The organism is Enterobacter cloacae complex sp. P24RS, from assembly GCF_014982165.1.
Taxonomy (GTDB): Bacteria; Pseudomonadota; Gammaproteobacteria; order Enterobacterales; family Enterobacteriaceae; genus Enterobacter; species Enterobacter quasihormaechei.
Map to the genome: position 1 here is coordinate 1 of NZ_JADCKU010000024.1, position 41,370 is coordinate 41,370.

Consider the following 41,370-nt stretch of genomic DNA (forward strand, 5'->3'; position numbering starts at 1 on the left):
AGTTCAGTCGGTTAGAATACCTGCCTGTCACGCAGGGGGTCGCGGGTTCGAGTCCCGTCCGTTCCGCCACTTATTAAAAGCCCTGAGCTAACGCTCAGGGCTTTTTTCTTATCTGTCGTTTAACTATTGCGAAATTAGCAAAAATCCTCTGCGTTTTACGATCTTTTTCGACATAACAACCACAGCGATAATCCTCCTCAGTTTACGAACATAACGATTGAGGAATCATATGACTATCCCTGCACTGGGTCTCGGCACTTTTCGCCTGAAGGACGACGTTGTTATCGCATCTGTTAAAACCGCTCTGGAACTGGGCTATCGCGCCGTTGATACGGCGCAGATTTATGACAACGAAGCTGCCGTAGGCCAGGCCATCGAAGAGAGCGGCATACCGCGCCACGAGCTTTTCATCACCACCAAAATCTGGATTGAGAACCTCAGCAAAGACAAGCTGATCCCAAGCCTAAAGGAAAGTCTGAAAAAGCTGCGTACTGATTATGTTGATCTGACGTTGATCCACTGGCCATCACCTGGCGATGCCGTCTCCGTAGAGGAATTCATGCAGGCGCTGCTGGAGGCAAAAGAGCAGGGCTTAACGCGTGAAATTGGTATCTCGAATTTCACTATCCCATTGATGGAAAAAGCCATTGCCGCAGTGGGTAAAGAGAATATTGCTACTAACCAGATTGAACTCTCTCCCTACCTGCAAAACCGCAACGTAGTGGACTGGGCGAAACAGCATGGTATTCATATCACCTCGTACATGACGCTGGCTTATGGTAAGGCCCTGAAAGATGAAGTCATTGCGCGCATCGCTGAAAAACACAATGCGACAGCTGCACAGGTGATTCTGGCATGGGCGATGGGTGAAGGTTATGCCGTGATCCCGTCTTCAACCAAACGTGAAAACCTGGCAAGTAACCTGTTAGCGCGGGATCTCCAGCTTGATGATGAAGATAAAAAAGCGATCGCAGCACTGGAATGCAACGATCGTCTGGTCAGCCCGGAAGGGTTAGCACCAGACTGGGATTAATAAAACCCTCCCTCTGTGACCTTAACCCTCACACAGCTCCTCCGGGAGCTGTTTTTATATGCTCACTCAGGAAGTCGATAAATGCGCGTATGCGCGTACTTACCGCTCGGTCACTGTAATACACCGCGCTAAAAGGCATCTCTACAGGCAAGCGTTTATCAGCCATTAGCTCAACTAGCTGGCCAGCTGCAATTTCCTTATCAATCATATAGTCGGATAAGCAGGCGATCCCATTCCCTTGCAGACACAGCTGCTTCAGCGTTTCCCCGCTGTTAGAAGAGATACCGCAGGTGATTTCATGAAGCTGGCCGTCATGGCAGGCGACAGGCCAGGTGTTCAGGCTTACAGGCTCCGTAAAACCCAGACACAGATGCTGCTTCAGCTCTTCAACCGTCTCCGGTCTGCCATGCTCGGCAATATATTGCGGTGACGCGATAATTTTGCGGTAGCTGGCGAACAAGGGGCGCGCGCGTAAGCTTGAGTCCGTCAGAGTGCCCGCGCGGATCGCCACGTCAACTTTACGCTCAATCAGGTTAATGAATGTCTCAGAAGAGACCAGCGACAGGGTCATCTCCGGGTAACGCTCCCGGAAGGGCTTGATTAACGGCATCAGGAAATGCAGCACGACCGGCGTCGCCGCATCTATGCGCAGCAGTCCACGCGGCGTGCTGCGTGATTCAATAATTTCCGTTTCTGCCGCCGCCATCTCCTGCAAAACGGACTGCACGCGTCGAAAATAACGCTCACCTTCTTCCGTCAGGCTGAGCTGGCGCGTTGTTCTGTTAAGCAGGCTTACCCCGAGCTTCATCTCCAGCTTTTTCACCGAGCGGCTGATGGCAGAGTTCGCCTGCCCGAGCTGTTCGGCGGCGCGGCTAAAGCTCCCGCTTTCGACCACGGCGACAAAGATAGTCAGTTCTTCCGATGTAGCCTTCATTATTGCACCACCTGCAAAATTCTATTGAGATTCTAACCATTTTTGTTATTTAAACACTGGCGCATACTGCCTGTCATCTTAATCCTGAAGAGACGGAGTATTTTATGCCACTGGCGCTTCTTGCCCTGACGATCAGTGCCTTTGCAATTGGCACGACCGAATTTGTTATTGTAGGACTGGTCCCTACCATTGCTCATCAACTTGCCATTTCGCTGCCCTCTGCCGGGCTGTTGGTATCTATTTATGCGTTAGGTGTCGCTGTTGGGGCGCCTGTGCTGACGGCGCTGACCGGCCGATTCCCGCGTAAACAACTGTTAGTCGCCCTGATGGTGCTCTTTACCGCCGGCAATATTCTGGCCTGGCAGGCACCGGATTACGCCACGCTGGTCGTTGCTCGCCTGCTGACAGGCCTCGCGCACGGGGTCTTCTTCTCTATCGGTTCCACGATTGCAACCAGCCTGGTGGCAAAAGAGAAAGCGGCGTCAGCTATTGCGATTATGTTTGGTGGCTTAACCGTCGCGCTGGTCACCGGAGTGCCGTTAGGAACGTTTATCGGACAACATTTTGGCTGGCGTGAAACCTTCCTCGCGGTATCGCTGTTGGGCGTCATTGCTCTGGTGGCCAGCCTGCTGTTGGTCCCGTCGAATATCCCGGGGCGAGCGAGTGCCAGCCTGAGCGATCAGGTTAAGGTTCTTACACACCCGCGCCTGCTGCTTATCTATGCCGTAACGGCGCTGGGCTATGGTGGCGTGTTCACTGCGTTCACCTTCCTTGCGCCGATGATGCAGGAGCTGGCTGGTTTCTCCCCGGGGGAAGTGAGCTGGATTTTACTGGGCTACGGTATCTCCGTCGCAATCGGCAATATCTGGGGCGGCAAGCTTGCGGATAAGCATGGTGCGGTACCGGCGCTGAAGTTTATCTTCGCCGCACTGGTTGTTCTGCTGATGATTTTCCAGTTCACCGCATCGATGCAATACGCCGCGCTGGTAACGGTATTGGTTATGGGGGTATTCGCGTTTGGTAACGTACCGGGATTGCAGGTCTATGTTGTGCAGAAAGCGGAACGCTATACCCCCAATGCGGTGGATGTCGCATCCGGCCTGAATATTGCCGCATTCAATATCGGTATCGCACTCGGCTCGGTTATCGGTGGGCAGACGGTTGAACACGTTGGATTAACCCAGACGCCGTGGATTGGCGCAGTGATTGTGCTTGTCGCTTTCTTCCTGATTGTTCTGAGTGGACGTCTTGATAAACCTGCTCGCGTCGCGCTGGGATGAGTATCAGTAAGTGCTTGCTTACAAAACTGGAAAGCGGTTTCTCAGTAATTGCGTTGAAAGTGTGACCTAAAATCCCTATAACATTAGAACCAGTCCGTTTTCCGGGCTGGTTCATGTTACAGAGGCCGTTTCCAAAAGTGCGAAAAAATACCTATGCCATGCGTTATGTTGCCGGAATGCCTGCGGAGAGGATCTTGCCTCCGGGGTCGTTTGCGAGCCTCAGCCAGGCATTACCTGCGGGCACTCCCTTAAGCAGTGACGATAAAATTCGCGTGCTGGTGTGGAACATCTTCAAGCAACAGCGTGCGGAGTGGTTATCCGTACTTCAAAATTTCGGCAAAGATGCGCATCTGGTTCTGTTACAGGAGGCGCAAACCACGCCTGAGCTGGTAAGGTTTGCAACAACAAACTATCTTGCAGCCGATCAGGTGCCTGCCTTTGTTCTGCCACAGCATCCATCTGGGGTGATGACCCTTTCAGCCGCACATCCGGTCTATTGCTGCCCGCTGCGTGAACGTGAACCGATCCTGCGTCTGGCAAAATCGGCGCTGGTCACGGTTTATCCGTTGCCTGATACCCGTCTGCTGATGGTGGTAAACATACATGCGGTGAACTTCAGCCTGGGCGTTGATGTGTATAGTAAGCAGTTACTTCCCATTGGCGATCAGATTGCTCATCACAGCGGGCCAATCATTATGGCCGGCGACTTCAATGCCTGGAGCCGTCCGCGCATGAACGCGTTGTACCGCTTTGCGCGTGAAATGTCGCTGCGTGAAGTGCGTTTTGGCGATGACCAGCGCAAGAAAGCGTTTGGCCGGCCTCTCGATTTCGTTTTCTATCGTGGTTTAAGCGTGCACGACGCCTCCGTACTGGTGACGCGCGCCTCCGATCATAATCCTCTACTCGTTGAATTCAGTCCCGGCAAATCTGATAAATAATGGTGCGTCAGGTCTGCCGTGGGGCAGGCCTGTGCGGGTGCTGCCCTTTATTATTTAACCCATAAAAGGACAGCAACATGACAACAACACACTCCCATCATGACAACGTCGAAAAACAGTTTGGTTCTCAGGCAAGTGCCTATCTGAGCAGCGCCGTGCACGCTTCTGGCCGCGATCTGGTGCGTCTTGGCGAACGGCTCGCCGCCTTTTCTGACGCGCACGTGCTGGACTTAGGCTGCGGGGCGGGGCACGCCAGTTTTACCGCCGCACAGCATGTCGGCCAGGTAACGGCGTATGATTTATCGAGCCAGATGCTGGACGTGGTTGCTGAGGCGGCAAAAGCGAAAGGGCTGAATAACGTCACGACGCGCCAGGGCTACGCTGAATCTTTACCCTTTGAGGATGCGTCGTTTGAGGTTGTGATTAGCCGTTACTCTGCACACCACTGGCATGATGTGGGTCAGGCATTACGGGAAGTGAAACGCGTGCTCAAACCGGGCGGGATCTTCATCATCATGGACGTGATGTCTCCGGGACATCCGGTGCGGAATATCTGGCTTCAGACGGTTGAAGCGCTGCGTGATACCTCGCACGTGCAAAACTACTCCAGTGGAGAGTGGCTTACGTTTATCACCGAAGCCGGCCTGATTTCACGCTCGTTGATAACCGACCGTTTGCCGCTGGAGTTTACGTCATGGATTGCGCGGATGCGCACACCGGAGGCATTAACGCAGGCGATCCGATTGTATCAGGAGAGCGCCTCTGCTGACGTGAAGGCGTACTTTGAATTGCATGGGGATGGTTCGTTTACCAGCGACACCATCATGGCCGAAGCGCATAAAGCGGGATAAACAAAAAAGGCACCGAGGGGAATCGGTGCCTTTTTAACAAGCGATCGTACTATCAGGAATCTGGCGTAGCGCTGTTTTTCACAAACAGCGTTAACTGGTCGCCAGGTTGCAGGTTGGCCGTATCGTTGTTCCAGCGCATCACATCTTTGATGTTTACGCCGTGACGCTTAGCGATACTGGACAGCGAGTCGCCTTTACGCACGCGATAGGTAATGCTATCGCTGTTTTTAGCGAGACGCTGTGCGCTGCTACCTGCACCTACGGTCAGCGTTTGACCCACTTTCAGACCCGACCCGCGCAGATTATTCCACTGCTGGAGATCTTTCGTATTCACGCCAAGACGTGATGCAATACCTGAAAGCGTATCACCTGAACGCACCTTATAGCTGCGGCTGCTTACAGGCGACGTATCAGCGATCAGCGTAGACTGAACGGCTGCAATTTCACCCGAAGCTAAAGACTCACGTAACTGTTCTGCGTGTTTCTGCGGAACCATCACATAGCGCGGGCCACTTGCACCCAGCGTAGAGCCTTTAACACCTGCATTAAAGGTTTTCAATTTACTTACCGACATACCCGTCATATCGGCAACCTGTTGAATATCAACCGGGCTGCTGAGGCGGACACGCGCCAGTGCACGACTTTCGTCTGGTGTTGGCAGTTGTACACCGTAACGTTTGCTGTTCTTGAGAATATCGCTCAGGGCCAGCATTTTCGGTACGTAAATCTTTGTTTCCTGTGGCAGTGAGAGCGACCAGAAGTCTGTGGATTTACCACGCGCTTTATTCGCTTTCATTGCCTTCAGTACACGACCTTCACCACTGTTATACGCTGCGACAGTCAATAACCAGTCGCCATCAAACATCTTATTCAGACGTTGCATCATGTCGAGAGCGGCTGTCGTTGAAGCGACAACATCACGACGCGCATCGTAGTTGCGGGTCTGCTTTAAACCATAATTTCGCCCTGTGCTCGGAATGATCTGCCAAATGCCTGCGGCATTGGCGCCAGACGTCGCGTGCGGGTCAAAAGCGCTCTCCACTATGGGTAGTAGTACCAGTTCCATAGGCATGTTACGTTTCTTAACTTGCCCGGCTATCCAGTACATATACGGCTCTGCCCGTAATGTTACATCGTGGAGATAGCTCTTATTTCTCAAATACTTCTGCTTCTGTTCGCGAATCCGGGTGTTCTCCGGAATTCCCATCTTTAGCTCGTCGCCAATAGAGGCCCACAAGTCTTGTTCCTGCGCGAAGGATGTCCCATCGTCCAACCATCGCGCCTGACTCGTAAACTTCCCTGCTTCCCCTTGACCAGCCGCAGAAAGGCTCTGTGCGTGCTGCTGTACGTTGCCGCCGTTCTGTGACTGGCAACCAACAAGCAGGACAGAGGCGAGTAATATCGCTTTTGCCTTCATGTGTGTGTCAATAGTTGCTTAAAAGACGAGCGATGATAACGGCGAAATTTTGAAAAGGCAACCCGCATTTATCTGAAGTTATCTTTCTTTGACCTTAACCATGCAAAACGCGCTTCTGGTTGTTGCAAATTTGTTTCTTGGTTAATTTTATTAATTAAATCAACGTCATTCGTTCTTAAAAATAAATTTATTTGGCGCTCATTTTTCAGAATTACGGGGAGTGTTTTTTGGTTTTTTGCACGTAACTCCTTCACTTTCTGGTAATAATCCTGAATCGCCCGATCCTCGGGTAAGATGCTCACAGCAAACTTCATATTTCCTAATGTATACTCGTGGGCACAGCAAATTACGGTGTCGGCAGGCAATGCATTAATTTTTTGTAAAGATTGATACATTTGTTCTGGCGTACCTTCAAAAAGCCTTCCGCATCCACCTGAAAACAGCGTGTCGCCGCAAAACAGATAAGGTTTACTGTAGAAACAGAGATGTCCAGAAGTGTGACCTGGTGTAGCAAATACGGAAAACTCCCACCCAAGAATCTGGACACTTTCGCCCTCGCTAACGACTTGCGTTGTGCCCTTGTTTTGTGTCTCAGCCGGCCCATACACGGCAAGACCAGGATATTGCGCAAGCAGATCGGGAACTCCGCCCACGTGGTCATTGTGGTGGTGGGTGAGGAGAATCGCCTCCGGCTGCCAGCCGTTTTCATTTATTGCGTCCAGGATCGGAGTGGATTCGCCGGGATCGACAATGATGCATCTGCGATCGTCGTCGACTAAAACCCAGATGTAATTGTCCTGAAAGGCGGAAATACTGATAAGATTCATGCATTACCTCTTATAGCGTGGCGGGTGTTTTGATGAAACCGGCAAGGATACCTCAGACTGTCGCACCACCGGATCGTTGGGCAGAGTTGCCCTGGGGTGAATATTATCGCGAAGCTTTAGAACTTCAGCTTAAACCCTGGCTCGCGAAAATGTATGGTTTTCACCTGCTTAAGATTGGCAATCTCAGCGCAGAAATCAATACCGAAAGCTGCGCTATCTCGCATCAGGTTAACGTATCGCTTAAGGGTTCCCCGGTTCAGGTGAAAGCAGATCCGCTGCATTTGCCGTTTGCGGAAAAATCCATTGATGCCTGTCTGCTCGCCCACGCGCTGCCCTGGTGTAGCGATCCCCATCGTCTGCTGCGGGAAGCCGACCGCGTGTTGATCGACGACGGCTGGCTGATCCTGAGCGGTTTTAATCCGCTGAGTCTGATGGGGCTGCGCAAGCTAACGCCCGTGCTGCGCCGCACGCCGCCGTATAACAGCCGGATGTTTACTATGATGCGCCAGCTGGACTGGCTTTCACTGCTGAATTTTGAAGTGCTGAGCTACGGCGGTTTTCAGGTCATCCCCTGGACGCGAAAAGGCGGTGTTTTACTCAGCACCCATTTACCCGCGCTGGGCTGCATGCAGTATATTGTCGCGCGTAAGAGGACGATCCCCCTTACGCTCAATCCGATGAAGCAAAGCAAATCAAAAACGCGGATCCGCCAGACCGTGGGTGCCACGCGGCAGTACAAAAAACCGTGATCAGGATTCAGGCTGATAACCTGCGTCCTCATGGGTCGGGTTGGATGCCGCCGCGCGAGCCAGTTCGTCACAGCGTTCGTTCTCAGGGTGCCCGGCGTGGCCCTTAACCCATTCCCATTTGATTTCGTGCTGACCGAGGGCGGCATCAAGACGCTTCCAGAGGTCGACATTCTTGACCGGCTTTTTCTCTGCCGTTTTCCAGCCGCGTTTTTTCCAGTTGTGGATCCACTGGGTGATGCCCTGGCGAACATACTGGCTGTCGGTACTCAGCACCACGTCACAATGTTCTTTTAACGCTTCCAGCGCCACGATGGCCGCCATCAGCTCCATGCGGTTGTTGGTGGTGAGAAAATAGCCTTCACTAAAGGTTTTTTCATGCTCACGATAACGCATAATGGCGCCATAACCGCCGGGCCCTGGGTTACCGAGACAAGATCCATCGGTGAAAATTTCTACCTGTTTACGCATCTCTGGTAGACTTCCTGTATTTGAAACGTTCAGTAAAACGATAAGTCTGACATAAATGACCGCTATGAGCACTGCAATTACTCGCCAGATTGTTCTTGATACCGAAACCACCGGTATGAACCAGATTGGCGCCCACTATGAAGGGCACAAAATCATTGAGATTGGTGCCGTTGAAGTAGTGAACCGTCGTCTTACGGGCAACAACTTCCACGTTTACCTCAAACCCGATCGGCTGGTGGATCCGGAAGCGTTCGGCGTTCACGGGATTGCCGATGAGTTTTTGCTGGATAAGCCCACCTTCGCCGATGTCGCGGATGAATTTCTCGACTACATCAGAGGTGCGGAACTTGTCATTCATAACGCGTCGTTCGATATCGGCTTTATGGACTATGAGTTCAGCAAGCTCAACCGCGATATTCCAAAGACCAATACGTTCTGTAAAGTCACGGATAGCCTGGCGCTGGCAAGGAAGATGTTTCCCGGCAAGCGTAACAGCCTTGATGCCCTGTGCTCTCGCTATGAGATAGACAACACCAAGCGAACCCTGCACGGCGCATTGCTCGATGCCCAGATCCTGGCCGATGTTTACCTGACCATGACCGGCGGGCAAACGTCGATAAAATTCAGTATGGAAAATGAATCCCAGCAGACGCGGGACGAAGGCGGTATTCAGCGGGTCGTGCGTCAGGCGAATCGCCTGCGGGTTGTTTTAGCCAGTGATGAAGAGCTGATGAACCACGAATCTCGCCTCGATTTAGTTCAGAAGAAGGGCGGAAGCTGTCTGTGGCGTGGGTGAAAAAAGGCGGAAACGTTTGTTAAATCACCGTTTGGGTGATTTTTGCAGCAAACGATTCAAAACCTGAGAAAAAGCGTTGACGAGTTACGAGGCAGACCGTAATATTCGCCTCGTTCCCCAAACGGGAACAGTGGAGCGGTAGTTCAGTCGGTTAGAATACCTGCCTGTCACGCAGGGGGTCGCGGGTTCGAGTCCCGTCCGTTCCGCCACTATTCAGTTTTCGGGTGTTTCATAACATCCGATATAGTAAAGAAAACCGTATCACTGTTTACAGGATACGGTTTTTTTTCGTCTGTACTCTTCTCTCTCCGATACTGGGGAAGCCAAAGCCAACAGTCCTGCACTCAAAAGACATAAATTTCGCAGTCCCATTTCAGGCTTTATGCGGAGAAAATTCAAAAAAAAACAGAATATTGCTTACTTCTTCACTGAGATTGAAGGAGTGCGTTTTATGGCTGTTCTTACCCGTCCGTTATCGACTTTCTAAGTTCAGAAAATAAAACCCGCAGAAAAGTTAGTTGAACGGGAATATTCGGTGAGATCCCAGGCATGGCTGGAATGCCATAAGAATCATTAGATAAAGCTGTCCGGTCTTTTTCTTCAGTTTTGTCACAGGCTGAATACTACCAAGAGGAACTTACGGAAGAGGGGGAACTATCAGTCTGGTTTTTTTCTTTATGCGGTGCGAACAGCGAAAACGCGAAATCAGCAGTTGCAGCAGTGTGGCAACGGGCAGCCCGGCGTCCGGTTGCTGTCGGTGTCACGGAGGCCAAATCTATTTATTAAAGATCATAACCTCGATATCGGTGCCGATTTCACCCACCTCGTCCAGCATCGAGGCGTAAATAATACCGACAGTCTATGTTTCGGCTTTCTGACGTTAAAATTCAACTGGTTCTTGTCTTTGCTATAACTAAGTTGAATTTGTTATTGTTTACAAACACTACATGCCTTTCGTCCAGAGATGTGTTGTCTGTCTTATCTGGGTCACCTGTGACTAAAAGGTTGAGAGGAACAGCAACTTCTGACGCTAGTCCTCTGTTTTGGGATATGACAGTTATTAATTTATTCTTTGTTATGGGCGGCGTCATTTTTCTTGCTCCCATATACATAATGCTTTTGAATGATATATTAATGATATAGTTGTATCATTTATATTACTGCTTCGATTCATTTCTTTAAATAAGAAACAATAGGGGTCGTACAGTTATTTGCGTTGTGCTTTATGTAAAAAAATCCCCTATCTATCAGACTATTGGGCCTCTTGTGGGGAGGAACGAGCTTTATAAATTTAAAAGTATAATGCTGCAAATAAGTTTGCATGATCTTGGTCAAGTATATTAAGTGGGCGTTATTGGATACTTAAATTAATTTTTGAGTAGACGATTGAATGGTTTGCCTTATATTTATGAGATGAATGTATGTTGTTCAATGATGTAGGGTATGGTTTTTCCTCGATTCTCTCATAATAGGTGGCTGGTTTTACAAGTCTTTTTTTTTGTTATGCAGTAAAGTAAAGGTTGAAGAGTATTTATTTTTGTGATGTTTACGTCTTAATTATTTGTTTTTTCCCTTATCCAGCTAATATGGATGCGGAGATTCATTTTCCATTTGTCGGTTAACTGACTGATTAATCTCTTCCGGTTATGTGCCAGCCAGTAGCAGATTTTGACTTAAATGTTGTGGATACGTAAGGGAGTTAAGGATGCCAACGCCGTGTTATATCGCTATTCCCGATCAGACCAAGAGTAACATCACAAAGGGGCATTTACTGCGGAGCATGTGGGTATTATCTACGTTCAGGGGCATGAAGATGAGAGGCTGGTTCAGGAGTTTCAGCATAACGTCACAGTGCCAACCGACTCTTAGTCCGGCCAGCCTGCTAGTCTACGTGCGCATAAGCCGTGTTTTTTTACAGTGGCGCTAAATAAAGCCATTTTGATGCTGTTCAACGCGCTGGCTTCCGGTGAAATGTTGCCAAAGACAGAACGTCTGTTGAAGGGAAACAGGAGCACTTTTCATGACTCGCCTGACTCACTCGACCATCGTGGATATCGACTGCGATATGCCGCATTGTCAGGATTCGGCGAAGCTTGAATTCTTTCAGTTGATTAAGGTTTCGCTGTCTTATTGCGAGATTTAATGGAAACACGTTACCGCGGCATTTCTGGTGCCGACGACTGGCGAGCTGCGCTGGTAGCATATTTTTTATAGCTGGAAAGACATGCCGTGAAGTTACGGTATACCTCAGTTATTTGCGGGATCAGGAAGGTTGTTATGTCATCACAAGGATTACGTTTTACTCTGGATGTTGAAGGGCTCCCGCCGAATATGTTTCCGGTGGTCGATTTTAACCGGAACGAGTCGCTCTCTTCACTTTTTTGTCTTGATGTGCGCGTTTCCAGTGAATATTTCACCTCCCTTAGCCACGAGATGGTGACGGAGAAAACGGCAATTCTGAAAATATGGGAAGGGGAAACCATCCTTCGCCAAGTAAAAGGTATTGTCACCGCTTTCAGCCGGGGTGAGTTCGATGGTCAGCGGACGGATTACTGGCTGGAAATCCGTCCCCCGTTCTGGCGCAGCGCCCTGCGGCAGAATTTTCGCAGTTTTCAGAATCAGGATATCGAAACCATCATCGACACACTGCTGGGCGAGAATGGCGTCACTTGGTGACTCAGGCGTTAATAGTTCAATAGGCGCAAGCTGGAATCAAGAAGGAAGGTTGGCAACCTTAGATGATGCTTCTGAACAACATATTAAGTCAGAATTGTGCCGGGGTAGTGGAATTCGAGGATAAAGAAAATGCGCGATCAATATGTTAGAGAATACTCCATTTGAAGAAATGGATTCTTACCATGTTATAGTAAAAATGCTTTTGGCAACCTTTATATTTTCGGGGAGGCAATTGGTAGGGATATTAAAGTATTGCCAATCCTGAATCGAATTTTATTTAATAAGGCTGATTGTTTAAGGAAAATATCAGAAGATCTGAATAGTGAAATAGAATCATTTTTCGCATTTTCAAGTCCAGATGAGTTTGATTTGCTCGATTGCAATGATAATTATATTTTTAATAAGCAGTAGAGATATACGGTCTTTTAAAGAAAAATGAGATATTTGGTTTGAAGCCTGCTTATGTCTTAGGGGGGGCGAATAAAAAAGAGAGCTTAAGGAAAGTAGACTGCCAGGTTCATTTGTCAATCCTTAGGGAGTTAGTTTCACCAGAATAGTTAAATTCTAGATTTTAGGGATGAAGTATTATATGAGTTAGGTGAGCATTTTTATGCATTACCTAACTCATTAGAATATAGAAAATGCATTTTTATGGCTAATGATAATATTTTTATAAGTACGCGAGCTAACAAAAATCCACTGACAAACTATCATTTTTACCTGACACCAAAAGAATCGCTCTATTTAAAAATAAATGGATTTGGCAGCGATGGGCAGCATCTCGTTTTAGGAGCGTCCGTCCAGGGAATCGTTTCAATCACACAGTCTTCCCGCCAAAATCAACGGGAGCAAAGCATTCAGATTACTGCGATAAAAGAAGGTTTCGTCATAATCCATGCTCGTGAGTCGTCTGCTAAATCAAGCAAATATATGAATAGTTGTATTCCTGCTAATGGACATTTTAATGGTTGTTTTCCAAATTTAACAATAGAGGTAATGAGTACAATCTCAATGCCAAAAGACTTAACACCTGAACAAAGGGCTATGTTACTGGTATTATTAGCAGAAACCAAAAGACCTAGTGGTTCAGGATATAACGAAACAGATGCTATAAAGGCTATGCAATATATGAGGCAGGCATTATATAATCGTTTTAAATTCTCACATCCCTATTTGCTTGATGTTCCAAAAAATAATCCAACCCTGATCGGATTAATCAAGTCCGGAAGAGTTATTGAAGGCTTTCGGAATTACCCAGTTCTGAAACCAAGTGTCCAGAAAAATATTGACGCATTCTTCAATGAATGTAATAAGGGTAATAGTAAAAATTTTACAAAGTATCGTAATCTACTTCAGGCTGCAATCAAGATTGCTAGTGGGGAAAATTCAGGTGTTACCACTGGTGAAAAGGTTTATAGCTGGCGAACTCAGGGGAGTTCCAGCCTAGGGAGAAATTTTAAGCACTTATTTGATCTGTCAGGTCAGAGTTTCTATGGGCTACAAAAGAAATTTATCGATAACCCTAATAAACCCAACAATGATTGAGGGCTGTTATGAGATCTGTTCTTATCGTTATTTTCCTGTTTAGCTCTTTTGTGTCAAAGGCTGATGACTGGGGTATCTTTAATTCAAAGCCAGTTGCCAGATACAAAATAACTGCGACAACACCCTATAAAGAGATCTATAAGGATGCTCTCGAATATTTTATATTAAAGGAAGGTAAAAGTCAGAATGATAATCATTTTTGCATGCTAGGTTATGACTGGCCTGATGGTCGCCGAAGTGCAGTCGTTTTCTGGAAAGAGAATAATTATATATTTTCTAATTGGACGCTGGGCCGTAATCCTAGTGAAAATGATTATATGTCTTTAAATGATGCCAATATTATTGATCAAGAAACGTCTGTCTTTACAATGGAAAAACTTCGAAAAATTTATACTGAAGAAGAAATTCGTCGCAATCCTGATGTCCTCCCGATGTATGGATATCGCCAGAAAGATGTTGATTTACAACGTCGTGATTGTGATGAATATGGTGAAAAAATAGTTATTCAGGCTTTTGCTCGGCCAAAAGATTGTAGGGATACAGATGATCCTGAAGTGGCGCATCTTTGTGAAGCCGATGGCGAATAAAGTCATATATGTAGATTAAAATCCAGCTAGCAAAGGGATAAAGCGTCAGGTTGATATATGTTCAGAGACAAAATCATAATAACAGGGAAAAACGGATATATCGGAAAACGGACAGAAGACAAAGTATCAAAGCTGGGTAAAAAAGTGGCCCGAAATCACTGTATGGCTGGGGTAAGCAGGAACAGTGATACCCTGAGGTAAGAATGGTTGTGGCTGACCAATTTTTTGAAAAAAATAAAAATGGCGGTAAGGCAAAGAGAGTATGCGATGGGGCTCAATTTAGCGGATAATGAAGTAAGTTAGTTTCAAAAGTGGAGCTGGAAGAACAGCTGATCTTGGAAACAGTAAAGGTGAGTTACTGTATAGTAAAAAGTCTTCAAATATCGAATAAGACGTGGTGAAAGTTATATTATCGGTTTCAAAGGCATCTTTGATGAAAAACGGCGTCAAGAATTATACAGCACGTTTTTGGCGGTTACCCACAGAACTGAAACGTAAGACAAGTTGTTTCATGGTAAATAATTTCCATTCTGATGTTCAAATTTCTGGCAGTCATATCTGTACACATGGAAGAGAGCTTCCTTTATAGAAATGTAGCTACACATGGTAGAATGGTGATATCAGGATAACTGGTCTCGTCTAAAAAAACGCCCGCTTTTCAGTTTTTGAAAATGAGCCTACAGTGAAGGTGAGATGAACTTTATCTATATTTTTCATATGGTTCAATACCGGGTTCGAGTCCCGTCCGTTCCGCCACTATTCAGTAAGCCTGAATCAGAAATGATTCAGGCTTTCGTCGTTTTATACTCCCTACACTCGCTTATCTCTCTTCTTATTTTCGTTAACAAAAAGTTAATACAATCAGTGCAATTTATTAACATTTGCACGGTTTTAGTGCGTTATTTGCACTGCTTTTGTGCATTGTTTGCCCATCCCCTCTCCGAACCTCACTTAGTTATGTAATAATTATGTAAAAATAATTCATAAGAAATCATTCGGTTACCGATCATTTTTCAGAAAAGATCTGAACCAATACGCTATTGGTTCGCTTATTGCTTAATCATTAGCACGATAAGTAGCGCTTCATATCAATAACTTATCGTTGATAAATATAAAGTGATGATGAAAGCGAGCGAACCAATATGGAAAAGCCTTCACGGTTTTTAGCAAATTCCAGCACCGCGCTTGAGCAGTTGCGCGGTCTTATCAACCAGCACGAGTCAACACCAGGCATTCCGCTGCCCACTGAACGTGAGCTGTCGGATACGCTCGGCGTAGGGCGACGTGAAGTGCGTCGCGCGCTGGACGTGCTGGAAGAGGAGGGGCGTATCTGGCGCAAGCAGGGCAAGGGCACCTTCATTGGTCCGGCTGCCCCTGTTGAGCCGTTGGCGCTTCAGGGATTGGTTCAGCAAACCAATCTGCTGGAAGTCATGGAAGCTCGTCTACAGCTTGAACCCGGCTTAGCCCGACTTGCGGCACTGCGTGCCACCAGGGAAAACCTCGCGCTCATGCAGCGCATGCTGGAACGCATTGATAAGGTCAGCCCGGATGACCGCGATCTCAACGAACTGTGGGATAGCGCCTTTCACCGCGCCATTGCGGAAGCAGCAGGCAACCGCCTGATGTTAGGGCTTTTTGATGCGATAGATGCCGTCCGCCGGGAGCCCGGCTGGCAGCATTTACGCGAACTTGCCCGCACCCCTGAACGTGTCGATAGCTACAACGACCACCATCACAACATCATGTCAGCGATTATTCATCGCCAGCCTAATGAAGCAGCCGCCGCCATGCGCGAACACCTGCTCAGCCTGCAAACCGCCCTGATTCAGGCTATCCACCTTGAGGACGATTCCACGCTATGACGACGATACCCTTTAAGGACTCCACGCCCGTACTGCGGCTGCAAAACCTCAACGTTAAATTCGCGGGCTCGCCGGTGAGCGTGCTCGAAGACATCTCGCTGACGGTCAGAGCGGGAGAAACACTGGCGCTGGTGGGCGAGTCCGGCTGCGGTAAAAGCATCACTTCCTTGGCGCTGATGGGGTTATTGCCTGCCAGCGCCCGGATCGTTAGCGGGGAGATGCATTTCCGCCGCCACGACCTGCGCAAGCTCTCGCCGCGCGAGTATGCCGATCTGCGCGGCAGCGAGCTGGCGATGATATTCCAGGAGCCCATGACCTCGCTCAACCCGGCCTTCACGCTTGGCGATCAGCTCAGTGAAGCGGTGATGCGCCATCAAACGATCTCCCGGGCTGAGGCGATGACGGTTGCGCTACAGATCCTGGAGAAGGTGCAGATCCCGGCCGCAGAGATGCGCCTCAAGGCTTACCCGCATCAGCTTTCCGGCGGTATGCGCCAGCGCGTGATGATTGCGATGGCCCTGATAAACCACCCCAAATTACTGATTGCTGACGAACCCACTACCGCCCTGGACGTGACCATTCAGGCGCAAATTCTCGCCCTGCTCAATACCCTAAAAGAAGAAACGGGCACGGCGGTGCTGATGATCACTCACGATTTAGGCGTGGTGGCCGAAGTCGCACAGCAGGTGGCGGTAATGTACGCCGGACAGGTAGTGGAGCAGGGGAGCGTCGAGGCGATATTTGCCGACCCGCAGCACCCGTACACAATTGGCTTGATGGGCTCGATCCCCTCCCTTGGCGCACGCAAGGGCCAGCTTTCCACCATTCCCGGATCGGTCCCGCTGCCGGAATCCATGCCTCAAGGCTGCCGCTTTGCTACCCGATGCCCCTTCGCGCAGACGCGCTGTCATGCTGAAAAACCACCGCTCACTACGCTCGGCGCGGGCCATCAGGTTGCCTGCTTCCGCGTGCCGCTGGAACAACACATTGCCATGGGAGAAATTGCATGACCACGCCCATTCTTGAAGCCCGCGATCTGAGCAAGCTTTTCCCCGGCCCGAAAAAACTGTTTACGCCAGCCCGCTTTGTCACGGCTGTCGACCGCGTTTCGCTGTCGGTGATGCCAGGCGAAACGCTGGCCATTGTCGGCGAATCCGGTTCCGGAAAATCCACCCTCGGTCGTCTGCTGCTGCGCCTGCTGAGTGCCAGCGAAGGGCGCGTATTTTATCAGGGTGAGGAGATCACCCACGCCTCAGGTACTCGTCTGAACCAGCTTCGGCGTGAGCTACAGATCATCTTTCAGGATCCCTTCGCCTCGCTGAACCCGCGCATGACGGTAGAGCAGATTGTTGGTGAGCCGCTGTGGCTGCACCAGAACATGAAAAAAGCGGATCGCCAGTACCGCGTTGCCGAGCTGCTCAGGACGGTCGGCTTGCCCGCGGCCTGGGCCGGGCGTTATCCGCACGAATTTTCCGGCGGGCAGCGCCAGCGTATCGGCATTGCGCGCGCGCTGGCGTCGGGCCCAACGCTGCTGCTGGGCGATGAACCGGTCTCTGCGCTGGACGTTTCCGTTCAGGCACAGGTGGTGAATTTACTGGAAAGCCTGAAGCACCAGCTGGGGCTAACGATGGTGATCGTCGCCCACGGGCTGGCGGTTATCCGTCATATGAGCGACCGCGTGGCGGTGATGTATCTTGGGCAAATCGTCGAGCTGGCCACCGTCGACGATATCTTCGATGCGCCGCTGCATCCTTATACTCAGGCGTTAATTGCCTCAGCACCGCAGATGCAGCCAGGCGTAGCGCGGGATGCGCCGCTGTTGCAGGGTGATTTACCGAACCCGGCTAACCCGCCCTCCGGCTGCCGTTTCCACACCCGTTGCCCCTACGTTACCGATGAATGCCGCCAGGTCGAGCCGATTAATCAGGTCATCGACGGCGGGCGTCAGGTCGCCTGCCACCGCTGGCAGGAGATTAACCGCGATCGCAGCGTTATCCAGATCGCACCGCCATCCGCCGCATTTTTGCGCCGCCGCGCGCTGTTTGAACACGCGGCCACTCACTCCTCCCTTCCTTCAAGGAACTCATGATAATGACAATGCGTAATTCTCTTTTGACCGTACTGGGAAGTGTTATGTTGCTTGGCGCGGCGCTGCCCGCCCATTCTGAAAGCGTGCTGCGAATCGGCCTGGGCGCAGACCCGGACATGCTGGACCCGCATCTGGCGCGTACCTATTATGGCCGCTTCGTGTTTGCCTCCCTGTGTGACCGGCTGGTGGACGTGGACGAACATCTCAAGGTGGTGCCGGGACTGGCAAAATCCTGGGCGTGGAGCAATGACGGTAAAACGCTGACCCTGGATCTCCGTGATGGCGTGACCTTCCACGACGGTGAAAAATTTGATGCCGTCGCCGCGAAATATAACCTCGACCGTGCCCTGACGTTAAAAGGTTCTCTGCGTAAAAGTGAACTCTCTTCCGTTGAGTCAGTGGAGGTCACCGGCCCGATGCAGTTAGCCCTGCACCTGAAAACGCCGGATGCCGCACTTCTGATGCAGCTCACCGATCGCGCAGGCGCAATGATGGCGCCAGAAGCCGCGAAAAAAGCCGATTTTGCCGCGCATCCAGTCTGTTCCGGCCCGTATAAGTTCGACAGCCGCGTGTCGCAGGACCGCATTGTGCTGACCCGCTTCGACAACTACTGGAACAAAGACGCCTACCACTTCGATAAAATAATCTATCTGCCGATCCCGGATGCTTCCGTGCGCCTGGCGAACCTGCGCGCGGGCGATCTCGACCTGACCGAAGGCATTGCCGCCAGCGACGTCAAAACCGTCGAGGCCGACAGCAAACTGGCGCTGGCGAAGGTAACGGGCCTCGGATACCAGGGCATCACCTTCAACATTAACAATGGCAAAGTCCCGGCGAACGATCCCTTCAAAGATGCCCGCGTGCGTGAAGCATTTTCTCAGGCCATCGATCGCGATGCTTTAAACCAGGTGGTGTTCGAGGGACTTTACACTCCGGCAAACCAGGCGTTTTCGCCGGTAAGCCCGTACCACGTCAATCTTCCAGTTCCCCCGCGTGACGTCGACAAAGCCAAAGCGCTGCTGAAAGCCGCAGGCGTCACCACGCCGCTGACCGTCAATCTGCTGGTGCCGAACAACCCAACCTCGCAGCAGGTGGGCCAGGTATTGCAGGCGATGGTGGCAGAGGCGGGCTTTAACCTGAACCTGCAAATGACCGAGTTCGCCACGCTGCTGGATCGCCAGCAGAGCGGTGACTACCAGTTGAGCTTCTCCGGCTGGTCGGGTCGCCCGGATCCAGATGGCAGCATCTACGGCTTTATCAACAGCAAAGGCACCCTCAACGATGGCCGCTACAGCAATGCTCAGGTGGATGAATGGCTAACGCAGGCGCGCCAGAGTACCGATCAGGCCGCCCGCCAGCCGCTGTACGTCAAGGTGGTGAAGCAACTGCAAACCGACATGCCGATTGCCTATCTCTACTTCGAACCGCGCATTTTTGGCCTGAACAAGCGCGTGCAGGGCTTCAAAGCGTACCCGGACGGCATTGTGCGTCTGGCTGGCTTAACGCTGGCGAAATAAACCTCCTGAGGAGAACCCATGCTGGAACTGATTTGCAAACGTCTGCTGCTGGCTATTCCCACTCTGCTGCTGGTGAGCATGATGGTGTTCGGCCTGCAAAAGCTGCTGCCCGGCGACCCGCTGATCGCCATGGCCGGGGAGGAGCGCGATCCGGCGGTGATCGCCCAGCTGCGTGCTGAGCTGAATCTGGACGCGCCGATCCCCGTGCAGTATTTCAACTGGCTGACGCGCGCGCTGCAAGGCGATCTGGGTGCCTCCTTACGCACTCATGAGCCAGTCACGCAGCTGATTGCCAGCAAGCTGCCGGTCACGCTGGAGCTGTCGCTGCTGGCGATGGTTATCGCGCTGGTGTTTGGTATCAGCATGGGGATCCTCGCGGCGGTGAACAAAAACAGCTGGGTCGATCACGGGGCGAATTTTGTGGCGATCTCGGGGATCTCAATACCGCACTTCTGGCTGGGGATCCTGCTGATTCTGGTCTTTTCAGTAAACCTGCAATGGCTGCCTGCGTCCGGTTATGTGCCGTTCAGTGAAGATCCGATCCAGAACCTGCGGACATTGTTGCTGCCCGCGTCCGTGCTCGGAACCGGCCTGGCGGCAACGCTGATGCGCCATACCCGTGCGTCGATGATTGCGGTGCTGAAAGCGGATTACATCCGCACCGCGCGCGCTAAGGGGTTGCTGCCGAAAGCGGTGGTCCTGAAGCACGCCTTTCGCAACGCGCTGGTGCCGGTGATCACCCTCACCACGCTGCTGTTCGGCGAGTTGCTGGGCGGGGCGGTGCTGACCGAGCAGGTCTTCACCATTCCGGGCTTCGGCAAAATGATCGTCGACTCGGTGTTCAACCGCGATTACGCGGTGGTGCAGGGCGTAGTGCTGATCGTGGCGATCGGTTTCCTGATGCTCAACCTGCTGGCTGACGTGCTCTACGTCCTTATCAACCCGAAAATGCGAGGTTAATCATGGCGGAACTGACGACGCAAACCGTAGCGCCCGCGCTGCCGCGCGCGCAAAACCGGGTGCTGAAAAAATTCCTCGCCAATAAAAGTGCGGTGGTTGGCGCGATTGTGGTGGGCTTTTTTGTGCTGGTGGCGCTGCTGGCACCGTGGATCGCGCCGTTTGACCCGGTAAAGGCTAACTTCCTCGCGGTGCGCAAAGCGCCCTCGGCGATGTACTGGTTCGGCACCGACGAGCTGGGGCGCGATATCGTGTCCCGCATTATCTGGGGAGCGAGAACCTCGCTGATGGCGGGCTGTATGTCGGTGGCGATCGCGGTGGTCATCGGCGTGCCGCTGGGGCTGGTGGCGGGGTATTTCCAGAAGATGTGGGACGGGGTGATCTCCCGCTTTATCGAGGCACTGCTGGCCTGTCCATTCCTGATCATGGCGATCGCTCTGGGGGCGTTTTTAGGCCCAAGCCTGACGAATGCCATGATTGCCATTGGGCTCTCGGCGATGCCGATCTTCGCCCGCCTGACGCGCGGCCAGGTGATCGCCATTCGCAACGAAGAGTACATCGACGGCGCGCGGGCGATTGGCCTGCCGGACCGCTGGATCATTATCAAATACGTTCTGCCTAACGTGATGTCACCGATTCTGGTACAGGCCACGCTGGCCATTGCCTCGGCGATTATCGCCGAAGCCAGCCTCTCGTTTTTAGGGTTAGGGCAACAGCCGCCGAACCCATCCTGGGGCTCCATGCTCAACACCGCCAAAGGGTTTCTGGAGCAGACGCCGTGGATGTCCGTTTTCCCCGGCGTGGCGATTTTCCTTGCCGTTCAGGGCTTTAATTTACTCGGCGACGGGCTGCGCGATGCGCTCGATCCGCGCCACGACTAAGGAGTCATGATGACCAAAGCGCTCGATTTTACAACCGGTTACGATTCACGACGCCCGCCGATGATGGGCCACAACGCCGTTGCCACCTCGCAGCCGCTGGCGGCACAGGCGGGAATGAAGATGCTACAGCTGGGCGGAAACGCCGTTGATGCGGCGGTTGCCACCGCCATGGCGCTGACCGTTGTCGAGCCGACCGGCAACGGCATCGGCAGCGATGCTTTTGCCATTGTCTGGGACGGTGAAAAACTTCACGGCCTGAATGCGTCCGGTCGTTCGCCGGCCAGCTGGCATGCGGATCTGTTTGTCGGAAAAACCGCCGTACCGGAAATCGGCTGGGACGCGGTAACCGTACCGGGGGCGGTATCGGGCTGGGTAGCGCTGGCTGAACGTTTTGGCACATTGCCGCTCACCACCCTGGCGCAGCCGGCCATTGAGTATGCGCGTAACGGTTTTCCCGTCTCTCCGCTCATCGGGCACCTGTGGCAGCGCGGTTATAACAAGCTGAAAGATCAGCCGGGCTTTAGCGCCTGCTTCGCGCCGGAAGGCCGCGCGCCGCGCGTGGGCGAGATTTTCCGTAATCCGGCGCAGGCGAACACGCTGGAGCTGATCGCCAAAACCAACGGCGACGCGTTTTACCGTGGCGAACTGGCGCAGAAAATTGCCGCCTTTGCCAAAGCACACGGTGCACACCTGACGGCTGAAGATCTGGCAAACCATCGCGTGGACTGGGTAGAACTGCTGTCGCGCGACTTCGCGGGCGGGTCGGTGCAGGAGTTGCCGCCAAACGGTCAGGGGATCGCCACCCTGATTGCGCTCGGCATTCTGGAGCAGTGCGGCATCGAGAAACATCACCCGGACTCCGTGCAGGGGCTGCACCTCTCCATTGAGGCAATGAAGCTGGCGCTGGCGGATCTCGATCGCTACGTTGCGGATGAAGAGCATATGGAGTTCGCCGCCAAAGCGCTGCTGAGCGACCATTATCTGAAGTCGCGCGCCGCGCTTATCGACCACGATAAAGCCTCTGATTTTGTGTACGGATCGCCGACGCAGAGCGGCACGGTCTACATCAGCACCGCGGACGCCAGCGGGATGATGGTTTCGTTTATTCAGTCCAACTTTATGGGCTTCGGTTCAGGCATTGTGGTGCCGGATACCGGAATTAGCCTGCAAAACCGCGGCTGCGGCTTTGTGCTCGATCCCAACCACCCGAACGCGCTGGCGGGCAGCAAGCGTCCTTTCCACACCATCATCCCGGGTTTTGCGATGGACGGTAACGGCAAGCCGCTGATGTCCTTCGGCGTGATGGGTGGCCCGATGCAGGCGCAGGGGCACATGCAGATGGCGTTGCGCATTATGCTGCACGGGCAAAACCCGCAGGCGGCGATTGATGCCCCGCGCTGGCGCGTGGTGCAGGGCAGGGAAGTGATTGTTGAATCGACCTTCGATCGCAATACCATCGCGGCGCTGCGCGAGCGCGGACACCAGATCGTGGTGGAAGATCCGCTCCAGGATTACAATTTTGGCGGCGCGCAGGTGATTTACCGTATGCCGGAAGGGCACTACGTGGCTGCGACGGAGAGCCGCAAAGACGGGCAGGCGTTGGTGAGCTGATTTGTAGGCCGGGTAAGGCGCAGCCGCCACCCGGCTTTTATTCAGCCAATGCTAAACGGATCCGCGTCCTGCCACGCCGGAAACTTCTCCCGATACTCCCTTAACGCCGTTAACGAAATCTCAGCATCAATTCGTGTCGCCTGATGCGGCTCGGCGGTGGCAATAATCTCGCCCTGTGGACTGATCACCCGGCTGTCACCGCGATAGTGATGCCCGTTGCCGTCCGTTCCTACGCGGTTACAGCCAACGACGTACGCCTGGTTTTCAATCGCGCGCGCTGTCAGTAGAGCCTGCCAGTGCAGGGAGCGTGGGGCGGGCCAGTTGGCGACATACAGCGCCAGATCGTAATCGTTGCGGTTGCGTGACCACACCGGGAAGCGCAGGTCATAACAGACCAGCGGCAGAATACGCCAGCCGCGCCATTCAAATACCACGCGTTCGTTGCCGGCTTCATAATGCTGATGTTCATCCGCCATGCGGAACAGGTGGCGCTTATCGTAGAAGTGGACGTTCCCTTCCGGCTCGACGAGCAGGAAGCGGTTAACCGCTCCGCGCCCGGTCTGGAGCGCGACGCTTCCGGCAATCAGCGCGTTGGTTTCCTGCGCCCTGGCGTGCATCCAGGACACCACCTCGTCCTGCGGCATAGACTGTGTTGCCGCCTCCATCGCGAAACCTGTGGTGAACATCTCCGGCAGAACAATCACGTCGCGTCCGGTTATCTCTTCCAGCTGGCGATCAAAATGGCGAAGGTTGGCGGGGCCGTCCATCCACACTAAAGGTTGCTGCAAAACAGAAATCTTTAAACCAGGCACGATACAGGCTCCTAAAAAAATACCTTTTGACACTGTAGCACGTCATTACGAGAAAATGTGGCAATAAAAAACCCCGCGCGGGGCGGGGTTTGTGGGAGCGGGATGCCTTATGCCGCTTCAGGTTTGCGGTGCTTCTCCGGCAGCTTTACCGGCTGCGTCGCCAGCTCTTCTGGTTCGAAATCATCCACATTAATACTGCGCAGACGGCTCTCTTCGGCTTTCACCAGAAGCGCGGCTTCGCTGTTGTCGATGATGCCACCCGCCAGCGCCTGTTTTGCCAGCTCGTCCAGTCGTGTAAACGGCAGGTTTTTGCCCAGCTGTTTACAGATTTTCTGATGAATCGGGTCGGCGGCCATGACGTCCAGCAGCGCCTCTTCCAGCAAACCTACCGGGTTATGCGGGGTAGGCGCCAGGTATTGACCGCGGCCGATACGGGAACGGGTTGCGCTCGGTACCTGGAGGATCTTCGCCACTTTGTGATCCAGCTTGTCGGACGGCGCCAGATAATGACGTCCGGTCGGGAAGATCGCCACGCGCAGGGCGCCGGCCACAAAGCGGTTCGGGAAGTTTGCCAGCAGATCGTCAATTGCCTGTTCGGCCTGATACAGCGCATCCTGTACGCCCCAGTGCACCAGCGGCAGATCCGCTTCCTGACGGCCTTCATCGTCGTAGCGTTTCAGCACCGCAGAGGCCAGGAAAATCTGGCTCAGCACATCACCCAGACGGGCGGAGATGCGCTCGCGACGCTTCAGGCTTCCGCCCAGAACGGCCATGGAGACGTCAGACAGCAGCGCCAGGTTAGCGCTCAGACGGTTCAGGTGCTGGTAGTAACGTTTGGTTGCATCGCGGGTCGGCGTCGCGCTGGTCAGCCCGCGCGTCAGGCCGAGCCAGAAGCTGCGAACTTCATTGCTGCCGACGTGACCGATATGTTTGAACAGCAGCTTGTCGAAGGCATCCACGTCGTTATTCTGCGCGGCGGCCATCTCTTCCAGCACGTAAGGATGGCAGCGGATCGCCCCCTGGCCGAAGATCATCATGCTGCGGGTCAGGATGTTTGCCCCTTCCACGGTGATGGCAATCGGTGCGCCCTGATAGCCGCGCGCCAGGAAGTTGCCTTCGCCCAGCATAATGCCTTTACCGCCAGCGATATCCATTGCATCAATAATTGACTGCTGTGCGCGGTGGGTACAGTGGTACTTCACAATCGCCGACAGCACGGCAGGTTTTTCGCCCAGCATAATGCCGTAAGTAATCAGCGAGGCTGCGGCGTCCATGACGTAAGCGTTGCCCGCGATACGCGCCAGCGGCTCTTCGATGCCTTCCATCTTGCCGATGGAGATTTTGAACTGACGGCGAATGTGGGCATAAGCGCCAATTCCCATCGCGACGGACTTCAGGCCGCCGGTTGAGTTCGACGGCAGGGTAATACCTCGACCCACCGACAGACATTCCACCAGCATGCGCCAGCCCTGACCGGCCATTTTCGGACCGCCGATGATGTAGTCAATCGGCACGAAGATATCCTGGCCGCGGGTCGGACCGTTCTGGAACGGCACGTTCAGCGGGAAGTGACGACGGCCAATTTCCACGCCCGGCGTCGAGGTTGGGATCAGCGCACAGGTAATGCCCAGATCTTCTTCACCGCCCAGCAGTTTTTCCGGGTCGGAGAGCTTAAAGGCCAGGCCCAGCACGGTGGCGATAGGCGCCAGGGTGATATAGCGTTTGTTCCAGGTCAGGCGCATGCCCAGCACCTGCTGGCCCTGCCATTCGCCCATGCAGACCACGCCGGTATCCGGGATTGCGCCAGCATCAGAACCGGCTTCCGGGCTGGTCAGCGCGAAGCACGGGATTTCCTGACCGCGCGCCAGACGCGGCAGGTAGTGATCTTTCTGCTCTTCCGTACCGTAATGCTGCAACAGCTCGCCCGGGCCTAAGGAGTTTGGTACGCCAACGGTGATCGCCAGGATCCCGGAAACGCCCGCCAGCTTTTGCAGGACGCGAGCCTGAGCGTAAGCGGAGAATTCCAGGCCGCCGTACTCTTTTTTGATGATCATCGCGAAGAAGCGATGCTCTTTCAGGTACGCCCACAGCTCCGGCGGCAGGTCCGCCATTTCATGGGTGATCGCAAAGTCATTTGCCATGCGGCACGCTTCTTCCACCGGGCCATCAATAAAGGCCTGTTCTTCGGCGGTCAGACGCGGCTGCGGATAGTTGTGCAGCTTTTTCCAGTCCGGGTTGCCCTGGAACAGATCGCCTTCCCACCAGGTGGTGCCGGCATCAATCGCTTCTTTCTCCGTACGCGACATCGGCGGCATCACTTTACGGAAGCCCTTAAACACCGGCGCGGAGATCATCGACTTACGCATCGGCGTCAGGTTGAACGGCAGCAAAATAATAGCCAGCGGGACGAGGACCCAGATATTCCACAGGCCAGCGACGCCAAGTGCAGCCGTCCAGGCCAGAAGAATCAGGCTGCTCAGGAATAAACTGACGCGGTGATAGAACAACACGCCGAGCAGAACAACGGTTGCGAGAATGCTCAAAATCATCATAAAGAAAAGCTCCCTTGCTTGTAGGAGGTCTGACCACTTGTGATGATATGGTTGTAGTTGATGTCATTTCCTTTAGCAATGTGTTTACAAAATAATTACAACCTGGTTCACATTGTTCGCGTTTTAGCCGGCACAAAAAATCAAAACGCCGGACGATTCGCATGGCTTTAGCTTCTCGCTTTTAGCGCTATCCGGTACACTCCACTGTGTTATTTCATCAATACTGAAGGATTATCCTCATGTACCAGGATCTTATTCGTAACGAACTGAACGAAGCGGCGGAAACGCTGGCGAACTTTCTGAAAGATGATGCCAATATTCACGCTATTCAGCGCGCGGCGGTCCTGCTGGCCGACAGCTTCAAAGCCGGTGGCAAAGTGCTTTCGTGCGGTAACGGCGGCTCCCACTGCGACGCCATGCACTTTGCTGAAGAGCTGACCGGACGCTATCGCGAAAACCGTCCGGGCTACCCGGCGATTGCGATTTCCGACGTCAGCCACATCTCCTGCGTAGGCAATGACTTCGGTTACGACCACATCTTCTCCCGCTACGTTGAAGCGGTAGGCCGCGAAGGCGACGTGCTGCTGGGGATCTCCACGTCCGGTAACTCCGCTAACGTGATCAAAGCGATTGACGCGGCGCGTGAGAAAGGCATGAAGGTGATCACCCTGACCGGGAAAGATGGCGGTAAGATGGACGGTACGGCGGACGTTGAAATCCGTGTTCCACACTTCGGTTATGCCGACCGCATTCAGGAAATTCACATCAAAGTGATCCATATCCTGATTCAGTTAATCGAAAAAGAGATGGTTAAGTAAGGCTTCGCTGGGGGGCGCCGGTGCCCCCCGCTGTTGTGGAGGTAATCTATGTGCGAACTGCTCGGGATGAGCGCCAATGTGCCAACCGATATCTGCTTTAGCTTCACCGGGCTGGTTCAGCGCGGTGGAGGAACCGGGCCGCATAAAGACGGCTGGGGCATTACCTTCTACGAAGGCAAAGGATGTCGCACGTTCAAAGACCCACAGCCCAGCTTTAACTCACCGATTGCCAAACTGGTGCAGGACTATCCCATTAAATCCTGTTCGGTGATCGCACATATTCGCCAGGCAAACCGCGGCGAAGTGGCGCTGGAAAATACCCATCCCTTTACCCGCGAGCTGTGGGGCCGTAACTGGACCTACGCGCACAACGGGCAGCTTACGGGCTATAAATCTCTGGAAACGGGCAACTTCCGTCCGGTGGGCGAAACGGACAGCGAGAAGGCCTTCTGCTGGCTGCTGCATAAGCTAACGGAACGTTATCCGCGCACGCCCGGCAATATGGCCGCCGTATTCAAATACATCGCGACGCTGGCGACGGAATTGCGTGAAAAAGGCGTTTTCAATATGCTGCTGTCAGACGGGCGTTACGTGATGGCGTTTTGCTCCACGAATCTTTTCTGGATCACGCGCCGCGCGCCGTTTGGCGTCGCCACGTTGCTCGATCAGGATGTGGAAATTGATTTTCAGAAGGAGACCACACCGAACGATGTGGTCACCGTCATTGCAACGCAGCCGCTGACGGGCAACGAAACCTGGCAAAAGATCATGCCAGGCGAGTGGGTGCTATTTTGCCTCGGGGACCGCGTAATTTGACGCAAGCTGCGGCTGAACCACTTCGTAGCTGAGCGGTTTACTCACCACGTAACGGCCATTGACGATGGATACCACCGGCGGCTTATGGGTCTGCTCGAAGTAGTCATAGCCCGGTTTTAGCTGTTTCCAGAAGTCCGTGTACACAGAGTACTTATGGCGCGCCATGTTGGCATCCGTCATACGGAACGGATAAATGCTGACCTGAACATTCGGCTGACCAAAGACCAGAGCGCCGGTGACAAACTGGAAAATCTCATCAATGCCGGAATCCGTCATCGCATAACAGCCGACAGACACGCAGGCGCCGTGGATCATCAGGTATTTACCCTCGTAACCGTGAGCGCGGTCGAAGGCATTAGGGAAACCGATGTTAATCGCTTTATAGAAGCGGCTGTCCGGTTTTAGCTGGTTACGCTGAACGTTATAAAACCCTTCCGGACTTTTGAAGTCGCCCTGACGCTGTTTTGGCCCCAGCCCGCCAGAGTAGTTACAAATTTTGTAGCTATCGAGCAGCTGATACGTCTCGCCCATTTTGACAAACAGATCGAGTGTGCGCTCTTCCTTGAAGATTTGAATATAAACCGGGGACCCCATCAACTGCTGTTTATATTCTTTGCTGACCGGCGTCGTTGAACTGTTACTGCTGAGCAGCCCGGCAAACGACATGCACGGTATCAGAAGCATCGCAATGAACAATGCGATTTTACGCATACTACTGGTTCCTTGATAAAACAATGACCAACTTGCCAGAACGGCAAAAGACACCCGAAATCAGACTAATCTGGACAGGAGCGCTCACATTAGCACCGATGGAGATTTTCGCAAGAGCCAACCTTTGCGTTTACAAATTAGTTTTACTTTATAACCCATTCAAATTGCCGTGACTCCAGGAACTTTGCGCAATAGCTCGCATTTCGGCGCGCCAGACGGCGGATTTGCTGCCCTTGCAGGGGCGGGAAATGGTACACTCCGGCCACTCTGGATTGTTGTTCATGGATACCTGCTAACCACATGTTTAGAATCAGAAAAGGACTCGATCTGCCAATCTCTGGCGTGCCTGAACAGCACGTAACAACCGGCGCCAGTATTCACCATGTCGCTCTTGTGGGTGATGATTACGTGGGCATGCGTCCTGCGATGCTGGTACAGGAAGGCGATCGCGTAATAAAAGGCCAGGCTCTTTTCGAGGATAAAAAAAATCCTGGCGTTATGTTTACAGCCCCTGCCAGCGGCACCGTCGTGGCCATCCATCGTGGTGAGCGTCGCGTCCTGCAATCGGTCGTTATTCAAATTGAAGGTGACGAAAAACGCGAGTTTGCGCGTTTTGACGCCGCCGATCTCGCTACCCTCAGCCACGACGCGGTGCAGACGCAACTGCTGGAGTCCGGTCTGTGGACGGCGCTTCGCACGCGTCCCTTTAGCAAAACGCCCGTGCCAGGCACCGTACCCGCCGCTATCTTCGTCACGGCCATCGACACCAACCCGCTCAGCGCGGATCCGCAGCCTATTATCCTGGCCGAACGAAAAGCTTTCGATGCCGGTCTCACCGTGTTAACGCGCCTGACGCCGGGCAAAGTGCATGTCTGCCAGGCCAGCGGCGGCAAGCTGGGCGGGCATCCGCAGGGGCAGGTCGCTTTTAATGAATTTGCCGGCCCGCACCCGGCCGGGCTGGTGGGAACGCATATTCACTTCCTGGAGCCGGTGAGCCTGACGAAACAGGTCTGGCATCTCAATTACCAGGACGTTATTGCTATCGGTAAGCTGTTCACCACGGGTGAGCTGTGCGCGGAACGCATTATTGCCATCGGTGGCCCTCAGGCAACCCAGCCGCGTCTGGTTCGCACGCTGCTTGGATCAGATTTAACTGCGCTGCTGGCTGGCGAAACGAAAGAGGGCGAAAACCGCATTATTTCCGGTTCGGTGCTAAGCGGCAGGCACGCGACAGGCCCGAAGGCCTGGCTGGGGCGTTTCCATCTTCAGGTGAGCGTAGTGCTTGAAGGGCGCGAGAAAGAGCTGTTCGGCTGGGTGCTGCCTGGCGCGGAAAAATTCTCCGTGACCCGCACCACGCTGGGCCACTTCCTGCGTCATAAGCTGTTTAACTTCTCCACCAGCACGAACGGCGGCGAGCGCGCCATGGTCCCGATTGGCAACTACGAACGCGTTATGCCGCTGGATATTCTGCCTACCGTGCTGCTGCGCGATCTCCTGGCCGGCGATACCGACGGTGCCCAGGCGCTGGGCTGCCTGGAGCTGGACGAAGAAGATCTGGCGCTGTGTACCTATGTGTGTCCAGGTAAATACGAATACGGACCCGTGTTGCGCGAGGTGTTAACCCGCATTGAGCAGGAAGGATAACCATGGGCTTAAAACACCTCTTCGAAAAAATTGAGCCGCATTTTACCGAGGGTAAGCTGAAGAAGTACTACCCGCTGTATGAAGCGACAACGACTATTTTCTACACCCCTGGGCTGGTGACGAAAGGCGCGGCGCACGTTCGCGACGCTATCGACCTCAAGCGAATGATGATTCTGGTCTGGTTTGCGGTCTTCCCGGCGATGTTCTGGGGGATGTATAACGTTGGATTGCAGACGATCCCGGCGCTGCACCATATGTACGATGCAGAGCAGCTGGCGCAGGTGATTCAGTCTGACTGGCACTACCGTCTGGCGCAGTCTCTTGGCGTAAGCTTTGCGGCAGATGCCGGCTGGGTCAGCATGATGACGCTGGGCGCCGTCTTCTTCCTGCCGATCTATATGACCGTCTTTATCGTGGGCGGTTTCTGGGAAGTGCTGTTCGCCATAATCCGCAAGCATGAGATCAACGAAGGTTTCTTTGTTACCTCTATTCTGTTTGCGCTGATTGTTCCGCCCACGCTACCGCTCTGGCAGGCGGCGATGGGGATCAGCTTTGGCGTGGTCATTGCCAAGGAGATCTTCGGCGGGACCGGACGTAACTTCCTCAACCCGGCGCTGGCGGGGCGCGCATTCCTGTTCTTTGCCTACCCGGCGCAAATCTCTGGCGACCTGGTGTGGACGGCTGCGGACGGATTCTCGGGCGCAACGCCACTTTCACAGTGGGCGGCAGGCGGCGAAACGCTGGTCAATAATGCCACCGGCCAGCCTGTCACCTGGTTTGATGCGTTTATCGGCAATATTCCGGGCTCTATCGGTGAAGTGTCTACCCTGATGATCGTGATCGGCGGGGCCATCATCCTCTTTGGCCGCGTGGCCTCCTGGCGCATTGTCGCAGGCGTCATGCTCGGGATGGTACTCACCGCCACGCTGTTCAATTTCATTGGTTCAGACACTAACCCGATGTTCTCCATGCCGTGGTACTGGCACCTCGTGCTGGGAGGCTTTGCGTTTGGCATGATGTTCATGGCCACCGATCCCGTCTCGGCTTCGTTTACCGACAGGGGTAAATGGTGTTACGGCGCGCTCATTGGGGTGATGTGCGTACTGATTCGCGTGGTCAACCCGGCCTATCCGGAAGGGATGATGTTGGCCATTCTGTTTGCCAATCTGTTTGCGCCGCTGTTCGACTACCTGGTCGTGCGCGCCAACATTAAGCGGAGGAAGGCGCGTGGCTGAAATCAAAAATAACGACAGCATCAGCAAAACGCTGCTGGTGGTGCTGGTACTGTGCCTGGTCTGCTCCATTGTCGTGGCGGGCTCTGCCGTAGGGTTGAAACCGCTACAGCAGGAACAACGCGCGCTGGATAAACAGCGTAACATCCTGGCCGTAGCCGGGCTGATGCAGGAAGGCATGACGAAGGATGACGTCGCGGCCGTATTTGCCGAACGCATTACCGCCCGGCTGGTGGATTTAAAAACCGGCGAACTGATGGATAAAGACCCGGCGAAATATAACCAGGCGCTGGCGTTAAAGGATCCGCAGATGAGCACCGTGCTTGACGCCTCGCAGGATCCGGCTGGCATTAAGCGCCGCAGCAATGTCGCGGAGATATACCTCGTTCGTGACGAGCAAAAGCGCATACAGGAAATCGTGTTGCCCATCTACGGCAACGGCTTGTGGTCAATGATGTACGCCTTTGTGGCGCTGGATACCGATGGCCGCACGGTCAAAGGCATTACTTATTACGATCAGGGCGAAACGCCGGGGCTGGGGGGCGAGGTTGAAAACCCTAACTGGCGCGCGCAGTTTGTCGGTAAAAAAGTGCTCGACGACAACGGCCAGCCTGCGCTCAAGGTGGTGAAAGGGGGCGCACGTCCCGGCGATGAGTTCGCCGTTGACGGTCTTTCCGGCGCCACGCTCACCTCTAACGGGGTGCAGCACAGCTTTGATTTCTGGATGGGTGAACTGGGCTTTGGTCCCTTCCTGAAGAACGTACGTGAAGGAGCGCTGAACAATGGCTGATACGTGTGAACTGAAAGAAGTTAAAAAGGTGCTGATTGGCCCACTGTTAGCCAATAACCCGATAACGCTTCAGGTGCTGGGCGTGTGCTCGGCTCTGGCGGTGACCACCAAGCTGGAAACGGCGGTGGTGATGACGCTGGCGGTAACGCTGGTGACGGCGTTCTCCAGCATGTTTATCTCAATGATTCGCCACCATATTCCCAATAGCGTGAGGATCATCGTCCAGATGGCGATCATTGCCTCGCTGGTGATTGTGGTCGATCAGCTCCTGCGCGCCTTTGCTTATGAAACCTCGAAGCAGCTTTCGGTGTTTGTCGGCCTGATTATCACCAACTGCATCGTGATGGGGCGTGCTGAAGCCTATGCGATGAAAATGCCGCCTCTGGCAAGCTTTATGGACGGTATCGGCAACGGGCTGGGTTACGGCGTGATCCTGCTGACGGTCGGTTTCCTGCGCGAGCTTATTGGCAGCGGCAAGCTGTTCGGCATTCCGGTGCTGGATACGGTACAGAACGGCGGCTGGTATCTGCCGAACGGCCTGTTCCTGCTGGCCCCAAGCGCATTTTTCATTATCGGTTTGCTGATCTGGCTGATTCGTACGTTGAAGCCTGAACAGCAGGAAAAGGAGTAACCGACAATGGCTCATTACCTGAGTTTATTTGTGCGCGCGGTGTTTGTTGAAAACATGGCGCTCGCGTTCTTCCTGGGCATGTGTACGTTCCTTGCCGTTTCTAAAAAGGTCTCGACGGCATTTGGCCTGGGCGTGGCGGTCACCGTTGTGCTGGGGCTTTCCGTTCCGATTAACAACCTGGTGTTCAACTTCGTGCTGCGCGATGGCGCGCTGGTGGAGGGCGTTGATCTCAGCTTCCTGAACTTCATCACCTTTATCGGAGTGATTGCGGCGCTGGTGCAAATCCTCGAGATGATCCTCGATAAGTATTTCCCGTCGCTGTACAACGCGCTGGGGATTTTCCTGCCGCTGATCGCCGTGAACTGCGCCATTTTTGGCGGTGTTTCATTTATGGTTCAGCGCGATTACAACTTCAGTGAATCGGTTGTGTATGGCTTCGGCTCCGGTATCGGCTGGATGCTGGCGATTGTCACCATGGCGGGGATCCGTGAAAAAATGAAATATGCCAACGTGCCTGCGGGACTTCGTGGCCTAGGGATCACCTTTATCACCACCGGCCTGATGGCGCTGGGCTTTATGTCCTTCTCCGGTGTGCAGCTATAAGGGCTAACAGATGGAAATTATTCTTGGCGTGGTGATGTTCACGCTGATAGTACTGGTGCTGTCAGGGCTGATTCTGGCGGCGCGCGCAAAGCTGGTTAATTCCGGGGATGTGATCATTGATATCAATGACGATCCACAAAACCAGATCCGCACTCCGGCAGGGGATAAGCTGCTTAATACGCTCTCGGGCAACGGGATTTTTGTCTCGTCAGCCTGCGGTGGAGGCGGCTCATGCGGGCAGTGCCGCGTGACGGTGAAAGAGGGTGGCGGTGATATTCTGCCAACGGAACTGTCGCATATCACGAAGCGTGAAGCGAAAGAGGGCTGCCGTCTGGCGTGTCAGGTCGCGGTGCGCCAGAACATGAAGATTGAGCTGCCGGAGGAGATCTTCGGCGTGAAAAAATGGGAGTGCGAAGTTATCTCTAACGATAACAAAGCTACGTTCATTAAAGAGCTCAAGCTGCGCGTTCCCGAAGGGGAGAGCGTCCCGTTTCGTGCGGGTGGTTATATCCAGATTGAGTGTCCGGCACATACCGTAGCGTATGCGGACTTCGACGTGCCGGATGAGTACCGGGCCGACTGGGATAAGTTTAATCTCTTCCGCTTTGTTTCCGAGGTAAAAGAGCCCGCGCTACGCGCCTATTCCATGGCTAACTACCCGGAAGAGAAGGGGATCATTATGCTCAACGTGCGTATCGCCACGCCGCCGCCGAATGTGCCCGATGCCCCGCCGGGCGTGATGTCGTCGTATATCTGGTCCCTCAAGCCTGGCGATAAGGTGACGATTTCCGGTCCGTTTGGGGAGTTTTTCGCTAAAGATACCGATGCGGAAATGGTCTTTATCGGCGGCGGCGCGGGTATGGCGCCGATGCGTTCGCATATTTTTGACCAGCTCAAACGACTTGGCAGCAAGCGCAAGATCAGCTTCTGGTACGGCGCGCGCTCGCTGCGCGAAATGTTCTATGACGATGAGTTTGAACAGTTGGCGCGTGATAACCCTAACTTTACCTTCCACGTGGCGCTATCCGATCCGCAGCCGGAAGATAACTGGACAGGCTACACGGGCTTCATCCACAACGTGCTGTATGAAAACTACCTCAAACAGCATTCGGCACCGGAAGACTGCGAGTTCTATATGTGTGGTCCGCCAATGATGAACGCCGCCGTGATTAAGATGCTCAAAGATCTGGGCGTGGAAGATGAGAACATCATGCTCGATGATTTCGGAGGCTGATTATGTTGACCTTTCTGGCGACCTTTGCAGTGTTTGTGCTGGTGATATTCGGGATGTCTTTAGGCTGGATCATCAAGCGTAAAAGCATTCAGGGCAGCTGTGGAGGCATCTCTTCCATCGGAATGGAAAAAGTTTGCGACTGTCCGGAACCGTGCGATGCGCGGAAAAAACGAATGGCCCGGGACCAGCAGAGGATCATCTAAAAAAAGGCCGCTTCGTGCGGCCTTTATCATTTATTTTGCCCAGCTTTTGGCTTTAGCTGGTGAGCCTACAAGAACCCCTTCGGCACCCAGTGTTTTCGCCTTCTGGTAATCCTCTTCAGAGTTCACGCCGATAAAAATCAGATGGGCATTGCCCTGAGAGCGGAAGCAGTCCACGGACTCTTTGTCCCACGTTAACGTTGCGGGGGAAACACCTTCGCCTAAGGTGAATTTCTCTACCACCTCTACTTTTCGGTTTAACTCAAGCCCATACCAGTAATCGTCCATTTTTTGGGAAGGCGGCAGGCATTCGTGGCTCAATGACACTGTGGCCAGCCGTGTACGGGTTTCGCTGCGCGTGACAAAGCGGGGGATTTCGACAGGCAATGCTGCCATATAGCGATCTTCGGTTGAATAAACGCGAACACGATTCAGGCTGTTGGTCTCTTTCAGTACGTTAAGCAGCTTGCTGCCCATTGTCGCCGGATCGGCATCCGGAGATTTGATATCAATAAAAAACCGCGTGTCTGGCCAGGCCGTCAGTACCGACTTGAGCGTAGGTACTGACGTATTCAGCATGTCTTTCGCCAGGCCCTTATCTTTCCATTTTACGCTGGCATCCGCCTTTGCCAGTTCTTCAGCGGTAAACTGTGATACTTTTCCCTGCAAGCTGGTTAACGCTTTCAGGTCAGCTGGCCGATACAGAACCGGCACGCCATCCCGACTAAGCTGCACGGTTATCCAGACGATATCGGCTTTATTTTCGAGCGCGAGCTTAATTGCAGGCAGGGTGTTTTCAGGGGCATCCGCCGTACCCCCCCGGTGAGCAACGATCTCGGGATGAGCCGATGCCGCACACGCCAGAAACAGTAACGACACCGAAAATATTTTCCTCATCAATGATAACCCTCTATGTATTTTCTTTAAATATATGAATATAAAGACTTTATTTGGGTTATTTGTAACATGGATTTATGACAATCGTGAGAAAGGAAAATAGCTGACGCATTTTTTGCCTTTTGTTATACTGTATATAAATACATGTGTGGTGTAATCAATGCGCAAAATAATCCATGTCGATATGGACTGTTTTTTTGCCGCAGTGGAGATGCGTGACAACCCCGCGCTGCGGGACATCCCTATCGCCATTGGCGGCAGTCGTGTTCAGCGCGGTGTGATCAGCACCGCGAACTATCCTGCACGCAAATTTGGCGTGCGCAGCGCCATGCCGACGGCGATGGCGCTGAAGCTGTGCCCGCACCTCACCCTTTTGCCGGGGCGCTTTGAAGCCTACAAAGAAGCGTCGAGCCATATTCGTGAGATCTTCTCTCGCTACACTTCGCTGATTGAACCCCTGTCGCTGGATGAGGCCTATCTGGACGTCACCGACAGCCTGCACTGCCACGGCTCCGCCACCCTGATGGCGCAGGAGATCCGCCAGACTATCTTTAACGAGCTGAATCTGACGGCATCGGCGGGCGTCGCGCCGGTCAAATTTCTCGCCAAAATCGCCTCCGATTTAAATAAGCCCAACGGCCAGTACGTCATCACTCCGGAAGAGGTGCCGGCGTTTTTGAAAACGCTGCCCCTCAGCAAAATCCCCGGCGTGGGTAAAGTCTCCGCCGCGAAGCTGGAAAGTATGGGGCTACGCACCTGCGAAGACGTCCAGCGAAGCGATCTTGCCCTGCTGCTTAAGCGTTTTGGCAAGTTTGGCCGCGTACTGTGGGAGCGCAGTCAGGGCATTGACGACCGCGATGTAAACAACGAACGGTTGCGTAAATCGGTCGGGGTTGAACGCACGTTAAGTGAAGATATTCATGACTGGTCGGCATGTGAAACCATCATTACGGAACAGCTCTATCCAGAGCTGGAGCGACGGCTGATCAAAGTGAAACCTGATTTACTGATTGCCCGGCAGGGCATCAAGCTGAAGTTTAACGACTTTCAGCAGACGACGCAGGAGCACGTCTGGCCGCGCCTGAACAAAGAAGATCTTATCGCGACGGCGAAAAAGGCGTGGGAAGAACGACGAGGCGGGCGAGGGGTGAGGCTGGTGGGGCTGCACGTGACGCTGCTGGATCCGCAGCTGGAGCGTCAGCTGGTTTTGGGACTGTAGATTGCACTCATCGTAGGCCCGGCAAGCGTAGCGCCGCCGGGCAACAGACGACAAATTACTTCGCAGGGATCGCCTTCAGCAGTTCAGTCAGCAGCGTCCAGTAATGCCCAACGCTTTCAATGTGAACCTGCTCATCCGGCGAGTGTGGCCCGGTGATGGTTGGCCCAATGGAAACCATGTCCATGTCCGGATACGGTTTTTTGAACAGACCACACTCCAGACCTGCGTGAATAACCTGAATGTTCGGGGTGCTGTTGAACAGGCGCTGATAGGTTTCACGCACCAGTGCCATAACCGGAGAACTTGCATCCGGCTGCCAGCCCGGGTAGCTGCCTTTGGCAGACGTTTTCGCGCCCGCCAGGGTACCCAGAGATTCCAGCATGCTCACCACGTACTCTTTACCGCTGTCGATCAGGGAACGGATCAGGCAGATGATTTCCGCACTGTCGTCGCCCATGGTGACCACGCCCACGTTCAGAGAGGTTTCCACCACGCCTTTCGCGACGTCAGAGTTACGGATCACGCCGTTTGGCGTCGCGTTCAGCAGCTGAACAAACGTGTCACGAGACTGCGCGGTCAGCGCGGCTTTATCCGTCGTAACGGACTCCAGCACCACGGTCAGGTTTTTCTCTTTCTCAGACAGCTCGTTTTTCAGGATATCCAGATATGCGCTGGCGAGTTTTTTCAGCTCGTCCGCTTTCGCCGCGGGTACCGCCACGGTCGCGAAGGCTTCGCGAGGGATTGCGTTACGCAGGGTACCGCCGTTGAAGTCCACCAGGCGCAGATCCAGCTCAGCCGCGTGGCCCGCCAGGAAACGTGCCAGCAGTTTGTTGGCGTTGCCCAGGCCCAGGTGAATATCGCCGCCGGAGTGGCCGCCTTTCAATCCTTTCAGCGTCAGCTTGAAGGTTTCGAAGCCGGCAGGAACCGCCTCGCGGGACAGCGGCAGGGTAGAGATGAAGTCGATCCCGCCCGCGCAGCCCATGTAGATTTCACCTTCTTCTTCAGAGTCGGTGTTGATCAGAATGTCCGCTTGCAGCCAGTTCGCCTGAAGGCCGAACGCGCCGTCCATGCCCGCTTCTTCGGTCATGGTCAGAAGCACTTCGAGCGGACCGTGCTCGACGCTGTCGTCAGCCAGCACGGCCAGCGCGGAAGCCATACCAATACCGTTATCCGCGCCCAGCGTTGTGCCCCGCGCCTTCACCCACTCGCCGTCGATATACGGCTGGATCGGGTCTTTGGTGAAGTCGTGAACGGTGTCGTTGTTTTTCTGCGGAACCATGTCCAGGTGCGCCTGCAAGACAACCGGCTTGCGGTTTTCCATACCTGCGGTGGCAGGTTTGCGGATAAGAATGTTGCCAACCTGGTCACGCTCGGCGTGCAGACCTTTTTCCTTTGCCCAGCCCATAATATGTTCGGCAAGCTGTTCTTCGTGATAGGAAGGGTGCGGAATGGAGCAGATTTTGGCAAAAATATCCCACAGCGGCTGCGGAGATAATTGAGACAGTTCAGACACGATAGGTCTCCTTGTCGATGCGCTGCAAAACAATGTTGCAGGTCACAGGGTTAGCAGGTTGATTGTTACCACAAGACGGGCTTGCGAGATGCAACTGAGAATACCACTTTCTCCCGTGGCTGGTAGCATTAAGCATGTAAAAACTCAGGCTGTTGGCGCGTAACACTGGTTTTTAGTGCGTCAGATCTCTATAATCTCGCGCAACCTGGTTCACCCTCATTTTTTTTAAGCCGTATATAAACAGGCTGGGACACTTCACATGAGCGAAAAATACGTCGTCACCTGGGACATGTTGCAGATTCACGCACGCAAACTGGCTGCGCGTCTGATGCCTTCCGAACAGTGGAAAGGCATTATTGCCGTCAGCCGTGGCGGTCTGGTACCGGGGGCGCTGCTGGCACGTGAGCTGGGTATTCGTCATGTCGATACCGTCTGTATCTCCAGCTACGATCACGACAACCAGCGCGAGCTGAAAGTGCTGAAACGCGCGGAAGGCGACGGTGAAGGCTTCATCGTTATCGATGATCTGGTGGACACCGGCGGTACCGCGGTAGCCATCCGCGAAATGTATCCAAAAGCGCACTTCGTCACTATCTTCGCGAAGCCAGCGGGCCGCCCACTGGTTGATGATTACGTCATTGATATCCCGCAGGATACCTGGATTGAACAGCCATGGGATATGGGCGTGGTCTTCGTACCGCCTATCTCAGGCCGTTAATTTCAGTACGTAACTTTACACGCCCGGCTATGCCGGGCGTTGTTCTTTTTGGCCTGCCACGCGTTACAATGGTCTACATATGACGTATCCATGGAGGCAACGCAATGACGCAGGCGAATCTCACCGAAACTCTCTTCAAACCTCGTTTCAAGCACCCTGAAACGTCGACGCTGGTGCGTCGGTTTAATCCGGGAACAATGCCTGCTGTCCAGTCAGCGTTAGACGGTAAGAACGTGCCTCACTGGTACCGCATGATTAACCGCCTGATGTGGATCTGGCGCGGCATCGATCCGCGTGAAATTCTCGACGTACAGGCGCGTATCGTGATGAGCGAGTCTGAGCGCACCGACAGCGATCTCTACGATACGGTGGTGGGCTACCGTGGTGGGAACTGGATCTACGAATGGTCGAAGCAGGCCATGCTCTGGCAGCAGAAAGCGAGCCAGGAAGAGGACGCGGCGCTCAGCGGCAAGCACTGGCTGCATGCGGCAAACCTGTACAGCATCGCTGCTTACCCACATCTTAAGGGCGACGAGCTGGCGGAGCAGGCACAGGCGCTGGCCAACCGCGCCTATGAAGAGGCTGCCCAGCGTTTGCCTGGCCGGATGCGTGAAATTGAGTTCACCATTCCCGGCGGCAGCCCGGTAACCGGGTTCCTGCATATGCCGGAAGGCGAAGGCCCGTTCCCGACGGTTCTGATGTGCGGCGGTCTGGATTCGTTGCAAATCGATTATTACAGCCTGTATGAGCGCTACTTCGCACCAAACGGGATCGCCATGCTGACGCTGGATATGCCTTCGATCGGTTTTTCATCCAAGTGGAAGCTCACTCAGGATTCCAGTCTGCTGCACCAGCATGCGTTAAAAGCGCTGGAGAATATTCCGTGGGTGGACCACACCCGGGTGGGCGCGTTTGGTTTCCGCTTCGGCGCTAACGTGGCGGTTCGGCTGGCCTACCTTGAATCTTCCCGCCTGAAGGCCGTCGCCTGCCTTGGCCCGGTGGTGCATGCGCTGTTAAGCGATCCCGAGCGTCAGGGTAACGTTCCTGAGATGTATCTGGACGTGCTGGCGAGCCGGCTTGGCATGCATGATGCTTCAGATGAAGCGTTACGCATTGAACTTAATCGGTACTCATTAAAAACGCAGGGCTTACTGGGCCGCCGGTGCCCAACCCCGATGATGTCCGGCTTCTGGAAGAACGATCCGTTTAGCCCGGAAGAGGAGTCACGCTTAATCACGTCGTCATCTTCGGATGGCAAATTGCTGGAGGTACCCTTCAGCCCGGTGTACCAGAATTTTGACAAAGCGCTGAAAGAGATTACACGCTGGATCACGCAGAGATTGTGTTAATAGTTTGCTAAATTTCGTTGGTTTGGTAAAACAGTGCTTCACAAAAGGAGATCGCAATGACGTTACCGAGTGGACACCCGAAAAGTAGACTGATTAAGAAGTTCATGGCTCTTGGCCCGTATATTCGAGAAGAGCAGTGTGAAGAGAATCGCTTTTTTTTCGACTGCCTGGCTGTTTGCGTCAACGTGAAGCCTGCACCCGAAAAACGTGAGTTCTGGGGCTGGTGGATGGAAATGGAAGCACAGGAAAACCGTTTTACCTATAGCTATCAGTTTGGCCTGTTTAATAAAGACGGGTACTGGCAGGCGACGTCCATCAAGGATCAGGAAGTGATTGACCGCCTGGAACACACGCTTAAAGAGTTCCACGGCAGGGCGCGTGATTTGCTGGCCACCCTGGATCTGAAGCTGGAACCTGCGGATGATTTTTCCAGCGAAGCGGTGAAGCTGACCGCCTGATGATGTCACCGCGCCGGGTGGCGGCTACGCCTTGCCCGGCCTACAAGATGTACTTTCCTGTAGGCCCGGTAAGCACAGGGTATGAACCGGAAACATGGGTAACACTTTAGACCGGATACATGGGTAACAGTTATAACTGGCATAGAAGAGGAGAC

Annotated in this window: 39 protein-coding genes, 1 tRNA gene and 1 pseudogene; 32 read left to right on the top strand and 9 right to left on the bottom strand. The window is 53.5% G+C overall.

Annotated features, from left to right (window positions below):
* The first annotated feature begins 229 nt into the window (after positions 1-229).
* On the top strand, positions 230-1,033 hold the full coding sequence (gene dkgB / locus INF58_RS19560; RefSeq protein ID WP_193528336.1) for a 2,5-didehydrogluconate reductase DkgB: 804 nt from the start codon (positions 230-232) through the stop codon (positions 1,031-1,033).
* Positions 1,034-1,061: 28 nt separating this feature from the next.
* On the opposite strand, the gene yafC is transcribed toward dkgB, so the two are convergent.
* Complete coding sequence (yafC, locus tag INF58_RS19565) at positions 1,062-1,967, bottom strand: DNA-binding transcriptional regulator YafC (protein ID WP_107534741.1); 906 nt, start codon at positions 1,965-1,967, stop codon at positions 1,062-1,064.
* A 104-nt stretch (positions 1,968-2,071) separates the two neighbouring features.
* On the opposite strand from yafC, the gene INF58_RS19570 reads away from it, so the two are divergent.
* From INF58_RS19570 to INF58_RS19580, 3 genes are all read left to right on the top strand, one after another.
* Positions 2,072-3,247 carry an MFS transporter gene (locus INF58_RS19570; protein ID WP_193528337.1) on the top strand — a complete coding sequence of 392 codons (1,176 nt, stop codon included), beginning with the start codon at positions 2,072-2,074 and terminating at the stop codon, positions 3,245-3,247.
* A gap of 137 nt (positions 3,248-3,384) precedes the next feature.
* Positions 3,385-4,185, top strand: a complete 801-nt coding sequence (locus INF58_RS19575) for an endonuclease/exonuclease/phosphatase family protein (RefSeq protein ID WP_193032602.1) — start codon at positions 3,385-3,387, stop codon at positions 4,183-4,185.
* A 77-nt stretch (positions 4,186-4,262) separates the two neighbouring features.
* Positions 4,263-5,036 (top strand): class I SAM-dependent methyltransferase, encoded by a 774-nt coding sequence (locus INF58_RS19580; RefSeq protein WP_193032603.1) that lies wholly within the window; start codon positions 4,263-4,265, stop codon positions 5,034-5,036.
* 52 nt (positions 5,037-5,088) lie between these two features.
* On the opposite strand, the gene mltD is transcribed toward INF58_RS19580, so the two are convergent.
* The gene (gene mltD / locus INF58_RS19585) at positions 5,089-6,453 is read right to left on the bottom strand and encodes a murein transglycosylase D (protein ID WP_107534745.1); all 1,365 of its coding nucleotides are present in this window, start codon (positions 6,451-6,453) and stop codon (positions 5,089-5,091) included.
* A 68-nt stretch (positions 6,454-6,521) separates the two neighbouring features.
* Positions 6,522-7,280 (bottom strand): hydroxyacylglutathione hydrolase, encoded by a 759-nt coding sequence (gloB, locus tag INF58_RS19590; protein ID WP_193528338.1) that lies wholly within the window; start codon positions 7,278-7,280, stop codon positions 6,522-6,524.
* A 32-nt stretch (positions 7,281-7,312) separates the two neighbouring features.
* Between gloB and INF58_RS19595 the strand changes: the two genes are divergently transcribed.
* Positions 7,313-8,029 (top strand): class I SAM-dependent methyltransferase, encoded by a 717-nt coding sequence (locus INF58_RS19595; protein WP_107534747.1) that lies wholly within the window; start codon positions 7,313-7,315, stop codon positions 8,027-8,029.
* On the opposite strand, the gene rnhA is transcribed toward INF58_RS19595, so the two are convergent.
* Complete coding sequence (gene rnhA / locus INF58_RS19600; protein ID WP_162196835.1) at positions 8,030-8,608, bottom strand: ribonuclease HI; 579 nt, start codon at positions 8,606-8,608, stop codon at positions 8,030-8,032.
* On the opposite strand from rnhA, the gene dnaQ reads away from it, so the two are divergent.
* From dnaQ to INF58_RS19670, 14 genes and pseudogenes are all read left to right on the top strand, one after another.
* Positions 8,562-9,293 carry a DNA polymerase III subunit epsilon gene (dnaQ, locus tag INF58_RS19605; protein ID WP_072201000.1) on the top strand — a complete coding sequence of 244 codons (732 nt, stop codon included), beginning with the start codon at positions 8,562-8,564 and terminating at the stop codon, positions 9,291-9,293. The two genes, rnhA and dnaQ, sit on opposite strands and share 47 nt — an antisense overlap.
* A 132-nt stretch (positions 9,294-9,425) precedes the next feature.
* Positions 9,426-9,502 (top strand) — tRNA-Asp (locus INF58_RS19610).
* A gap of 1,496 nt (positions 9,503-10,998) precedes the next feature.
* Positions 10,999-11,507: pseudogene (gene tssD / locus INF58_RS19615) on the top strand (type VI secretion system tube protein TssD).
* Positions 11,508-11,570: 63 nt separating this feature from the next.
* Positions 11,571-11,969, top strand: a complete 399-nt coding sequence (locus INF58_RS19620) for a contractile injection system protein, VgrG/Pvc8 family (RefSeq protein ID WP_193528339.1) — start codon at positions 11,571-11,573, stop codon at positions 11,967-11,969.
* Between the two features lie 449 nt (positions 11,970-12,418).
* Positions 12,419-12,526: a T6SS immunity protein Tdi1 domain-containing protein gene (locus INF58_RS21015; protein WP_226847838.1), complete on the top strand. Its 108-nt coding sequence runs from the start codon at positions 12,419-12,421 to the stop codon at positions 12,524-12,526.
* A 94-nt stretch (positions 12,527-12,620) separates the two neighbouring features.
* Entirely contained in the window at positions 12,621-13,514 is an 894-nt protein-coding gene (locus INF58_RS19630; RefSeq protein ID WP_193528340.1) for a hypothetical protein, read from the top strand.
* Between the two features lie 8 nt (positions 13,515-13,522).
* The gene (locus tag INF58_RS19635; RefSeq protein ID WP_193528341.1) at positions 13,523-14,101 is read left to right on the top strand and encodes a hypothetical protein; all 579 of its coding nucleotides are present in this window, start codon (positions 13,523-13,525) and stop codon (positions 14,099-14,101) included.
* A gap of 1,142 nt (positions 14,102-15,243) precedes the next feature.
* On the top strand, positions 15,244-15,963 hold the full coding sequence (locus INF58_RS19640; RefSeq protein WP_063451779.1) for a FadR/GntR family transcriptional regulator: 720 nt from the start codon (positions 15,244-15,246) through the stop codon (positions 15,961-15,963).
* A complete protein-coding gene (locus tag INF58_RS19645; RefSeq protein ID WP_193528342.1) occupies positions 15,960-16,973 on the top strand; it encodes an ABC transporter ATP-binding protein in 1,014 nt (337 codons plus the stop codon). The genes INF58_RS19640 and INF58_RS19645 overlap by 4 nt, the downstream gene beginning before the upstream one ends.
* Entirely contained in the window at positions 16,970-18,052 is a 1,083-nt protein-coding gene (locus INF58_RS19650; RefSeq protein ID WP_193528343.1) for an ABC transporter ATP-binding protein, read from the top strand. Before INF58_RS19645 ends, INF58_RS19650 begins: the two co-directional genes overlap by 4 nt.
* Before the next feature lie 2 nt (positions 18,053-18,054).
* Positions 18,055-19,569, top strand: a complete 1,515-nt coding sequence (locus INF58_RS19655) for an ABC transporter substrate-binding protein (protein WP_193528344.1) — start codon at positions 18,055-18,057, stop codon at positions 19,567-19,569.
* An 18-nt stretch (positions 19,570-19,587) separates the two neighbouring features.
* Positions 19,588-20,529, top strand: coding sequence for an ABC transporter permease (locus INF58_RS19660; protein WP_193528345.1), 942 nt, complete (start codon positions 19,588-19,590; stop codon positions 20,527-20,529).
* 2 nt (positions 20,530-20,531) lie between these two features.
* Entirely contained in the window at positions 20,532-21,407 is an 876-nt protein-coding gene (locus tag INF58_RS19665) for an ABC transporter permease (RefSeq protein WP_193528346.1), read from the top strand.
* A gap of 9 nt (positions 21,408-21,416) precedes the next feature.
* Positions 21,417-23,018, top strand: a complete 1,602-nt coding sequence (locus tag INF58_RS19670; protein ID WP_193528355.1) for a gamma-glutamyltransferase family protein — start codon at positions 21,417-21,419, stop codon at positions 23,016-23,018.
* A 41-nt stretch (positions 23,019-23,059) separates the two neighbouring features.
* On the opposite strand, the gene INF58_RS19675 is transcribed toward INF58_RS19670, so the two are convergent.
* Positions 23,060-23,830, bottom strand: coding sequence for an amidohydrolase (locus tag INF58_RS19675; RefSeq protein ID WP_064910632.1), 771 nt, complete (start codon positions 23,828-23,830; stop codon positions 23,060-23,062).
* Between the two features lie 107 nt (positions 23,831-23,937).
* Entirely contained in the window at positions 23,938-26,382 is a 2,445-nt protein-coding gene (gene fadE, locus INF58_RS19680) for an acyl-CoA dehydrogenase FadE (protein ID WP_107534761.1), read from the bottom strand.
* Positions 26,383-26,621: 239 nt separating this feature from the next.
* Between fadE and lpcA the strand changes: the two genes are divergently transcribed.
* On the top strand, positions 26,622-27,200 hold the full coding sequence (lpcA, locus tag INF58_RS19685) for a D-sedoheptulose 7-phosphate isomerase (RefSeq protein ID WP_063869169.1): 579 nt from the start codon (positions 26,622-26,624) through the stop codon (positions 27,198-27,200).
* A 48-nt stretch (positions 27,201-27,248) separates the two neighbouring features.
* A complete protein-coding gene (locus tag INF58_RS19690; RefSeq protein WP_193528347.1) occupies positions 27,249-28,016 on the top strand; it encodes a class II glutamine amidotransferase in 768 nt (255 codons plus the stop codon).
* On the opposite strand, the gene dpaA is transcribed toward INF58_RS19690, so the two are convergent.
* The gene (gene dpaA, locus INF58_RS19695; RefSeq protein WP_193528348.1) at positions 27,987-28,727 is read right to left on the bottom strand and encodes a peptidoglycan meso-diaminopimelic acid protein amidase; all 741 of its coding nucleotides are present in this window, start codon (positions 28,725-28,727) and stop codon (positions 27,987-27,989) included. The two genes, INF58_RS19690 and dpaA, sit on opposite strands and share 30 nt — an antisense overlap.
* Before the next feature lie 300 nt (positions 28,728-29,027).
* On the opposite strand from dpaA, the gene INF58_RS19700 reads away from it, so the two are divergent.
* Genes INF58_RS19700 through nqrM form a run of 7 tightly spaced genes read left to right on the top strand, consistent with a single transcriptional unit; the run spans position 29,028 to position 35,064 of the window.
* Positions 29,028-30,371 (top strand): Na(+)-translocating NADH-quinone reductase subunit A, encoded by a 1,344-nt coding sequence (locus tag INF58_RS19700; RefSeq protein WP_193528349.1) that lies wholly within the window; start codon positions 29,028-29,030, stop codon positions 30,369-30,371.
* A 2-nt stretch (positions 30,372-30,373) separates the two neighbouring features.
* A complete protein-coding gene (locus INF58_RS19705; RefSeq protein ID WP_193528350.1) occupies positions 30,374-31,606 on the top strand; it encodes an NADH:ubiquinone reductase (Na(+)-transporting) subunit B in 1,233 nt (410 codons plus the stop codon).
* Positions 31,599-32,393 (top strand): Na(+)-translocating NADH-quinone reductase subunit C, encoded by a 795-nt coding sequence (locus INF58_RS19710; protein ID WP_063869161.1) that lies wholly within the window; start codon positions 31,599-31,601, stop codon positions 32,391-32,393. The genes INF58_RS19705 and INF58_RS19710 overlap by 8 nt, the downstream gene beginning before the upstream one ends.
* Complete coding sequence (locus INF58_RS19715; RefSeq protein WP_193528351.1) at positions 32,386-33,024, top strand: NADH:ubiquinone reductase (Na(+)-transporting) subunit D; 639 nt, start codon at positions 32,386-32,388, stop codon at positions 33,022-33,024. The genes INF58_RS19710 and INF58_RS19715 overlap by 8 nt, the downstream gene beginning before the upstream one ends.
* Positions 33,025-33,030: 6 nt before the next feature.
* Entirely contained in the window at positions 33,031-33,627 is a 597-nt protein-coding gene (gene nqrE, locus INF58_RS19720) for an NADH:ubiquinone reductase (Na(+)-transporting) subunit E (protein WP_003863217.1), read from the top strand.
* Positions 33,628-33,637: 10 nt separating this feature from the next.
* Complete coding sequence (gene nqrF, locus INF58_RS19725) at positions 33,638-34,861, top strand: NADH:ubiquinone reductase (Na(+)-transporting) subunit F (protein ID WP_193528352.1); 1,224 nt, start codon at positions 33,638-33,640, stop codon at positions 34,859-34,861.
* 2 nt (positions 34,862-34,863) lie between these two features.
* The gene (gene nqrM, locus INF58_RS19730) at positions 34,864-35,064 is read left to right on the top strand and encodes a (Na+)-NQR maturation NqrM (RefSeq protein ID WP_063451766.1); all 201 of its coding nucleotides are present in this window, start codon (positions 34,864-34,866) and stop codon (positions 35,062-35,064) included.
* Positions 35,065-35,094: 30 nt separating this feature from the next.
* Here nqrM and INF58_RS19735 read toward each other — a convergent pair whose 3' ends face one another.
* A complete protein-coding gene (locus INF58_RS19735; protein ID WP_193528353.1) occupies positions 35,095-35,958 on the bottom strand; it encodes a glycerophosphodiester phosphodiesterase family protein in 864 nt (287 codons plus the stop codon).
* Positions 35,959-36,118: 160 nt separating this feature from the next.
* On the opposite strand from INF58_RS19735, the gene dinB reads away from it, so the two are divergent.
* Positions 36,119-37,177, top strand: a complete 1,059-nt coding sequence (dinB, locus tag INF58_RS19740; RefSeq protein ID WP_063869155.1) for a DNA polymerase IV — start codon at positions 36,119-36,121, stop codon at positions 37,175-37,177.
* A gap of 55 nt (positions 37,178-37,232) precedes the next feature.
* Here dinB and pepD read toward each other — a convergent pair whose 3' ends face one another.
* On the bottom strand, positions 37,233-38,690 hold the full coding sequence (gene pepD / locus INF58_RS19745) for a cytosol nonspecific dipeptidase (protein WP_193528354.1): 1,458 nt from the start codon (positions 38,688-38,690) through the stop codon (positions 37,233-37,235).
* A 259-nt stretch (positions 38,691-38,949) separates the two neighbouring features.
* Between pepD and gpt the strand changes: the two genes are divergently transcribed.
* From gpt to crl, 3 genes are all read left to right on the top strand, one after another.
* Positions 38,950-39,408 carry a xanthine phosphoribosyltransferase gene (gene gpt / locus INF58_RS19750; protein ID WP_003863205.1) on the top strand — a complete coding sequence of 153 codons (459 nt, stop codon included), beginning with the start codon at positions 38,950-38,952 and terminating at the stop codon, positions 39,406-39,408.
* A gap of 104 nt (positions 39,409-39,512) precedes the next feature.
* Complete coding sequence (frsA, locus tag INF58_RS19755) at positions 39,513-40,757, top strand: esterase FrsA (protein ID WP_063869152.1); 1,245 nt, start codon at positions 39,513-39,515, stop codon at positions 40,755-40,757.
* A gap of 56 nt (positions 40,758-40,813) precedes the next feature.
* Positions 40,814-41,215 carry a sigma factor-binding protein Crl gene (gene crl, locus INF58_RS19760; RefSeq protein ID WP_063451761.1) on the top strand — a complete coding sequence of 134 codons (402 nt, stop codon included), beginning with the start codon at positions 40,814-40,816 and terminating at the stop codon, positions 41,213-41,215.
* Positions 41,216-41,370 lie beyond the last annotated feature (155 nt).

Coding starts and splice junctions, on each gene's coding strand:
- INF58_RS19670 (WP_193528355.1), top strand. CDS start 21,417: ATGACCAAAGCGCTCGATTTTACAACCGGTTACGATTCACGACGCCCG.
- nqrF (WP_193528352.1), top strand. CDS start 33,638: ATGGAAATTATTCTTGGCGTGGTGATGTTCACGCTGATAGTACTGGTG.
- gloB (WP_193528338.1), bottom strand. CDS start 7,280: ATGAATCTTATCAGTATTTCCGCCTTTCAGGACAATTACATCTGGGTT.
- INF58_RS19570 (WP_193528337.1), top strand. CDS start 2,072: ATGCCACTGGCGCTTCTTGCCCTGACGATCAGTGCCTTTGCAATTGGC.
- INF58_RS19650 (WP_193528343.1), top strand. CDS start 16,970: ATGACCACGCCCATTCTTGAAGCCCGCGATCTGAGCAAGCTTTTCCCC.
- fadE (WP_107534761.1), bottom strand. CDS start 26,382: ATGATGATTTTGAGCATTCTCGCAACCGTTGTTCTGCTCGGCGTGTTG.
- crl (WP_063451761.1), top strand. CDS start 40,814: ATGACGTTACCGAGTGGACACCCGAAAAGTAGACTGATTAAGAAGTTC.
- dnaQ (WP_072201000.1), top strand. CDS start 8,562: ATGAGCACTGCAATTACTCGCCAGATTGTTCTTGATACCGAAACCACC.
- dpaA (WP_193528348.1), bottom strand. CDS start 28,727: ATGCGTAAAATCGCATTGTTCATTGCGATGCTTCTGATACCGTGCATG.
- dkgB (WP_193528336.1), top strand. CDS start 230: ATGACTATCCCTGCACTGGGTCTCGGCACTTTTCGCCTGAAGGACGAC.
- INF58_RS19635 (WP_193528341.1), top strand. CDS start 13,523: ATGAGATCTGTTCTTATCGTTATTTTCCTGTTTAGCTCTTTTGTGTCA.
- gpt (WP_003863205.1), top strand. CDS start 38,950: ATGAGCGAAAAATACGTCGTCACCTGGGACATGTTGCAGATTCACGCA.
- INF58_RS19715 (WP_193528351.1), top strand. CDS start 32,386: ATGGCTGATACGTGTGAACTGAAAGAAGTTAAAAAGGTGCTGATTGGC.
- dinB (WP_063869155.1), top strand. CDS start 36,119: ATGCGCAAAATAATCCATGTCGATATGGACTGTTTTTTTGCCGCAGTG.
- INF58_RS19735 (WP_193528353.1), bottom strand. CDS start 35,958: ATGAGGAAAATATTTTCGGTGTCGTTACTGTTTCTGGCGTGTGCGGCA.
- INF58_RS19580 (WP_193032603.1), top strand. CDS start 4,263: ATGACAACAACACACTCCCATCATGACAACGTCGAAAAACAGTTTGGT.
- INF58_RS19595 (WP_107534747.1), top strand. CDS start 7,313: ATGAAACCGGCAAGGATACCTCAGACTGTCGCACCACCGGATCGTTGG.
- INF58_RS19630 (WP_193528340.1), top strand. CDS start 12,621: ATGGCTAATGATAATATTTTTATAAGTACGCGAGCTAACAAAAATCCA.
- INF58_RS19640 (WP_063451779.1), top strand. CDS start 15,244: ATGGAAAAGCCTTCACGGTTTTTAGCAAATTCCAGCACCGCGCTTGAG.
- INF58_RS19690 (WP_193528347.1), top strand. CDS start 27,249: ATGTGCGAACTGCTCGGGATGAGCGCCAATGTGCCAACCGATATCTGC.
- INF58_RS19620 (WP_193528339.1), top strand. CDS start 11,571: ATGTCATCACAAGGATTACGTTTTACTCTGGATGTTGAAGGGCTCCCG.
- INF58_RS19705 (WP_193528350.1), top strand. CDS start 30,374: ATGGGCTTAAAACACCTCTTCGAAAAAATTGAGCCGCATTTTACCGAG.
- lpcA (WP_063869169.1), top strand. CDS start 26,622: ATGTACCAGGATCTTATTCGTAACGAACTGAACGAAGCGGCGGAAACG.
- INF58_RS19645 (WP_193528342.1), top strand. CDS start 15,960: ATGACGACGATACCCTTTAAGGACTCCACGCCCGTACTGCGGCTGCAA.
- INF58_RS19655 (WP_193528344.1), top strand. CDS start 18,055: ATGACAATGCGTAATTCTCTTTTGACCGTACTGGGAAGTGTTATGTTG.
- mltD (WP_107534745.1), bottom strand. CDS start 6,453: ATGAAGGCAAAAGCGATATTACTCGCCTCTGTCCTGCTTGTTGGTTGC.
- frsA (WP_063869152.1), top strand. CDS start 39,513: ATGACGCAGGCGAATCTCACCGAAACTCTCTTCAAACCTCGTTTCAAG.
- INF58_RS19700 (WP_193528349.1), top strand. CDS start 29,028: ATGTTTAGAATCAGAAAAGGACTCGATCTGCCAATCTCTGGCGTGCCT.
- INF58_RS19660 (WP_193528345.1), top strand. CDS start 19,588: ATGCTGGAACTGATTTGCAAACGTCTGCTGCTGGCTATTCCCACTCTG.
- yafC (WP_107534741.1), bottom strand. CDS start 1,967: ATGAAGGCTACATCGGAAGAACTGACTATCTTTGTCGCCGTGGTCGAA.
- nqrM (WP_063451766.1), top strand. CDS start 34,864: ATGTTGACCTTTCTGGCGACCTTTGCAGTGTTTGTGCTGGTGATATTC.
- INF58_RS19665 (WP_193528346.1), top strand. CDS start 20,532: ATGGCGGAACTGACGACGCAAACCGTAGCGCCCGCGCTGCCGCGCGCG.
- nqrE (WP_003863217.1), top strand. CDS start 33,031: ATGGCTCATTACCTGAGTTTATTTGTGCGCGCGGTGTTTGTTGAAAAC.